The organism is Colwellia sp., from assembly GCF_013214175.1.
GTDB lineage: Bacteria > Pseudomonadota > Gammaproteobacteria > Enterobacterales > Alteromonadaceae > Colwellia.
In genome coordinates this window covers 550810-608480 of record NZ_JABSPA010000001.1, presented here as the reverse complement: position 1 = coordinate 608480, position 57671 = coordinate 550810, and the positions used below count along the sequence as shown (strand labels likewise).

42 protein-coding genes and 2 tRNA genes are annotated in these 57671 nt (G+C 38.2%); 13 read left to right on the top strand and 31 right to left on the bottom strand.

Going from position 1 to position 57671, the window contains the following annotated elements; translation table 11 throughout:
* Positions 1-157: 157 nt before the first annotated feature.
* The 6 genes from HRT55_RS02605 to HRT55_RS02580 form a co-directional block, all read right to left on the bottom strand.
* Positions 158-233, bottom strand: a tRNA-Val gene (locus HRT55_RS02605).
* A 151-nt stretch (positions 234-384) separates the two neighbouring features.
* Positions 385-460 (bottom strand) — tRNA-Val (locus HRT55_RS02600).
* Positions 461-673: 213 nt separating this feature from the next.
* Positions 674-2014 (bottom strand): BamA/TamA family outer membrane protein, encoded by a 1341-nt coding sequence (locus tag HRT55_RS02595; protein WP_291618576.1) that lies wholly within the window; start codon positions 2012-2014, stop codon positions 674-676.
* 22 nt (positions 2015-2036) lie between these two features.
* Positions 2037-2732: a DUF3313 family protein gene (locus HRT55_RS02590; RefSeq protein WP_291618574.1), complete on the bottom strand. Its 696-nt coding sequence runs from the start codon at positions 2730-2732 to the stop codon at positions 2037-2039.
* A 117-nt stretch (positions 2733-2849) separates the two neighbouring features.
* Positions 2850-5078: a carbohydrate-binding family V/XII gene (locus HRT55_RS02585; protein ID WP_291618572.1), complete on the bottom strand. Its 2229-nt coding sequence runs from the start codon at positions 5076-5078 to the stop codon at positions 2850-2852.
* 55 nt (positions 5079-5133) lie between these two features.
* Positions 5134-5808 carry a hypothetical protein gene (locus HRT55_RS02580; RefSeq protein ID WP_291618825.1) on the bottom strand — a complete coding sequence of 225 codons (675 nt, stop codon included), beginning with the start codon at positions 5806-5808 and terminating at the stop codon, positions 5134-5136.
* Positions 5809-6187: 379 nt separating this feature from the next.
* Here HRT55_RS02580 and HRT55_RS02575 point away from each other — a divergent pair, with 379 nt between their 5' ends.
* Positions 6188-7795: a sulfatase-like hydrolase/transferase gene (locus HRT55_RS02575; protein WP_291618571.1), complete on the top strand. Its 1608-nt coding sequence runs from the start codon at positions 6188-6190 to the stop codon at positions 7793-7795.
* A gap of 111 nt (positions 7796-7906) precedes the next feature.
* Positions 7907-9118, top strand: coding sequence for a BamA/TamA family outer membrane protein (locus HRT55_RS02570; RefSeq protein WP_291618570.1), 1212 nt, complete (start codon positions 7907-7909; stop codon positions 9116-9118).
* A 165-nt stretch (positions 9119-9283) separates the two neighbouring features.
* Here HRT55_RS02570 and HRT55_RS02565 read toward each other — a convergent pair whose 3' ends face one another.
* Positions 9284-10045 carry a Crp/Fnr family transcriptional regulator gene (locus tag HRT55_RS02565; RefSeq protein WP_291618569.1) on the bottom strand — a complete coding sequence of 254 codons (762 nt, stop codon included), beginning with the start codon at positions 10043-10045 and terminating at the stop codon, positions 9284-9286.
* A gap of 249 nt (positions 10046-10294) precedes the next feature.
* Between HRT55_RS02565 and dnaK the strand changes: the two genes are divergently transcribed.
* On the top strand, positions 10295-12199 hold the full coding sequence (gene dnaK / locus HRT55_RS02560) for a molecular chaperone DnaK (protein ID WP_291618568.1): 1905 nt from the start codon (positions 10295-10297) through the stop codon (positions 12197-12199).
* Between the two features lie 166 nt (positions 12200-12365).
* Here the strand turns inward: dnaK and HRT55_RS02555 are convergent, their stop codons facing one another.
* The 6 genes from HRT55_RS02555 to HRT55_RS02530 form a co-directional block, all read right to left on the bottom strand.
* Positions 12366-12983: a MarC family protein gene (locus tag HRT55_RS02555; protein ID WP_291618567.1), complete on the bottom strand. Its 618-nt coding sequence runs from the start codon at positions 12981-12983 to the stop codon at positions 12366-12368.
* A 47-nt stretch (positions 12984-13030) separates the two neighbouring features.
* On the bottom strand, positions 13031-13864 hold the full coding sequence (locus HRT55_RS02550; protein WP_291618566.1) for a peptidylprolyl isomerase: 834 nt from the start codon (positions 13862-13864) through the stop codon (positions 13031-13033).
* A gap of 130 nt (positions 13865-13994) precedes the next feature.
* On the bottom strand, positions 13995-15089 hold the full coding sequence (locus tag HRT55_RS02545; RefSeq protein WP_291618565.1) for a HupE/UreJ family protein: 1095 nt from the start codon (positions 15087-15089) through the stop codon (positions 13995-13997).
* A gap of 3 nt (positions 15090-15092) precedes the next feature.
* Positions 15093-17030 carry a DUF3604 domain-containing protein gene (locus HRT55_RS02540; RefSeq protein ID WP_291618564.1) on the bottom strand — a complete coding sequence of 646 codons (1938 nt, stop codon included), beginning with the start codon at positions 17028-17030 and terminating at the stop codon, positions 15093-15095.
* Positions 17031-17084: 54 nt separating this feature from the next.
* On the bottom strand, positions 17085-18464 hold the full coding sequence (locus tag HRT55_RS02535; RefSeq protein ID WP_291618562.1) for a BamA/TamA family outer membrane protein: 1380 nt from the start codon (positions 18462-18464) through the stop codon (positions 17085-17087).
* Between the two features lie 136 nt (positions 18465-18600).
* The gene (locus HRT55_RS02530; protein ID WP_291618560.1) at positions 18601-18741 is read right to left on the bottom strand and encodes a hypothetical protein; all 141 of its coding nucleotides are present in this window, start codon (positions 18739-18741) and stop codon (positions 18601-18603) included.
* Positions 18742-18835: 94 nt separating this feature from the next.
* Here HRT55_RS02530 and HRT55_RS02525 point away from each other — a divergent pair, with 94 nt between their 5' ends.
* Both HRT55_RS02525 and HRT55_RS02520 read left to right on the top strand, forming a co-directional pair.
* Positions 18836-19252 (top strand): hypothetical protein, encoded by a 417-nt coding sequence (locus HRT55_RS02525; protein WP_291618559.1) that lies wholly within the window; start codon positions 18836-18838, stop codon positions 19250-19252.
* 102 nt (positions 19253-19354) lie between these two features.
* Complete coding sequence (locus HRT55_RS02520) at positions 19355-19795, top strand: RNA-binding S4 domain-containing protein (protein ID WP_291618557.1); 441 nt, start codon at positions 19355-19357, stop codon at positions 19793-19795.
* Positions 19796-19880: 85 nt separating this feature from the next.
* Here the strand turns inward: HRT55_RS02520 and HRT55_RS02515 are convergent, their stop codons facing one another.
* Positions 19881-20363, bottom strand: a complete 483-nt coding sequence (locus HRT55_RS02515) for an N-acetyltransferase (protein ID WP_291618555.1) — start codon at positions 20361-20363, stop codon at positions 19881-19883.
* A 47-nt stretch (positions 20364-20410) separates the two neighbouring features.
* Here HRT55_RS02515 and HRT55_RS02510 point away from each other — a divergent pair, with 47 nt between their 5' ends.
* Positions 20411-21409 carry an ion channel gene (locus HRT55_RS02510; protein ID WP_291618554.1) on the top strand — a complete coding sequence of 333 codons (999 nt, stop codon included), beginning with the start codon at positions 20411-20413 and terminating at the stop codon, positions 21407-21409.
* Positions 21410-21543: 134 nt separating this feature from the next.
* On the top strand, positions 21544-23241 hold the full coding sequence (locus HRT55_RS02505; protein ID WP_291618552.1) for a proline--tRNA ligase: 1698 nt from the start codon (positions 21544-21546) through the stop codon (positions 23239-23241).
* A gap of 104 nt (positions 23242-23345) precedes the next feature.
* On the opposite strand, the gene HRT55_RS02500 is transcribed toward HRT55_RS02505, so the two are convergent.
* Positions 23346-23753: a GFA family protein gene (locus tag HRT55_RS02500; RefSeq protein WP_291618550.1), complete on the bottom strand. Its 408-nt coding sequence runs from the start codon at positions 23751-23753 to the stop codon at positions 23346-23348.
* Positions 23754-24131: 378 nt separating this feature from the next.
* On the opposite strand from HRT55_RS02500, the gene HRT55_RS02495 reads away from it, so the two are divergent.
* Together HRT55_RS02495 and yfbR are read left to right on the top strand one after the other, a co-directional pair.
* Positions 24132-25355, top strand: coding sequence for a pyridoxal phosphate-dependent aminotransferase (locus HRT55_RS02495; RefSeq protein WP_291618549.1), 1224 nt, complete (start codon positions 24132-24134; stop codon positions 25353-25355).
* A gap of 339 nt (positions 25356-25694) precedes the next feature.
* A complete protein-coding gene (yfbR, locus tag HRT55_RS02490) occupies positions 25695-26288 on the top strand; it encodes a 5'-deoxynucleotidase (protein WP_291618548.1) in 594 nt (197 codons plus the stop codon).
* Positions 26289-26393: 105 nt separating this feature from the next.
* Here the strand turns inward: yfbR and HRT55_RS02485 are convergent, their stop codons facing one another.
* On the bottom strand, positions 26394-27950 hold the full coding sequence (locus HRT55_RS02485; RefSeq protein ID WP_291618547.1) for an HD domain-containing phosphohydrolase: 1557 nt from the start codon (positions 27948-27950) through the stop codon (positions 26394-26396).
* Positions 27951-28131: 181 nt separating this feature from the next.
* Complete coding sequence (locus tag HRT55_RS02480; protein ID WP_291618546.1) at positions 28132-28710, bottom strand: DUF4136 domain-containing protein; 579 nt, start codon at positions 28708-28710, stop codon at positions 28132-28134.
* Between the two features lie 508 nt (positions 28711-29218).
* Here HRT55_RS02480 and HRT55_RS02475 point away from each other — a divergent pair.
* Positions 29219-30946 carry an acetolactate synthase 3 large subunit gene (locus HRT55_RS02475; RefSeq protein WP_291618545.1) on the top strand — a complete coding sequence of 576 codons (1728 nt, stop codon included), beginning with the start codon at positions 29219-29221 and terminating at the stop codon, positions 30944-30946.
* Positions 30946-31443, top strand: coding sequence for an acetolactate synthase small subunit (ilvN, locus tag HRT55_RS02470; protein WP_291612047.1), 498 nt, complete (start codon positions 30946-30948; stop codon positions 31441-31443). The genes HRT55_RS02475 and ilvN overlap by 1 nt, the downstream gene beginning before the upstream one ends.
* A 177-nt stretch (positions 31444-31620) precedes the next feature.
* Here ilvN and HRT55_RS02465 read toward each other — a convergent pair whose 3' ends face one another.
* The 5 genes from HRT55_RS02465 to HRT55_RS02445 all read right to left on the bottom strand — a co-directional run bounded on the left by HRT55_RS02465 (position 31621) and on the right by HRT55_RS02445 (position 40197).
* Positions 31621-32436, bottom strand: coding sequence for a hypothetical protein (locus HRT55_RS02465; RefSeq protein ID WP_291618544.1), 816 nt, complete (start codon positions 32434-32436; stop codon positions 31621-31623).
* A gap of 44 nt (positions 32437-32480) precedes the next feature.
* The gene (locus tag HRT55_RS02460) at positions 32481-34628 is read right to left on the bottom strand and encodes a transporter substrate-binding domain-containing protein (RefSeq protein WP_291618543.1); all 2148 of its coding nucleotides are present in this window, start codon (positions 34626-34628) and stop codon (positions 32481-32483) included.
* Between the two features lie 187 nt (positions 34629-34815).
* Complete coding sequence (gene glnS, locus HRT55_RS02455; protein ID WP_291618541.1) at positions 34816-36486, bottom strand: glutamine--tRNA ligase; 1671 nt, start codon at positions 36484-36486, stop codon at positions 34816-34818.
* Between the two features lie 299 nt (positions 36487-36785).
* Positions 36786-38417, bottom strand: a complete 1632-nt coding sequence (locus HRT55_RS02450; RefSeq protein WP_291618540.1) for a methyl-accepting chemotaxis protein — start codon at positions 38415-38417, stop codon at positions 36786-36788.
* Between the two features lie 493 nt (positions 38418-38910).
* A complete protein-coding gene (locus tag HRT55_RS02445) occupies positions 38911-40197 on the bottom strand; it encodes an HD domain-containing phosphohydrolase (protein WP_291618539.1) in 1287 nt (428 codons plus the stop codon).
* A gap of 189 nt (positions 40198-40386) precedes the next feature.
* On the opposite strand from HRT55_RS02445, the gene HRT55_RS02440 reads away from it, so the two are divergent.
* Positions 40387-41814, top strand: coding sequence for a sigma-54 dependent transcriptional regulator (locus tag HRT55_RS02440; RefSeq protein WP_291618538.1), 1428 nt, complete (start codon positions 40387-40389; stop codon positions 41812-41814).
* Positions 41815-41885: 71 nt separating this feature from the next.
* Here the strand turns inward: HRT55_RS02440 and HRT55_RS02435 are convergent, their stop codons facing one another.
* The 7 genes from HRT55_RS02435 to HRT55_RS02405 form a co-directional block, all read right to left on the bottom strand.
* A complete protein-coding gene (locus tag HRT55_RS02435; RefSeq protein WP_291618537.1) occupies positions 41886-43988 on the bottom strand; it encodes a hypothetical protein in 2103 nt (700 codons plus the stop codon).
* Between the two features lie 60 nt (positions 43989-44048).
* Positions 44049-45566, bottom strand: a complete 1518-nt coding sequence (locus HRT55_RS02430) for an MBOAT family protein (RefSeq protein ID WP_291618536.1) — start codon at positions 45564-45566, stop codon at positions 44049-44051.
* A gap of 59 nt (positions 45567-45625) precedes the next feature.
* Positions 45626-46855, bottom strand: coding sequence for a tetratricopeptide repeat protein (locus HRT55_RS02425; RefSeq protein WP_291618535.1), 1230 nt, complete (start codon positions 46853-46855; stop codon positions 45626-45628).
* Positions 46848-48227 carry a hypothetical protein gene (locus tag HRT55_RS02420; RefSeq protein ID WP_291618534.1) on the bottom strand — a complete coding sequence of 460 codons (1380 nt, stop codon included), beginning with the start codon at positions 48225-48227 and terminating at the stop codon, positions 46848-46850. Before HRT55_RS02420 ends, HRT55_RS02425 begins: the two co-directional genes overlap by 8 nt.
* Complete coding sequence (locus HRT55_RS02415; protein ID WP_291618532.1) at positions 48224-49816, bottom strand: glycosyltransferase; 1593 nt, start codon at positions 49814-49816, stop codon at positions 48224-48226. Before HRT55_RS02415 ends, HRT55_RS02420 begins: the two co-directional genes overlap by 4 nt.
* Positions 49803-51449, bottom strand: a complete 1647-nt coding sequence (locus tag HRT55_RS02410) for a PilZ domain-containing protein (protein ID WP_291618530.1) — start codon at positions 51447-51449, stop codon at positions 49803-49805. The genes HRT55_RS02415 and HRT55_RS02410 overlap by 14 nt, the downstream gene beginning before the upstream one ends.
* Positions 51450-51663: 214 nt before the next feature.
* Positions 51664-52170 (bottom strand): hypothetical protein, encoded by a 507-nt coding sequence (locus HRT55_RS02405; RefSeq protein ID WP_291618528.1) that lies wholly within the window; start codon positions 52168-52170, stop codon positions 51664-51666.
* A gap of 365 nt (positions 52171-52535) precedes the next feature.
* Between HRT55_RS02405 and HRT55_RS02400 the strand changes: the two genes are divergently transcribed.
* Positions 52536-54002 carry a nucleotide sugar dehydrogenase gene (locus HRT55_RS02400; protein WP_291618526.1) on the top strand — a complete coding sequence of 489 codons (1467 nt, stop codon included), beginning with the start codon at positions 52536-52538 and terminating at the stop codon, positions 54000-54002.
* A 145-nt stretch (positions 54003-54147) separates the two neighbouring features.
* On the opposite strand, the gene HRT55_RS02395 is transcribed toward HRT55_RS02400, so the two are convergent.
* Entirely contained in the window at positions 54148-55944 is a 1797-nt protein-coding gene (locus tag HRT55_RS02395) for an ATP-binding protein (protein ID WP_291618524.1), read from the bottom strand.
* 52 nt (positions 55945-55996) lie between these two features.
* Entirely contained in the window at positions 55997-57226 is a 1230-nt protein-coding gene (locus HRT55_RS02390; RefSeq protein ID WP_291618522.1) for an ABC transporter substrate-binding protein, read from the bottom strand.
* Positions 57227-57671 lie beyond the last annotated feature (445 nt).

Below are 57671 nucleotides of genomic sequence, written 5' to 3'. Positions count from 1 at the left end.
TCGTCCATTTTGTGTTTTAATTCTTTATGGAAAAAGAATTTTCACTTCATTACTTATTAGATAAGAAAATAAAGTGGTGGACATTTACTTTAAGAGCAGGCTTGAACCTTTTCTTTAGCTAAATACCCTCTTTATTCTAACTTACTTAAGAATAAAGTGGTGGACGATACTGGGCTTGAACCAGTGACCCCCGCCTTGTAAGGGCGGTGCTCTCCCAACTGAGCTAATCGTCCATTTTGTGTTTTAATTCTTTATGGAAAAAGAATTTTCACTTCATTACTTATTAGATAAGAAAATAAAGTGGTGGACATTTACTTTAAGAGCAGGCTTGAACCTTTTCTTTAGCTAAATACCCTCTTTATTCTAACTTACTTAAGAATAAAGTGGTGGACGATACTGGGCTTGAACCAGTGACCCCCGCCTTGTAAGGGCGGTGCTCTCCCAACTGAGCTAATCGTCCGTTTACTGCTAAACACTGTCACGTTTCAGGCTATACCGTCTGCGTTTCAGTGGGGCGTATTATAGGGAGATAGAAAAAGCTGTCAACAGAAAATCTGTAAATTCTCTTACTTTTTTCAAAAAGTTAACCGATTGATTTATTTTCATCCATAAAGCTGCATTAGTACGCATTAATTTTTACTTTTTAACTACTTTATCTATTTTTCAGTAAAAGCTAAAAAGGATGCCCAACCATCAACCAAGTACTGGTGCCTTCTTTTGATTGAGTAAAGTCCAACCGCACCAAAATACCAGCGGTTAATGCTCGTAATGAAACACCAACATCAGTTTTCCAATCGGAGAACAGCGTATCTCGATGAAGAGTCGGCGATACCCTGCCCCCTTCCACATAAAATACCGTTTGTAGCCAATCTAGATGTAAAAAATTTAGCCAGCGTACATTAGCTATTGGGTTATAGTCCAAAGTCATCCGGTATTCAGCTGTTGCATAGATAGCCGCTTTATCATGAAAGCGATTTTGCCTAAAGCCTCGTAGCCGATACATACCACCTAAGGTTGCGCCTTCAAGAAAAGGCGGATTATGGGTAACTAGGTTATTTCCTGCATCATCTTGGCTAACTTGCCAGCTTGGTGAATAGCCAAGCCAAGCATTAACAGCAATAATATTTTGTTTAGCGAATGAATTAGCACCTAAGGAAAAATATTTACTGGCTTCCATTTCGACAAAGGTCCACTGCTCTTTCGACTCTAGCCACTGAGGGTTATAACTAAAGGCTATATATTGTGAACTACCTTGACTTGGATTTACTGGAAAGTCGGTATTATCATAAAGCAGTCCCAATTCTAGGCCATGGACAGCACCAGACAGCTCTCCGTCTTCATCTCTATATTGCTGGTAACGATTAAACTGCCTGGCAATCAAAACACTGGTACCGGTTTTAAACGGATTCCAGTCCGCTATTTGAACTTCATTTGCCAATAAGCCGCCCTGTAATTGATAAGTGGCCATACTTTGCTTTTCTGCACTGCCCCAGGGTAAAACATATTCTAACTTCACGTCCCACCAGTTACTTGAACCCTCGGCTTGGATAAAATCATCAAAGCTGGAGTCATTAGAGCCTGCGCGCGGCGATGATGGTGCTGAAAACTCCCCCGGTAAAGGTGAATAAGCACGTAGTAATGGATACTCGCCCACCATACCAATGGCGCTGAAAAAAAAGCGCTCACTATCTAAAATACGATAGTCCCATAAACTTAAGGCTAGGCCTTTAGAATCTCCGCCGCCATAAACGGTGCCACCCACCGTCATTTGTTTTTGATAGAGGCCTGTAGCCATAGCACCTATACCAATAACCGTACCCATATCATCGGTGCTAAAAGCATAAGGCAATACTAAGCTTTCACGCATTTTAGTATTTTCTTGTCGCTGCACCGAATACTTAACCTGACTTGGCGGTTTCGCTTGTGCAGAACTGATAGTAACAACTAGCAAGGCGTTAATTAAAAACAACGTTACTGAAATTTTCACTAAATAATAATTAACAACCATCTTCATTTATATACTTTACTCATTTAACTTATTTAGTTTTTGGCATATGAGCTTCATCATACTTAGTGCGTAATGTTTTAGCCCACTTTCTTATCATTCGCTTAGCATCGGCACGGTTAGAAACACGAGTTGCCCAGTGATAATAACTGTCATCACCTGCAACAGACGCACTAACAATACGTGCTAAAATCTCACCACTAACACCATCATAAAGCTCTAAATATAGCGTTGCTTTACCAGCGTCACTAGCATAACGTCTTACGTTAGTTGCTGACTGAATATCAGGAGCGGTAACATCTAAGTTAATAATGGCGGGTCTGATAACCAAGGTATTTGAACTGACCTTATCTACAAGAGGAAACTTTGCATCTTTTCCAAACTCATCTTTAAATACTTCATCAAATAATTTAGCGACATCAGCTTTAATACGCATAACATCTTTATCTTTTACACGAGTAGAGAGCGAGGTTTCATTGCGATTATAATCACGTTGCCAGTTTTTTTTAAAGGCGACAGCACTAGGTAGTATTTGTACTTTTTCATACTCCGAAAAATCAACACCTTCTTTTTTATAAGCGATGGTAGAGCGGGTAGATGTTTTTAATTCCATGCCATCTGACGAGACTTGTGGCGCATTCGTTGAGTTAGTCGTAGCGGTACAACCAATTACCAGTGATGCCGCTAAAGCGATGACACTGAGTTTAATACCTTGTTGTTTTTTCATTTTGATTCCTTTTAATTTCATTGCTAAGTTAAAATTAACGCTAGTTTTAGTGCTGATTTCCGTATTATATTTTATGCAAACTTACTTATTTGTAGTGCTAATGCCGCAACGAACAAACTACCTAGCTCGGCGTGCATTGCCCGTAGGCTGATGACCGCCTCGTGACATATTACCCATTTGCCTGCCATGTAGTTCTCGATTCATTTTTTGGTGGTCAAATGTGCGATTATTAGCGCCTTGCCTATTTAGCTGCTGATGACTAGGTTGAGAGATACTAGGCTGACGGTTAGGACGAGTTGAGGAATTTAGCGTGCTTTGTTTAGGAATAGCCTGCCAATTTTTATTAGTGCGATTTTGCCACTGACCATTTTCATGACGAACCACGCCCCCATTTTTATCGGCGTAGACATTATTGGCCCGTTTTGGCGCAACTTTCGCTTTATTTAACTGGCGATTAGTTGGCTTAGTTATGGCATTACGCTTTTTATTTATGCCTTGATTGTACAGGTTACTTGCTCGGCTATTTGTTAGGTTACCTTGCGCTATTTTTCCGCCCGCTCTGTTGGCCGGGTTTGCAGAAATCCTTTGCTGTGCATGGGCGCGATTGGCAATGCTAACCGAGTTGCCAATATTGACATTACCATTAATATTGATGTTGGTATTGCCGCGATAACCACCACCGTAGTAACGACCACAACATGGTCTTGGATGATGGTGATAACCACCGTGCCATACCACACCAACTCTAAAGAATGGGCTGCCCCAACTTACGCCAACATTCCAACCTGTCCATGGGTTATAACCAACATGTAATCCCCAAGTAGGAGGTCTAGGGTAATACCAGCCACCAACATAATAAGGTGGGTAATACCAACCTGTGCCATAAATAGGTACACCATAATAAGGATAAGACCATAAATAACCTGGGGTATAACCTACATAAACAACCTCGGGGGTTGAGTCATAAATTGTCACATACGTGGTGTTATACATAGGAGAACTAGGCGGAATTTGCGCGATAGCTTCTTTAGGAATATTATCCGCTACTCGCCAAGGACCTTTTGGAAGTGATGATACAAACCAAACGCCATTATCAACTGCATAATATTTGTTCGCTATTTTAAGTACTTGCGCCGAGGTATTAACCGCATACGCTACTTGGGTAGCCACTATCTGTTCAAATTTGGGCTCGCCATCATAACTTACCGTCAACTTTGCTTCACTACGCTTTATCGCGGCTGTTTGTGGAATTTGAGCATCTAAAATTGCTTGCTCAGCTTCATCTGTGCCGGCAACCGAAGTTCTTAAACCGCCAATAGCAGACTCAGGCGGGATCTCTTGAAAACTCTTCGGCAATTTATCACCGCGAACAAAAGCCCAAGGCCCTTTTTCACTTTTACTACGAAACCAGCGACCTGACAGCAATACATACATATCACCACTGCTCAGCTCACGTAGCCATGGTGTTTCAGTATTTTCAACATACAGTAATTTACCACCCACTAAACTAGTCCACTTGGCATTACCATCAGAAACCACCAATTCAGTTGCCTTGGTAGCAGTAATGATATTAGGCGCGCTAATAACTTGTGGTGTGTCACTTTGGTCTTCTGGCTTGGGTATCAGTCTTTTAAGATCCGCGGGAGGGTTTGCAAGCATTGACCATGGCCCTAGCGCATTTTCTGCTTGATACCATAGGTGGCCACTGGTTAAATAAAACTTGCCTTGGTTTTCAGTTTTGCTTTTAATGACAGCTAATGGTGTATTTAGCGCCCGCTGATAATTACTGTTTTCAATATCTCTGAAAATGGGTTCACCATCATAACTAAGTAATACTGATAAAATATCGGTGAATATAATTTCTGGTGCGTCATTTTTGATTAGAGCTAGGCTAGCTTTAACTTGCTCTTCATTCGTTAAACTGGCAGTCAATTTTGATAGCGAAGAGGTAAAAGACGAATTTGCTAATTGCGCTTCAACAAATTGACTAAATTGCTTTTCTGCCGCATCTTTTGAATCAGGCCAACCCACTTTAGTCACTTTTAATTGGCTAATGGTGACGGTATTTTCACCGCGATCCGTGGTGATTTTTGCCGAGAACCAAAAGACACCAAAAATGGGTGCTGGTTCATCTATTAACTCCAGCGACATTGCCGCGCGGCCAGTTAATATATTGCCAACTAGCTTTTCCGGTTGCGGTTGATACACCACAATAGTGCCTTTATCACCCGTTAACTCTTGCGGCCAATCATTTGCCACAGCGGAATAAGAAGAACAAATAATAAAGCAAAGCAAAAGTGTGCTTTTAAGTTTTGCTCGCCAGTAAGCATAAAAATCATTTCTCATTTTACTTCCTCATAGGTTACTAGTAAAAAATCAATCGTTTTACTGAAGCTTAAATTTAAATCTTAAATTTGAAATTAAGGATAACCACCTCTTCAGTTGACGTTTCCAAGTAAACCAACTTAGTTGCATCAATATGATAACCAAAATTGAACTCCATCATAAACTTACGTGTTTTTTCACCGTCAAAACCATAGGTATATTGAGGATTTAACATCATATAAAATTTATCATTAATATCATATTTAAAATATGATTGAGCAATGACAATTTTTGTTTCGGAAAAAAGCTCATGCGCTTCCCATGACTTACCGTAAGTTAGACCTGCGTATAATTTTAAATGCTTCGCTAACGGTATTACCTGTAAAACACCGACAGTGGCGTAATTAGAAGTAATGCCTTCTCTAGAGGAGTCAGTACCCGCATCGATAAAAATACCGGTGCCCGTTTTACTATTGGGCGTAAACAAACGCGCACGATAAGCATCAAGATTTTTTTTTGCTTCAACTTTGCCTAAAATCCCCCAATCGCCTTTATGAAGACCAAATTGAAAGGCACCACCTAAACCATCATTACCGCCTGTTAACGCACCGCCCGTATAAACGGCCATAGGATCAGAGATATCCACTTGTTTATGGGTTGTTTCATTGGTTTGTGTTGTTTCTGTAGCTTGTAAAACAGTTGGTATTGCAGCTAAGCTGCCAGACAAAAATAGCATTGATAATTTATTCATTTTCACTGCAAATATTCCTTCATAAGATCGGCAAGATTAAGTCCATCGATTGCGCAGACATTAGCACTAAGAATATTCACGGGGAATATATCACTTCGTTAATATTCTTAGTTAAAATGGGTAGCAAATTTTAATAGCTTATTTCCATGTAAATTAACTTGTTAGGATTATCTAACAAATTATATTTTGTCTTAAAACTTTGTTAACTGCAAGTTACAATTTACGCTTGTTTTCCTAGCATTTCTCCTGCTAAACCATTAATCTAGCGTAACTTTATTAGCATCGTTAAACAGTCCGTCGCTCAGACTCATTACACTCGCAGTAACGAGTAAAAAAAGCTGTTCACGAATGAAAATTAAGCCCTTACTTAAAGGATTAAATGATGACAAAAAAACACCCTCGCCTATTGATAAGTTCGCTAACGATGAGCTTATTGGCTGTAAGCTCTTTTTTACCTGTTTTCGCTAATACTAGCGGCCTATCTCGGGCAGTTGCCACCTCAGATCATATGCAGCCGGCCATACCTCGTGCAGCACAAGATAAAGTCGCGACAAAAAAACTCGCACAGCTAAAAAATAGAAAAGGTAAACGCCCTAATATTTTATGGTTAGTTGTTGATGACTTAGGCTTTGGTGATATCGGTGGAGCTTTTGGTGGTGGCGCTCATATTGGTGCAGCGACACCAAATATTGATAGATTAGCAAGTAAGGGACTGTCATTAACGTCGACTTACTCACAACCGACTTGTACCCCGACGCGTTCAGCGATGATGACTGGTCGCCTGCCAATGCGCACAGGGCTTATTCGTCCCATATTAGCTGGCGATACACTTACCAATAACCCATGGGCCAGTGAAGACAGTGTCGCAAAAATACTGTCTAATGTTGGCTATCACACAGTGTTAACGGGTAAATGGCATACAGGAGAGCTTAAAGGCATGCGCCCACATCAAGTAGGTTTTGATGAGTTCCAAGGATATTACGCTTCACAAAAAGAGTTAACACAACAGTTTGATTACCGCCGTTACCCTGACTTAGTACTCGATGAAGAAAAGCTAGCACGATTTAAAAAAGTGTCTGGTAAAATAGATATGTATTACGGCGCAAAAGGCAAAAAAGAAAAGGTGGTGGATAAAACAACGGGCCTTGACCAATTTGCCGAAGCCGATCATATTTTGGCCGATTTCACTATGAACAAAATTAGCACTTTAGCTAAAGGTGACAAGCCTTTTTTTATTGCCCACAACTTTATGCGTGTTCATGCTGACAATCATCCGAGTAAAGAGTTTAAAGGTAAAAGTGCCAGTAAATATCCTTATAAAGATAATGTGGTAGAAGTTGATGCCCTTATAGGCCGTATCGTACAAGCGGTCGAAAAAGCAGGAATCGCTGATAATACCTTTATTTTCATCACCTCAGATAATGGACCACAACGTGATGCCTGGCCTGACGCAGGATACACGCCATTTAGAGGCGGTAAAGGTACCTCATTTGAAGGTGGCATTCGAGTTCCGGGCATTGCTTATTGGCCCGGTATGATAGCGCCTCGCACTAGTGCTGAGTTATTTGACCTAATGGATCTTTTTAATACCACAGTAAACATTGCTGGTGCGACTAATAATATACCTAGTGATCGTTATATCGATGGCATAGATCAAAGCTCATTCTTATTAACGGATAATGGCCAGAGTAAACGTGAGCAAGTTTATGTTTGGCTAAATACTAATTTTATGGCGGTTAGAGTACGCGAATATAAAATTCATATGAAAACTATGCAATTACATAATTCGTTTCAAAATATTGATTATGCCAGTATAAGTGACTTCGGTTTATCACCATGGGTTTTTAACTTATTTGTTGACCCTAAAGAAGAACTACCTGTTGGCCATAGAATGAATCCTTGGGTTGCATCGTTGGGTGCGGAAGCGAAAGCACATGCAGCAACGTTTAAAAAATTCCCTCCTAAAAACATTGGCTTAGGATTTTAAATTTACGCTGAACTATAAGCTGAAATTTAGACTAAGACGTAAATATTACCTTGAGCTTATTGAATGTATCAATAAGCTCTTTTTACTTTAATATTACTAAGGATTTTAATAATGAAGGCCAGCAACAAACTCCTAATTGCCTCGTTATTGCTTAGTTTAATGCCAACTGTCAATGCAGCATCTTTTATTGATAAATATATGTTCGACCTAGATGACGGCATGTTAGATGCAAGTCGCTATCTGTCTGAAGTACCTTTAGGCTTTCTACCCGTGCCAACTATCATTACCGAACCAGCAACCGGTAATGGTTTAGCACTGTTAGGGGTGTTTTTTCATGAGTCTGATGAACAAAAGAAACAACGAATTACGCACAGCGACAATAGTAAACATTTTGTTTTGCCCAGTAATATTTCTTTAGTGGGCGCTGGCGCTACCGCCAATGGCAGTAAAGGTTTTGGTTTTGGTCACATGGGCTTTTGGCTTAAAGATACCGTACGTTACAAAGGTTATATGCTGTACAGCGATTTCAATTTAGACTTTTACTCATTAGGTGGTACTGACTTAAAGCGGCCAATTGAGCTAAATATCAATGGTCCGATAGTATTGCAAGAATTGAGAATGCGCCTTGGAGAAAGTAAATGGTTTCTTGGCGGTCGTCAGGTCTATAGAAGCGTAGAAACGAGTTTAGCCAACGTTAAAGATGTTAGCTTTTTTCCTACGGATACTTTGAATGATACGGTTAATACTTTTTTTGATCATCATTTATCTCAATCAGTGACGACTTCAGGTTTTGGTCTGTTGGCTGAATTTGACTCACGAAATAACCCAATGAATCCTGAACACGGTTATGACTATCAAATGCATATCACCCGCTTTGATGACGCCATTGGTAGTGATGTTGACTACATGAGTTATCACTTTTCCGGGTTAAATTACTGGCAATTCTCAGAAAAATATCTTTTTGCTTTAAGGCTGCAATACGACGGTGTCAATGCCAATGATGAGGTGAAGTTGCCTTCTTATGTGCCACCTAGTGTCGATTTACGCGGTGTACCCGCGATTAGATATCAAGGCAATAAAGTCGCGGTATCTGAAATTGAATTTACTTATAAGTACAACTACCGCTGGAAGTTTAATGCCTTTACCGGTGTAGGTAGAGCAGCACAAAGTTTTAGTGAGTTAAGCAGCGCTGAGTCAGTGCATAACTACGGTGTTGGCTTTCGTTATTTAATTGCCAAGCGTTATGGTTTTACTATGGGAACTGATTTAGCTAAAGGGCCTGAAGATACCGTGGTTTATATTCAAGCTGGCGCAACTTGGTAAGATGCTAAAGACTATATTAAAGACAATTTTTACCACAATCTTCTGGCAGTAAAGCCACTAGTTCACAGATAAAGAAGGAGCACCAGTTTGGTTGTACTGTGCTCCAGGACTATGCCTGTAGTTCTGAATAAGATGCCTTTAATTATGCTTACTTCGCTAGAACCTTTACTTGATCAACTGAGCTTGATCGTACTGAGTATCATAATGCGCTTCTTGCTCTAACGCCTGTAAATCCTTAATTATTAACTGATTACGTTTCTTCTCTAAAATACCCTGCGCTTGCCAATGCCTGAGTTGCTTGTTGACTACTTGTCTGACTGAACCCACCATGCGCGCTAATGTTTCATCATTTAAGCCGTTAACCAAATGCTGCTTATGCTCACAATCTGGTGCGCCGTTATAACTGTTAATTTTTTCGATGTATTTTAGTATCAAACGACTTAAACGGGTACTGGTATCATGTAGCACCAAACTGGTGGCGCGCTGCTCATGTTCACGCATTTTCTGCGCTAAATAAGGTAAGAATTGATTATTAACCTCAGGGTAAGTCCAAATCCACTGGCGCATGGTCTCTATAGGTATGCTTAATAAGCGCACTGTATTTAGCGGCGCAATAATCACCTCATGGGGTTTGCCATCAAGCAGTACCATCACATCGAAACTATCACCTGGGTAAAAAATATCTACTGTGGCTTCACGAGCCGTTTCCGGATGAACTTTTTTCAGTTCAACTTGGCCATCAAGCAAGACAAAGAACTGCTTTGTTAATATTTCAGCACTAATGTACTGACCCTTATGCCAGGTGGTGACATGAAAGTCTCGCTGCATTTTTTCCAACAAAACCTGCGGTAGCTCGGCAAACAACTTTGCTTGCTTTACTAAAGTCGCACTGGCTTGATAACTTACCGGTATTAAGGCCTTGCTCATGATCTTCCTAGATGTGAATAAGCTAACTTAATAATATTCTACCTAGATAGCGTCAGAGTACAATTAATTTAATTTCTTTGTGAAAACTGTCACTTATCTGACAGTAGCACTTTTGTTAAGCCCGTATGATAGCCCCACTAAGACCAAACGGATTAATTAATTCTATTGGTACAGCTAGCAGCGCGTAGTTAAGACAACTAAAAAAAACTCAAGGTGCTGCTTTTCTACAATGATAAAAGGAAAATTATAATGACTAAAATTATTGGTATTGACTTAGGTACAACAAATTCATGTGTCGCGGTAATGGAAAGTGGCAAAGCTACCATCATTGAAAATAGCGAGGGTAATCGTACCACGCCCTCGATTATCGCCTATGGCAACGATGAAATATTAGCCGGAAATCCGGCAAAAAGACAAGCAGTGAGCAATTCAAAAAATACTTTGTTCGCTATTAAACGTTTAATTGGCCGCAAGTTTGATGATGAATTACTGCAAAAAAACATTGAATTATCACCCTACAAAATTGTAAAAGCTGACAATGGTGATGCCTGGGTAGAAATTGACGGTAAAGCGATATCGCCACAGCAAATTTCTGCTCAAATATTGATGAAATTAAAAAAAGATGCCGAAGCCTATTTAGGTGAAAAAGTTACCGAAGCGGTAATAACCGTACCGGCTTACTTTAATGACTCACAGCGCCAGGCCACTAAAGATGCAGGTAAAATTGCCGGTCTAAATGTTAAACGTATTATCAACGAGCCGACAGCGGCAGCATTAGCTTACGGGGTAGATAAAAGTAAAGACGGTGAACAAAACTCTGAACAAAAAATAGTGGTTTACGATTTAGGTGGCGGTACCTTTGATGTTTCTATTATTGAAATATCTAACCTAGAGGGTGAAAAGCAGTTTGAAGTATTGGCCACTAATGGCGATACCTATTTAGGCGGAGAAGACTTTGACAGCGCACTGATTAACTATCTTGTCGCAGAGTTCAAAAAAGATCAAGGCATTGATCTGACCAGCGATGCTTTAGCTATGCAAAGGGTAAAAGAAGCCGCTGAAAATGCTAAAATCGAGTTATCATCAACCAAGCAAACCGATATTAATTTGCCTTACGTTACCGCCGATGCCAGTGGTCCTAAGCATATGAATATTAAAGTAACTAGGGCTAAATTAGAGTCTTTAGTAGATGACTTAGTTCAACGCACCATTGCACCGTGTAAACAAGCATTAAAAGATGCCGGTTTAAGCATTAGCGATATCAGCGATGTTATTTTAGTCGGCGGTCAAAGCCGTATGCCGAAAGTACAAGAGGCGGTACAAAGCTTATTTAAAAAAGAGCCGCGTAAAGATATTAACCCAGATGAAGCAGTCGCCCTAGGTGCATCAATTCAATCAGGGGTATTATCAGGCACGGTAAATGACGTGTTATTGCTTGATGTAACACCCTTGTCTTTAGGCATTGAAACCCTAGGCGGTATTGTTACTAAGTTAATTAGTAAAAATACCACTATCCCAACACGTGCAAGTGAGGTGTTTTCGACTGCAGAAGATAACCAAAGCTCGGTAACTGTTCATGTATTACAAGGTGAGCGTGACATGGCCAGCGATAATAAGTCATTGGGGCAATTTAACTTAACCGATATTAAAGCAGGCCCTCGCGGCAGTGCACAAGTAGAGGTTAGCTTTGATATAGATGCCAATGGTATTTTAAATGTGACCGCAACGGACAAGGCCACAGGCAAAGAGCAAGCTATTACTATCACAGCATCGAGTGGTTTATCGGAAGATGACGTAAATCGCATGGTTAATGAAGCTGAGCAAAATTCAGCTCAAGACAAGCTTAAGCGTGAACTCATTGAACAGCGTAATCAAGCAGATCATTTAATTCATACAGTAACGGGAGCAATGAGCGACTTTAGTGATGAGCAACGAGCAAGTTTTAATACCTTAATTGAGCAATTAAAAATGGCAGTTAATGGTAATGATAAACAAGCGATTGAAGTGCGTCACGATGCATTAAATGATACTTATAACTTAGCAATGCAAGCTCAAGCGCAGGCTAACACTGAAAGTGCAGCGTCTGAGCAAGCAAACGCAGCTAACGATAGCGATGTCATAGATGCCGATTTTGAGGAGGTCAGTGGGCTTTAATTCAACAAGTACTTAAGCTTGATAAACTCAGTGCTGATAAAACACAGTACAGATAAAAAAAGGCTGCTAAATAGCAATATTTAGCAGCCTTTTCATTGCAAAGTTTGACTGACAAATATTAGCTGACAAATATTAGCTGACAAATTATACCTAACAATATTTAAAGTCAATTAAGTGAATCAATAACAGCGATGACACCTTCAATAAACATTTGCACACCAATGACCGCCAAAATAAGTCCCATCAAACGAGTCACTATACTCAAACCAGCTTCGCCTATTACTGCTAGAATTTTACTACTGTAAACAAAGCAAAAGAAAGTAATAATACATAACAAGGCAAAAACACTTAACGTAATAAGTATGCCAACAAAACCTGCAGAAGAAGAGTAATTCATTGCCGTAGCAATAGTGCCAGGACCTGCAAGTAGTGGCACCGCTAATGGCGAAACGGCGAGATCACCCTGCTCTACTCTCTCTGCTGAATGCAAACTAGAGCCGCTACCATTGATCATATGATAACCAATAATAAACACTAAAATACCACCAGTTATTCTTAATGCCGGTAAAGTAATACCAAATAAATGAAAAATAGCATTACCTAATACAGAGAAAGCTAAAATAACAAAAAAAGTAATCAATAACGCTTTTTTGGCAATTTTTTTCTGTTGCTCTTTACTCTTATGTCCCACTAACGCGGCAAAAGCCGCTGTATTAGCAATGGGATTCATGATGGCAAAAAAACCTAAAAACACGGTGACTATATGTGAAACTATATCCGACATTGCACTCTTCTTTTTATTGTTAACTAAACTAACGTTTGTAAACCTGACTAAATTTTCTTAACTTGGTATTCGACAAATAAACCCTGATAAAATTTAGCCAAGCTTTGTTTACGTTGCTCATTAAGCCACGCTTGTTTTACTTGGGCTCGCACTGCAGCTAGAGGTTGCAGTTCACCACCTTGTTTAGTTTTCAATTTAACAATATGCTCTCCATAACCTGATTTAACATCTACCAACCATTTTCCTGATTCCATCGTCACTAAGGCTTCGGCAAATTTACTGCCAAAATAGCGCGCGACAAAGGCATAAGAAACATCGGTATATTGGTAGTCTAAAAAAATACTATCTGACAATGGCATAAGTTTTACGGCAGTGTGTTCGATTTCATCTAAGGCTGTTATCTGCGCCATTGTTTTAGTTAATATCGCGGTAATATCACGGTGTTTTGACGGGTCAAAGTATAGCTGTACAAAACTAAAAACTTGTTCACTACGATAATCATCTTGATGTTCTTTTAAAAAGCTTGATAGTTCTGCATCATCAGGCTCTAAGCGACTAACACTGTCTTCAACAATAAACTCGACTTTTTGCTGAATACGCTTTTGAATAATGCCATCACCAGCAAGCAAACCCATTTCGACGCCCTTTTGATAAGCCACTTGCTCTTTAAAGTAGTTATTCACTAAAGCAGCCAGCTCTTCTTCGGTTGGTTGTCGTTGACGGGTTTTTTCAAAACTGTATTTCAGCTGCACTATTTTAGCCGCTGAAAGTGTTATTTCATTGTCATTTGTTTGGTTATCATTAACCAAACTATAAAAATAAAAAAGCGCCGCCCCTAACAGTAAAAAATGCAGTAACGGCTCTTTTAATAAGGTCTTCATAGTTATCCTATTATTCTCTATTCTATTAACCTAAAATGCTAATAAATTTAGCCCTTCGAGTTATCCTAAATTGGTGAAGTGTGTAAGTGCTCAACCGTTTAACGACTTAACTTGGCTTAGCGAAACTTAACTAGAACTGCAGCACTCTTTCAATTAACCACATACTGGCAATTGAACCTATCAAATAGGCATTAATCTTTTCATACCGTTTTATTCTCTCACGGCTAATATCAGTTAACTTTTTCACTAACCAGATAAGCAATAGCACACCGCTAATAAAGAAAACTTGCCCTAATTCAACACCTATATTAAAAAATGCCAAGGCTAAAAACTGATCATTTTTTGGCAAACCTAGCTCAAGCAATACTGAAGCAAAACCAAAACCATGTAACAGACCAAAGCTGCTCGATACTACGACCGGATAACGATAAGTTAACGAGCATTGCTGAGATTTATTGAAAGAGTTTTTTGCAATTTCAATCGCAAGAAAAACAATACTTAGTGCAATAACGGCTTCTACAACCACAATGGGTAATTGCACTATATCTAACGTACTCAATATCAAGGTAATAGAATGTGCTAAGGTGAAACCTGTGATAGCCCACATAAGCTTTTTAACCGTGGAGGCAATCAATAACAAACATAAAACAAACAACAGATGATCATAGCCCTCTAAAATATGTTCGATGCCAAAAACCGTATAACTCTGCATACTTTTCCATGACGATGGACTGGCAACAAAGGTATAACTAGGTGCCGCTGGGGTTATTCTTACTGAGTAATCATTTTTGATACTTTTATACTTAAGCATCACTTCAACATTTGTTTTCTCTAAGTTGATAACAGTGACACTCTTATCAGCTAAGCTTTGTACTGTTGTTATAGTAAAGAACTTGATATTTGCGCCATTTAGCAAAGCAGCAGGTGTTGTATTACTGATTTTCACCCCATTACTAAATTGCAGACTAAGTGGTGCAATACCTTGAACTGCTGGCTGTTTCCACATGCCCTGATAGCAACTGTGCTCGATATTACTAATACCGCTGTTACTGAGGCTGCTGACTGCTTTATCACTACAAGTAACCGCTTCAATTTGTAAATAAGCCAGTTGAATTTTATTTGCCTGTACAGCTTTACTATTAACGACAGCTAACAAGCAAAGAAAAAGGAATAGCCCAAAGTGGGATATTCCTTTTAGTGTTTTATTATGAAAAGAAAAAGTCATAAACTAGTGTTTTACTTCTTGAGCTGGCATAAACCATATTGGTGAACTCCACGCACGTTCTTGTATGGTTGCTTGCACGTCCGTTAATAATGGTAAATTATTGCGCACTGCATCATAAGTACTCCAGCGTGGTGTTGGGATTTCAATAACACGAGCATAATAGAGTGTCGGTAACTCGCTATTAAACTCCTCATCAGTAAAACTGCCCATTAACATTGTAGCGCCAATCTCATTGGTGTATTTAGCCGTTGTTAAATCAACGGTATTACCAACTTTAGCTAAATTGCCATTTTTGTCTTTAGCGCGATTATCAGACCAGACAACATTAATGATTTTTTCATGTTGCTCACCTTCTTGGTCGACCCAACCCTTGATGATTTGAATTCTGTCCAAATTAGCGCCTATGTTATCTTTGGCTGCCCAAACATTAAATACCGGCGCACTTACTGCGCCAGAAATAGTACCACCCATAGGCACACCTTTGTCGTAGCCTTCTTTGACCATGGCATTGATATCTGTATGGTTAGTTGTTAAGTGCTCACCGGCAAAAATTCTCACCTGAATTCGAGGGCCTGAAGTGCCGTAGACCTCGCGGTTATACATGGCATCCCAAATTTCGCCACGAGTGTTCTTTGTTGCCCAAACGCCAGTAATAGAGCCAATACTTTCATCTTTAGCATCGAGCCACTCTGGAACTTGTCCTGTTCTGCGTAACTCTGGCGTATTATCCGCTGCGCCATGACCGCCAATATAATTATCTTCGGCCACATCAGCCATCAAGCCATTATGGCTATCAGTACCGCCATTAAAACCTAATTTATATGGGTTAACGCCGATGTTTTGGTAATGTTTTAAGCCTTCGATAATGCCCCAACGAACAAAATTACGTTTGTCTAAACCTCGATTACTAAAATCAGCAACCGAATCGGCATTTTCAAAATCAGCAAATTCATCTGCGGGCCAAAATTTACGATGTACCTCAGAATTGCCTTTGATTTGCATCATTTCGATAGTGCGTTCAAAGTGACTGCGCAGCTCCGCATATTCTTTAGTAATAGGATTACCTTTAGAATCATTGGGATTAAACATCATCAGCTTAGACGCATTGGAGTTGTGTGGAATAGCAAGCAGTGTGCTACCTTTTTTCTCTTGTTGCGCCATCCATCCCCATAAAGCTTCTTCACGATTATAGTCCGCATAACCAACGGGATACTCTGGCACCACCATGTCTCTAAACAGGATATTGCGATGTAAGTTGCCGCCTTTTGGCGCACCACTCCATTCAAAAGCCGCTAAAGTGGTAAAAATTCCAGGTTTATATTCATCTTTAGTGGCTTGTAAAATAATTTGCCAAGCACTTTTGGTGCTTTCAATGCCAGTATAAAATGGTGGATGTGCAGGTTTAGCATCGCCGCGATTCACTGATATTACGTATTTAATAAACCAATGAATTTGGTCTTTATATTCAGTTAAGCCACGCAATTTTTTTAATTGCTCTTGGTTATGCCCTAAAGCTTCTTCAGTAAAGGTTGTATACATTTCACCAATATATTCAGCGTGATCGGTCGTAGCCGCAAAATCGAGTGGACGATGTAATTTATGTAATTGACCATTGATAGTTTTCTCTTGTCCTTGCGCAAATTGTAAGGAGTCAAGTGGGCTCATGCGGTTACCACCAATATAAGCATCCAAAGAAAATTTGGTATGCATATGGGTTTCACCAAAATAAGCATTTTTAAGCGGATTTGATGGCGCGTTGTCTTCTTGTTGTTTTATGCTGTGCGCTCTAGCCGCTACCGATTCGTCTTTGTTTTTTGCTGAGTTACTGGCACTTACTTCTTTAACGTGGGCTTGATCCTTTTGCGAGTCTGTTTGTTGCTCAGAGCAGCCGCCTAATACCAATAAAACCGTAATGGCGATTAACGATATTTTACTTTCCATGTCTTTTCCCTATCTTTTAGAAATGTATATTTTCAATATGGGTAATTTGTTACCCTAGAAGTTCTCGTTCAAACGAACATACAAGGCACTGGCACCATCTGCACCTCGACCAAAATCAATACCTAAGTTAGTACCAGTTTTCTTCTGTAACATAAACCTGAGCCCTAAACCATAACCAGGTTTAATGTACTGGCCTAAACTAATATCATTTGGCCCTGTGGCACTTGCCGTCGAGGCATTAACTTGCGCCACGCCACCTACAGGAACACCCCATAAAGTAGTAAAATGTTTACGGTATTCTAAACCAACATAAGCATAATCTTGGCCGCGAAAACGTCCTTGTATATAACCAGTACCGCTGCGGGCATATTGGTCATATCCCGTAGCAGGTAAAGTCATATAAGGTACTTCACCACTGGTAACAAAATTACCAAAAGCCCAAAAAGCTAATACATCAGGATACTTTTCTTCTGGAGTAAAGTTATGAAATTTTCGATATTCTAACCAAAGGGTACTGGACTTTTTATCTGAGCCTAAAAATTCTGGATTGTATCGATAACTTGCTAGAGCATATTGGCCTTTACTTGGGTTAATACCATTATCACGACTGTCGAACATGACATTTAATGATAGCCCTGAGAGGGTATAGCCTGTTTCATCGAAGCCATTAAGCCTGCTATAACTGTAATGAGAGGTGACTACTTTTTCTTCAGCGTCTAAATCAAGTAAATTATCTTGAATATCTTTATACAAATCGAGATGATAACCAAGACCTACATACCAGTCACCCTGAATACGTTTAAGTGCTGTTTCATAAAAACGAAAGTACTTAAACTCCATCATCTGGTTTTTATCATAAGTACCAGAAAAGATGTCATCATCCAATTCGAATTCCTGACCACTAGTGACCAGTTTAGAAGAGTCTGGACCCGTACCTAAACCATACGTTGGTTGTGAGGTATCAAGGTAGCGCCAGTCACCTAAAAAAGCCCAATCATTATTGGCGGTAAATGCAGTACTTTTGAATAAAAAAATGCTTTGCCCTAAGGAAGTCTTTGCTAGACCCGCTATCATATTGGAAACTTTCGTGGTTTTAGGCTCACCAAAATAATAACTGGCAGAAGCACCAACACCATAAATAGTTCCGTTAGCAGGGTTATAACCTATAACGGGTACCGGGGTAAAATAAAGTTTATTAGCTTCAACACCGTTATTATCAACTTTGGCTGCTTGTTTGCTACTAGCTGGCTCGGTGATTTTTGGCTCTGCACTAGCTGACTCGGTGGCCGCCGTTGCAGTGATAACTTGCTTGGTGTTGGTATTATTAACCGCAACGTCCACGGCTTGTTCATTGCTGGCCAGTACGGGCTGACTGATAGACATTGCAAGGCACAAGGCAGATAAAGTTGTGGATAGGGTAAGTGGCTTAGTCATGGCATTCCTTTTGCGTAAGCGGTTTGATTTTGCAGTAATCCTTACCATAAATATTGCCGTAGTGATTAATGACATTGTTTATTAAGGACTTTTAATGCCGCTAGTCTACTCGCGTTACAGAATAACACAAATTAATTTACCTAATTTTTACCTTTGTAATAAAAGCTTCATAATTGGCCTGTTTAACAAGCTTTTCACTAGCTATATCGTAAATAGCTACCCCAACAACTGCTTTTACATAGCAAAAAAGCTGAAAATATGCGATATTACGCGCCATAATTATCGCTGTAATTAGACGCTATAACGCTTAAATATAAGCTCTACGGCATTGCAGCTAAAACCCTTTAAGATATATTACCCTAGGTACTCAAATGAAAGCTCCACTATATAACGACATCCTTAGTATTTGCCAAGAAATCGCTGACGCATCTGCAACTGACAATGAAGAGTCTAGACTTGACAGTTGTAAAAAACTGCAAGTGCTTTGTGCGACCAATCAAGGCTCACCAAAAGATCACCCTTTGCAATGGGAAGCACTTGCTGACTTTACCGAAGATGGCGATCAAGCCATGGATATTTATGAAGTTGCTTTAGCAATAGCAGAAAAGTTAAGCTTACCTACTTTTACCGCCTCAGCTTATTTAGCAATGGCACTACGCCAAGTAGAGTTTGAAGAAAAAGACAAAGCACTGGTTTTTGCTAATAAAGCCAATGATGCTGCTCAAAATATTGATAGCGAAGAGATGAAAACTGAGATCGCTGAGCTTTTAGCACAATTAGCGCAGTAGTTATTAGCTAAATTAGCACTTAAAACTAATACCTGAACTGAATATGTTAGTTATCACGCTGATTCAGAAAATAAAAAAACGCAGCTTATTTACGAGAAATATATGTCAGAGAGTTACTTAGTTATTGAATTAAACCAGCAACCTGTTGAGTTATGTAAGTTACTTAAAATAGCTAATTTGGTTAGCGGTGGCGGTGAAGCAAAAGTCGTTATCAGTGAAGGTTATGTTTTACTCAACGGTGAAGTAGAATATCAAAAGCGCAAAAAAGTTTATCATCAAGATGTGATTGAGTTTAATGGTGAGGTGGTGCAATTAATCATCAATGAATCATTGGCTGAACCTTCGACTAAAGCTGAGCCCCTTGCTGGAAATAAGGTGGACAATAAGAGTGAGCAAACTAACTCGGCGCCTAAAACTAAAACGGCTAAGAAAAAAGCAAAAGCAAAGAAAAATTTAGCAAGAAAAAATGCTAATGCTGCTGTGGATGAACAGGAAATTTTTCAAGAAAACCAGCCTAAAAAAAGAAGACCTATCTCCTTCTAAGTATTAGCCGACTTAGCTTAAAGATAGGTCGAAAAGTATTAATGACAGCACACTAAACGGCTGTCATTAACGTTTAAAACTTGAATTATAAGACTTTTTCCCAAAACATAGCCTTGCCAGTTTTTTCATCGAGTTCATAGCCTGAAAAGCCTAACTTCTTATAAGCGTTCTGCGCGACAATATTTCCCTCTAACACTTCAAGGGTTAACTTGCAGTAGCCACGCTCACGGGATATTTTCTCAGCTTCAATAAATAGCTTTTGACTTAAACCTAAGCCTCGATATTCTTTTAACACGCCGCAATCATGGATATTAAGTAAAGGTTTACATTTAAACGTTGAGAAACCTTCAACACAATTGAGTATGCCAGCGGGTTTACCATCGATATAACAAAGTAAAGTTAAAAAGTCATTTCGCTTTGCTAAGGTAGCAACCAAGTTGTGTTGAACGTCATCAGCTAGTGCTTCTCCGCCTCCCATAGGATCAAGGGCATAGGCATTTAACAGCATCACTAAATCTTTACCGTGTTGTTCATTTTGGTAATCTGCCTGAATTAAAGTTATATCCACACTAGTTCCTCTTTTTACTTTTTGATGTTGCGCACTATACTCTTAAAATGAATAAAATAAAATTATTGTGCCAATATCAAGACCCCGATAGTACCAAGGAGCAAGCCTTTTGCTGCCAAGGTGAAGCTAATAGCTCTGGCTTTTGTTATTGGCACGATAAAGAAATTGATAAATCAGGTCCTGAGGTAAAAGATCGTTTAGAAAAGTACGCCCAAGGCGGAGGAATGCTACGCGGCATAAGACTAAGTCGTGCTCAGCTGCAAGGCATTGACCTAGTTAACCACCATAAAAAGCATGGTTATGATTTCTCCTACTCTGATTTTTATCATGCGGATTTAAAAAATGCTCACTTATTTAATATTAACTTGCAACATGCCAGTGTGATGAAAGCTGATTTACGTAGCGCTAATCTGAACTGTGCTAACCTAGCAGGTGCAAATATGTTAGGGGTAAAGTGGATTGGTAGCAAATTCGAAAATGTCAGTATAGGTAAAAAGATCAAACAAGAATATGCGGCAAAATCAGCCTTAAAAGCGAAAGATGAGCAAGCCAACATCGATTTTTTAGAGCAAGCCGAAGAGATTTATCGCGATTTACGTAAACACGCCGAGCATGAAGGTATATTTACTCTGTCAGGGTATTTTATTCAAAAAGAGCTGACCATGCGTCGCTTACAATTACCACGTTATAGTATTAAGCGGATGGTATCAAAAATAGTCGATATTTTTTGTGGCTATGGTGAGGCGCCACTACGAATCATAGGTTTGTCTATCGCCATTATATTTATCTGTGCCATTATTTATACTTTTACTGGCCTCAGCTACAACGGCACTGTTCTAGCTGCCAGTAGCGATCAGTCAATGCAAGAAAACTTGTCCTTTTTCTTTTCTTCGCTGTACTACTCAGTAGTGACCTTTACCACCTTAGGTTATGGCGATTTCACTCCGGTGGGCATATCACGCGCCATTGCCGCCATAGAAGCATTTACCGGTAGTTTTACTATCGCTCTTTTTGTCGTCGTTTTTGTTAAGAAAATGACACGGTAAATTTTTACCCTTGCTCATCCCCCTGATAAAGCCACTAAGTAAGAAATATTACATATATTACTTTTTCATACGCTAGCCCCCTGATAGAATAACGGCAATTATATATCCCCCTATTTTTACGGAAATCACAAGCCATGCGTACCAGTCAATATTTACTGTCTACCCTTAAAGAAACCCCTGCCAGTGCAGAAGTTATCAGTCATCAATTGATGTTACGAGCAGGCCTTGTTCGTAACCTTGCTTCTGGCTTATATACTTGGTTACCAACAGGTTTACGTGTGTTGAAAAAAGTTGAGAACATTGTCCGTGAAGAAATACAACGTGCTGGTGGCAATGAAATATTGATGCCTATGGTGCAACCTGCAGATTTATGGCAAGAGTCTGGTCGTTTAGACGATTATGGTCCGGAGTTATTGCGCTTAAAAGATCGTCATCAACGTGATTTTATTTTAGGGCCAACCCATGAAGAAGTGGTCACTAAGCTGGTTGCAAACGAACTTAACAGTTACAAGCAACTACCTTTGACTGTTTTTCAAATACAAACAAAATTCCGTGATGAGATTCGTCCTCGTTTTGGCGTGATGCGCGGCCGTGAATTCTTAATGAAAGATGCTTATTCATTTCATTTAGAAGACGAATGTTTAGAAAAAACCTATCAAATTATGTTTGATGCCTATTGCCGTATCTTTGAACGTCTTGAACTAAACTTCCGTCCGGTTATAGCGGATACCGGCTCTATTGGTGGTGAAAAATCGCATGAATTCCATGTACTTGCTGACTCAGGTGAAGATGACATTGCTTTTAGTGATGCTAGCGACTTTGCCGCAAATATTGAAAAAGCCGAAGCGTTAGCACCAACAGGTGAGCGCGGTGAGCCGACTCAAGATATTGAGAAAGTTGCCTTAAAACTTGAGCGTTTAATCAAAACCTCAGAACTAGATGTAAAAACTACCGTTAAAACCTTATTAGTTGTTGGTACAACAGAAGAAGGTGAGCCAGAAAAAATAGTTGCATTAGTGCTTCGTGGCGATCATCAACTCAATGAAGTTAAAGCTGAGAATTTAGCACAAATAGCTTCCCCGTTAACATTCGCCACTGATGAACAAGTGTCTGCGATTGCTAACTGTCATAGCACTTCATTAGGACCTAAAGGGTTAACTGTTGAAGTGATTGTTGATCGAAGTGCTGCTCACTTAAGCGATTTTGTCTGTGGTGCTAACGAAAATAACCATTCTTTTACTGGCGTTAACTGGCAACGAGATTGTGGTGAGATCAACATTCAAGATATCCGTAATGTTGTTGCTGGTGATCCAAGCCCATGTGGTCAGGGTACTATCGAAATAAAACGTGGTATTGAAGTCGGTCATATTTTCCAGTTAGGCCGTAAATATGCCGAAGCGATGAAGTGTTCTGTTTTAAATGAGGGGGGTAAAAACCAAACCTTAACCATGGGTTGTTACGGTATTGGTGTTTCGCGTATTGTCGCAGCAGCTATTGAGCAAAACCATGATAAATATGGCATAAAATGGCCAAAAGCAATTGCTCCATTTCAAGTAGCAATTGTACCGATGAATATGGCTAAATCAGCACGGGTAAAAGAAACCGCTGAAACTTTATATGAGTCGCTACTACAAGCCGGTGTTGAAGTACTGTTTGATGACAGAAAAGAGCGTCCAGGTGTGATGTTTGCTGATCATGAATTAATGGGCACACCATTATTAGTTATCATTGGTGAGCGTAATTTAGATGCTCAACAAGTAGAACTTAAAAACCGCATTACCGGTGAAAAGTCATTAATTGCCATTGATGATGTTATGGCTTTGTTCAACTAAATAAAGTTCAGATGTTACTAAGGTAGCCTTAGTGCATTTACTTACCGAATAATAATGATGAAAGGAGCTTCGGCTCCTTTTTTGTCACTAAGATTAACTTCAACTTACTGCCTACTTGGTTCAAGACCATCATAGTGAGGCAAATCAGCCTCAAGATCTTCCCAATTTGCTTTTGAGCTAACAAAATTATGAGAAATGGGTCTTTCTGTAATTTCACTATCAATGATGCCTAAACGTATTCTTAATCGTGTTGGATCATCTTCATTAGCGCTATAAACTGGTGAACCGCATTGACTACAAAAATGTCGACTGCGACCCGGCTTAAATGAAAAAGAACTTAAACTCTTTTTTCCTGAGGTGATTTCAAAGTCAGCAGTATTAATAAAACCGTTGGTGGCAAAAGCAGTACCACTGTTTTTTCGACATAAAGAGCAGTGGCAATGAATAATATCACTAATTTTTCCGTTCACTTTAATATGAACCTCACCACACAAACATTTCCCTTGATACATATCATTACCTTTAACTTATAAATTTTTATTGATGTACTTTATTAACGGCTTTCAACAAATAGTGATTCTGCCAAGCGGCAACAAAAGCGTAGAACCCTTTTCAACATTTAACTAAAACAATGTTAAAAATTTGGCCTTATCACTCGCTAAATAATTAGCCACCAAGCCATAAATTTGAGCTGTTACTAAGCTAACACTCTTTTAATCTTTTCGTCAGCTGAATTTTATCTAGCTTACAATCATTGTAATATGCCTTTTCGAGCTAAAAGCTGACAATTAAGCCTTAAAAAAAGCCAAAATAAGACTTTCAAAACAGCGCATTATTGGCAACAATGACATTTCACTTTTATCTCCCTTTACTTAAGAAGTTGCCAACTCATGAAAGCTATTACCAAGTCCTCTAAACTTAACAATGTCCGTTACCAAATTAGAGGACAAATAGCAGCGGCGGCGAAACGCCTTGAAGATGAAGGTCATAAAATTCTTAAACTTAATATTGGCAACCCTGCCCCATTTGGTTTTGAGGCGCCTGATGATATTTTAAAAGATGTTATTCATAACTTACCTAGCTCGCAGGGTTATGCTGAGTCGCAAGGGCTCTATTCCGCACGAGTCGCCGTAATGCAGTATTTTCAACAGCAAGGCATTAAAGGTGTCAGTGTTGATGATATTTATCTTGGCAACGGTGTTAGTGAGCTAATTGTCATGGCCATGCAAGCTTTGCTTAATAATGGCGATGAAGTATTAATCCCTGCACCGGATTATCCGTTATGGACGGCTGCAGTATCTCTGTCCGGCGGTACACCTGTTCATTATCATTGTGATGATGAGAATTTTTGGTATCCCAACCTTGAAGATATGGCGGCAAAGATCACTAAAAAAACCAAAGCAATTGTGTTGATTAATCCAAACAACCCAACAGGTGCGGTTTACCCTGAAGAGATTTTACAAGGGATAATTGCCCTGGCTCGTAAACATGATTTAATTATTTTCAGTGATGAAATTTACGATAAAATTTTATTTGATCAAGCCAAACATATTCCGACCGCAAGCCTAGCGCAAGATGTATTAATAATTACCATGGGCGGTTTATCTAAAAACTATCGCGTTGCCGGGTTTAGAGCCGGTTGGATGGTAATATCTGGGCCTAAGATTCATGCTGAAGATTATTTAGAGGGCTTAACGATGCTCTCTTCCATGCGTCTTTGTGCCAATGTGCCCTGTCAGCATGCAATTCAAACCGCCCTTGGTGGTTATCAAAGTATTAATGAGCTAGTTACCGGTGATGGCCGGTTATTAAAACAGCGAAATATTGCTGCTAAGATGATCAACGACATTGATGGTTTATCTTGTCACCCAGCCATGGGCGCTTTATATCTTTTTGTTAAAGTAGACCAAGAAAGATTTAATATTAAAAATGACGAGCAAATGATTTTAGACTTACTCAAACAAGAAAAGATATTACTGGTACACGGCAGTGCATTTAACATTAAAGAGCAGAACTACTTCCGCTTAGTTTTTTTACCACATAAAGATGAACTTATACCTGCTATGGAAAAATTAAAAAGCTTTTTTGCTACTTACAAACAAGTTCAAGCATAACATACCCATTACCAATCAAAGTGCAGGACTTCAGTGGGAATTAAAATGGCTTTAGGCAAGGAAAATCATTTAAGCATAGTCACTCTATGGTTTAATTATTTAACGCGGTATAAAGTCATTTTAAACCCATCGAAGAAGCGTTTGAGCAACATTACTTCATCGTTGCTGTGATTTATAAGGACGGTACAGGAAGTACCTTATTAGATAATGCAGGAGCATATTATCCTGAATAACCATTATTTCATCACCGCGCCTTGAATTGAAATTGCTCAAGCACTCTGAAACATGCATATTGAATGGTAACGGGTATATATTAACAAACGTTATTTAGGAGTAATAATGCAAAGTTCATTTTTAGCTTGGATGTTTCGCATGCCATTAATAAAGCGATGGTCATTGATGTTTTGTGTAAAGCCAGAAAATGTTGCTGAGCATTCGCATCAGGTTGCCATTGTTGCTCATTTACTGGCCGTCATTAAAAATAAGAAATTTAATGGTCAAATCAATGCCGATAAAATATCGACCATTGCCATGTATCATGAAGCCAGTGAAACACGTTATGGTGATATTGTTAACCCAACAAAGTATGCCAATAAAGCCATAGCACGAGAGTTTAAAAAAATAGAATTACTGGCAGAAGAAGAATGTTTAGCATCACTGCCGGAAGAGTTACAAGAGCTGTTTAGTGATATTATCGTCCAAGATAATGTCTCGGTGGAATATAAAGCCATTGTCAAAGCGGCAGATATTATTGTCGCCTATATTAAAGCCCTTGATGAAATAAACCATAAGAACCCAGAGTTTGATCATGTAGAACAAAGATTAGCGATAAAAATAAACGAATTAAAGGCAAGCATGCCTGAGGTTAAATATTTTATAGATACCTTTATGACCGCTTGTTTAGCGACCGTTGATAAGCTATCACGTAACTAACCTGAACTCGATACAACCTTCAAAGTACGAATACCTAAGTGGCAATTTCTATGTAACTGTCACTCATTAGCTACTATTAACTACTACGAATGAACTAGCAGCCAATTAATGTTCTGGGTCGGCATAGTCAGGGTAATCTATCCTGACTTGTAAAAATTCATCGAAGTCATCAACGATTATATTAACCAGCTTAGCCTCAAACTTTTTATCTCTTTCTGCTAATAAAAACTCTTTTATTTTTTCATCTGGCCAAGGCTCTTTGTAGCAACGCTTTGAGCCTAAAGCATCAAAAACATCAGCTACCGCCATGATACGAGCTTCGACAGGTATTTCTTCGCCTTTCAAGCCTTCGGGATAGCCACTACCATCCCAATTTTCATGGTGATAATTAGCCAATCGAGCGGCTAATCTAGAGACACTTACCGTAGATTTTTCTAAAATATCAGCACCAATTTGCGCATGAGATTTCATTATCTCCCAATCTTCTCCCTCTAACTTACCGGGTTTATGTAAAATATGTTCCGGAATAGCTATCTTGCCTAAATCATGTAATGGTGCAGCTAAACGAATGGCTTCAACAAAGCTGTCTTCTAAGCCCGCTTTTTTTGCTAGGATATCGCAGATAAGAGCCACACGACGCACATGGGCGCCAGTTTCTTTACTACGTGCTTCCACGGCTTCACCAACGATAAAGAGTAACTCTTTTTGAGTTTTTTCTATTTCTTTTTGCTTAGTCAAACTTTCAAGAATAAGCGCTACATTAGTAGCAAATAGTTCAGCTAAACTGGCTCTAAAATGCTCATTGTCATCTTCAAATTCAATATATAGCACTGAGGCAGCATTATCCGAGGCGCGATAATAACCAACAAAACAAGTATCATCTCGGTAGTGACTTTTATCGATAAATACCTGCTGAATTCTCGCCTTAACTTGCTCATCAATATCCGAAGCTTCTAGAGAATCAGATTCACAAACATATTTACCGGTACAAGCAATAATTGAGCTGGTTGATTTTTTTGCAAAATCAACTTGAGTTCTGGCAATATAGAGCGCTGAACTTTCGACATTCATCAAGGCAAGTAAATGGTCAAGTGCTGCTGAGCCAAAATTCTTTAACTGATCAATTTTTAATAAATCATGAGTCGTTTCAATAAGCTTTTTAAAGGCGTCAAGACTGCGCTGAATGGTCATAATGTCACGATAGGCACGAATACTTGCATACACTGTGGTGATCATTTTATTGGCGGTAAAATCAGTTTTTTCTTTATAGTCATTGATATCGAATTCTTTAATGACTTTTGCCTCAGGGGCAGAACCGGCTTGTCCTGTGCGTAATATTAAGCGAATAGATTGATTTTTAAGATCTTTTCTTATCCATTCAACCAGCTCTAAACCAGCATGATCAGTTTCCATAACTACATCAACAAAAGCCATACAAAAAGAATTATCATTTAACATAATCTCCTTGGCTTGCTTACTAGAAAAAGCAGAGACTATGTCCAATCTTCTATGTTCGATTTCAGCATCAGCGAGCACTAGTTTAGTCACCTGATGAACAGACTCATCATCATCAATTACTAAAATACGCCAAAATTTATCCGCTTTATGCGGTTTGTCGTCAATTTCTTCTTCAACTTCGTCTTGAAAAATAAAGTTACTCATTAATGTCTATTATCTTGAGGAAACCATAATATTAGTGTAATTCAGAACAGCTAAATTACTAGGAAGATTACAAAAAAGTCCCCTTCATCATAGCGAATTCCCTAGGTTTAGATAAGTTTTCTTAGGCACAAAAAAAAACGACTCAAGGCCGTTTTTTTATAGATGATAAATAAAGTTATTTTTAGTGAAACTGATTCACTACTTGGAGAACAATATCATTTAACATTGCCGATGGTGCTTCTTTATCTTCTGAAGTTAAACGCTTGGTTGCCCAACCATGCCATACTGGCTGGTGAGTTTTAACATCATAAATATCAATAGCTAATTTACCTTCGGTATATTGTCTAACCGTGGTTTCAGTGCCCATAGACATAGTTCCGTAGTAACCACGGCCACCGTAATAGCCACGACCCCAGCCAAAGCCGGTGTTATAAGTTGACGGATAGCTATTCACTTTAATTTTATCTCTGCTACCTACTGTGTAAGAAATAGTAAAATCTGCATTTTCGGCATTCGCTACTAACTGGTAACCTTTAGCAATAAAAGCTTGCTCAATACTGTCATCAACTCTTTCTTTCATAACAGGATTAATATCAACAGCTGGCGCCATAATTTTTCCTTTGGTTAGCCAAGCAAAGGTTTTATAGTTAATGGTTTCTATTTCAGTGTTTTTGTCAAAATCAACTTTCGCTGAATGTGTTGCACACCCTGCGGTAAAGGCAATTAAGCCAGTAATAATTAGTAATTTAATTGGGGTCATATTTATTCCATTTTTGAAAGTAAGACCTATATTTAAGTCTATTGGGCTGCGGGTAACATACCAGTTAATATAAATCAAAATGTATTACTAATACAGATAAAACAGTGATTTAAATTGTTTAAAACTGCTACAACTTAAGATATAAAATTAAATCCAAACGAATAAAATAACAGTCAAGTATTAGAATAAAAGAATATCAAACACTTTTCTTGCCATTTTGTAATTATTGGTTGACACCAGCGAGTAAAGCCTTTAAAAATAGTACCAATTAAATTTTTTCGTTTTTGTTAGATTGATATGATTATTAAAGCAACTGTCCTCAATGTCGTCCTCTTAGTCGTCGTGGTGTTTTCATCACTAGCGGGGATACCTTGTGCTTAGCAAAAACGATTAAGCAAGAATATCAACAAACCCTCGCTCTTCATAAGACCGGGGGTTTTTTATTTACTCTATATTTATATAAGTAACAAATTTCAATTAAATAAATTAAAAGAATCAAGGTGATGGTATGACAACAGAACTTTTTACTGGTGCAGAAATGGTAGTTAAATCGCTATCCGCACTAAAAGTTAAGTATATTTTTGGCTATCCAGGCGGGTCCGTTTTAGATATATATGACGCTATATTTCAACAAGATGAAATTGAACATATTCTAGTTCGTCATGAACAAGCAGCCACTCATATGGCTGATGGCTATACCAGAGCGACAGGCGAAGTTGGCGTAGTATTAGCAACATCAGGACCTGGTGCAACCAACTGTGTTACCGGTATTGCCACTGCCTACTATGACTCAATTCCTATGGTGGTACTTGCTGGCCAAGTTGCTAGTTCACTAATAGGTAATGATGCTTTTCAAGAAACTGATATCGTTGGTTGTACTCGCCCTATTGTCAAACACAGTTTTAACTGTCGAAGTTTAGCTGATATTCCTGATGCTATATCTAAGGCTTTTTACCTAGCAAGTACTGGCAGACCTGGCCCTGTAGTGATCGAGTTGCCTAAAAACATCTTAACTCCAGATAATAAAGGGCCATTTAGTATCAATACCGATGTTAAAATGCGCTCTTACAACCCGAATATCAAAGGTCACCCCAAACAAATAAAAAAAGCCGCGCAAGCCATTGCCAGTGCAAAAAAACTGGTGGTTTATTCCGGTGGCGGCATTGTCATAGCTGATGCAGCCGAATTACTAACCACCTTAGTGGAAACACTTAAGGCGCCGATAACCAATACCTTAATGGGGCTCGGTGGCATTTCAGGTACTCATAAGCAATTTGTCGGCATGTTAGGCATGCACGGCAGCCTTGAAGCAAATAAAAGCATGGCTAATGCTGATGTTATCTTAGCACTAGGTGCGCGATTTGATGATAGGGTCACCAATAATGTCGAAAAATTCTGTCCCAATGCGACCATTATTCATGTCGATATTGACCCAACTTCTATTTCGAAAACTATCAATGCCCATATCCCCGTTGTCGGGTTAGTGGAAATAGTTATGCAGCAACTGCTTGATGAATTAAAGGAGATTAATTTCACCCCTGATGAAGCCGCATTTAGCCAATGGTGGCAGCAAATCAACTTATGGCGTGCTGTTAAAAGCAACAGTTATGAGCAAAATATTGGTGACAAGATCAAACCACAACGCGTGGTAGAAGCCATGTATAAAATCACTAAGGGCGAAGCTTATGTTTGCTCTGATGTCGGTCAGCATCAGATGTTTGCCGCACAGTACTATCCATTTGCCAAACCTCGCCAATGGATCAACTCAGGTGGTTTAGGCACTATGGGTTTTGGCTTGCCGGCAGCTATGGGAGTAAAACTCGCCTTTCCAGATAAACATGTTATTTGCATCACTGGCGATGGTTCAATTCAAATGAATATCCAGGAGCTTTCAACCTGTTCACAATATAACTTATCGGTAGTGATTGTTACCTTAAATAACCGCTCACTGGGTATGGTACGCCAATGGCAAGATATGGTGTATGGCGGCCGTCATTCTTCTTCTTATATGGAATCCTTACCTGACTTTGTCAAAATTGCCGAAGCTTATGGTCATGTTGGTATTCAAATCGATAGTTTAGATGAACTCGATGAAAAACTAACACAAGCTTTTAATATCAAAGATCGCTTAGTTTTTGTCGATGTTATGGTTGATGAAAATGAGCATGTTTACCCAATGCAAATTCGCACCGGTGCAATCGATGAAATGTGGCTAAAAAAAGGAGTTAAATCATAATGCGTAGAATTTTAGCTATATTGATGGAAAATGAACCAGGCTCATTATCGCGTATCGTTGGATTATTCTCTCAACGTGCTTTTAATATTGAAAGCTTAACCGTAGCACCAACCGATGATAACAGTTTGTCTCGTATGACCATTGCCACTAAGGGCGATGACAAAGTATTAGAGCAAATTGTTAAACAAGTAAATAAGCTTATTGATGTTATTAAAATCACTGACATTACCGATAGAAAACATATTGAACGTGAATTACTGCTAGTGAAAGTCGGTGCCATGAACGATAAGACTCGCACTGAAGTAACACGGATAACGGAAATATTTCGCGGTAATATAATTGATATTGGCAAGCAAGTTTATACGGTACAACTTACCGGTAATGCTGAAAAGCTCAATGCTTTTATTGATGCCCTGCAAAATGAAACCGAAATTATTGAGACAGCGCGTTCCGGTTGTGTCGGTATGGCTCGTGGTGATAAAGCACTACGAGTTTAGTCAATAAATATCAAACAAGAGAAGAGGCGATAAAGCCTCTTTTTTAATGTCATTAACTTTAATACTGTTACCTTAAATACCGTTAGCTTTAATAGCATTCGCACAGTGTCAGAGTCCTGGGGGTATTTAAAATGTTTGTGCCGCTAGTTTGGTAAACAAAAACGTTATATAAGAAAACTATATAGGGAAACTAAATAACAGCCGGAAGGCGCTGAAGTTTTTACTGTAACGATAACTGAGCCCAAGTCTATCAATCCCCGCCCAAGAATAACCTATGGTTTCGGAAAATTTCAAGGTAAAACCAAATTCTAAACTGTTAGTTAGGGTGACATTGTTGTCTTCATCAGCGCTGTTAGTACGCGGCGATATAAAATTAACTTCAGTAAAGTACCAAAAGACTGTGGCAAAAACTCTGGGTTGAAATTGATAACCTAATATCGTGTACTGTAAGGGTAAGCCGGTATCTATGCCCAAGTGTACTGCCGCATATGCGTCTTTAGCATCGTAACCATTACCGTCATAACGCGCATAATAAATTCTATTAGCCCAAATAGAGTCATAATCTGGCGAACCAAAGTGATAAAGTGCAGAAAAACCTGCTGAACTTATCTTAACTCCTCTATTGGTAGTAAGGTTTCGGCCATAACCGGCATCAAAATAACTTTCGAACAGCCAATTTTCTGTATATTGATGATTAACCGCAATCCCAGGAGTAAAGGTAATGGTGCCAACTTCGTCAGGTAATTCTAAATCCGGTAAATCAAAGTCAAAAAAACCAACCGAAACAGGCAAACGTAAACCATAAGTTGTTTTACCCTCATCGTCAAAGTTATAAGAAAACGGGATGCTAATTAAACTAGCATTCTGTCCAGTGGTTCGATAAATACCACTGCCTAAGTAATTGGCATAAGCATAGTGTACCGGCTCGGCTTCATCAGCCAATGTCGGTAAAGCCGTAAATATGAGTAAAAATATCAATAAGGAGTATTTCATATGCCTTAAAAATTAAACAAGGTTATATTAAACATTTCTAACCACTAGCCAGAAATACGAATATAGCTTAAATAACGTTGGTGAATATCACGCACGTAATTTACCGGCTCTCGGCCTCTAACATAGCCATACCGCGCCTTTTGATAATACTGACGGCGCTGCAGTAGTAACATGGCTTTTTCGACATTGTTAAACCAACGATCACTTCTTAAACCTAGCTGCCTTGCTAAGCGCTGTGCATCTTTCACGTGACCATAACCGGCATTATAAGAGGCTAAGGAGAAAAACATTTGCTCCTGTACTGGCAAATCCTTAGAGAATCGGTCCCGTGTCCAGTCTAGATACTGTACCCCTGAAGCAATGGCTTGCTCTGGATCTTTTAAATCTACCACACCAAGCTCTGCGGCTGTGCGAGGCAGCATTTGCATTAAGCCAAAAGCGCCTGTGGCATTACTGGCTAGTGGGTCAAAGCGACTTTCTTGATACATTTGCGAGACAATCAGACGCCAATCAAAATTATAGGGTTGTACATAAGTGCGGACAATATCGTCATAGGGTGACAAGGTTGAACCCGAAACTAAACGGTGCTTTTTATGACTTATCCGTGATTTCTCATTGTAGAAATATTTATTTTTAACAACATTATAAAAAGTACCGCGGTAGTACTTTCTAATAAACTCATTTAAGTAAGCGAGTAATTGCGGATTACCTTGCCTAACCAAATAGGCATAAGGCACATCTTCTTTAAACGTTAATGGGGTAATAATTTCCGTACGAAAGCTACTCTCAATAGCGATTAAATTACTATCAGCAATGGTTAAATCAATTTCTTTATCCGCCACCTGACTAATTAATATCTCGGTGGCAATATCTTCTTTGGCTATGACGATATTAGCGCCAAAATCCTTCGCTAACATTTGTGCCGTTGTCCAAAAACTACTGCTCTGCCTAATGGTAATAGTACGACCTTTAAGGTCGGCTAGTTCGTTGATAGGAAGACTATCTTGGTGAGCAACTAATTGTTCTTTTACCCGGTTATAACGAAGACTGGTCGCTAACTTTGCTTTAGCTATTTGTTTTGTTCGTTCTTTAGTTCGAGACAGGCCTGCGGCAATTATATCGCCTTTACCCTCGGCTAATAATGTCAGCATTTCTGCGTAGCTATCAGCAACAACAATAACTAACTTCACCTTGTTGATATCAGCAAACTTGCGCATCAATTCATATTCAAAACCGAGTAACTCGCCACGCCATAAAAAATAAGTTTCCGGGCTATTTCGCGTGATAACCCGCAGCGGAAGTTTATCTTTTCTTAACTGTTTAAAGTCAATTTTACGTTCTGGCTCAACCACCTGCATAACATGGTGCACCGAAATGAACTCATTAAGCTCATGGAGGAAATTATCATTACCTTTATTAACCGCCCAAGCAAGGTTGATTGCTTTAGGTAAAGTAAATACGCTTTGAATATCATCACGATATTGTTTTAATGTTTCGAAAGCAAAACCATCAATAATGGTATATTTCGCGGAGCCATCAGTAATGGTGTCAGCCATTTCTTGTGAACTAACTCGCTCTTCAATAATATTAACCTGCCAATGGGGAAACTGTTTACTAACACTGTCGATATAGGCTGAGCCGACCGGTAACGAAATAGTGATATCGTCTTGGCTATTAAAAGTATGTTTACCCGCTTTAGCAATAACGACTTCTCTATCACGCAGCAATGGATAGGAAAAACTCACTTTTTCTAGGCGGTTTACAGTTATGGTTAAATGCCTTGGAATAATATCAACGTCAAAAGCCAATAGCTTGCTAAACATGTTGGCTAAGTTACTGACTCGCAGCCAGTTAATTTTTAAGCCGCGCTCATCGGCAAAGCTTTGTAATAAGGTAGAGTGATAAGCACTGGTCGAGCCTGCACGAGGTAATGCTGACTCTAACTGCCAATCAAGTTTTACCGCATTAATGTAGCCTGAGGCTTTTATTTCAGCCCATGTTCTCCCGGTAGTTCTTTTCTCAACAATTTTTTTAGCCGCCAACCACAACTCAGCTTTGTTAACGTTCGAGCTATCCTGCTTACTTAGCGCAGCCTTAGCACTTTCTTCTGCTGAAGGCGGCTCTTGACAGCCGGCTAAGGTAAATAGCAATAAAACACTGGCTATTACTATGGCAACTAACTGTTTATTCATTAAATATACCTAGTTAATGGATTACATTTTATTATATAAGGTTAACAGATTTAACAAAAAAAAAGCCAGTAGTAAGTTTAAATAACTTACTCCTGGCTTCATTCATAAAAGGCACAGTTCTTTATGGCTAAACTAAGTACAGCGTACAGCTCAGAAAATACTGCACCTAAACTTACTGAGTTATAGACTATTTACTAACTTTAGCCCAAGTATCTCGCAAACCAACCGTACGGTTAAAGATTAATGCGCCAGACTCTTTAATGTCATTATCTAGACAGAAATACCCTTGTCGTTCAAACTGGTAAGCACTTTCCGCTTTAGCATCGGCTAATGAAGGCTCAACTTTTACGCCGGTGATCTCAACTAAAGACTCAGGATTAATCACCTTATGGAAGTCATCTTCTGCAGCAGGGTTTGGCACAGTAAATAATCTGTCATATAAGCGTACTGTTGCGTCCAGTGATTTATCGGCATCAACCCAGTGAATAACACCTTTAGGTTTAGTACCATCCGTTGGGTTTTTACCTAAAGTATCTTCATTGTAAGTACAGTAAACCGTAGTGACATTACCTTGTTCATCTTTATCACAGCGTGTAGCAGTAACAACATAGGCGCCGCGTAAACGAACAGCTTTATCAATAACTAAACGTTTATATTTCTTGTTGGCTTCTTCTCTAAAGTCTTCCGCTTCGATATAAAGCTCTTTAGAAAATGGCACAATACGTGTGCCGTGCGCTTCATCACTTGGGTGATTCTTAACAACAAGATCTTCATGTTTATCTTCCGGATAGTTCTCAATCACTAATTTAATAGGATCTAAAACAGCCATAGCACGTGGCGCATTATCGTTTAAATCTTCACGGATACATGCTTCTAGCACGCTCATCTCAATGGTGTTTTCCATTTTAGTAACACCGATGCGCTTAGTGAACTCTCGTATTGATGCAGGGGTATAACCACGGCGACGAAACCCTGCAATAGTAGGCATACGTGGATCGTCCCAGCTATCAACTAAATTTTCTTCGACTAAAGTATTCAACTTACGCTTGCTCATCAAAGTGTATTCAAGGTTTAAGCGAGAAAACTCGTATTGATGTGGCGTAGACGGTACAGATACGTTTTCAATAACCCAGTCGTATAAACGGCGGTTATCTTGGAACTCTAACGTACAAATAGAATGGGTAATGCCTTCTATCGCGTCCGATAAACAGTGAGTAAAGTCATACATAGGGTAAATGCACCACTTATCTCCCGTTTGATGATGATGAACAAAACGTACACGGTAAATAATAGGGTCGCGCATACACATAAAGCTTGAACTCATGTCTATTTTCGCACGCAAGGCACAAACGCCCTCTTCAAATTCGCCATTTTTCATCTTAGCAAATAAGGCTAAATTTTCTTCGATAGAGGTATCACGGTAAGGACTATTTTTACCCGGCTTATTCAAAGTGCCACGATATTCACGCGTTTCTTCCGCATTTAACAAACAAACATAGGCTAAGCCTTTTTCAATCAGTTCAACGGCAAAGTCATGTAACTGGTCAAAGTAATTCGAGGAATAACGAACCTCCCCTGCCCACTCAAAACCTAACCACTGCACATCTTTTTGAATAGCATGTACGTAATCAATATCTTCTTTTTCAGGGTTGGTATCATCAAAACGTAAATTACATTTACCATTATAATCTTGGGCAATACCAAAACTCAAACAAATAGCCTTTGCATGACCAATATGTAGAAAGCCGTTTGGCTCAGGTGGAAAACGTGTTTGCACACTGGTGTGTTTACCACTATCCAAATCGGCATCAATGATATTACGAATAAAATTTGTTGGGCGGTTTTCGGCATCCGACATGAAAATAAACCTCTGAAAATAACCTAAAACAAACGGATTAGCTTATCAATCCGCTTGTTATAAAGCTTGGTATAAAGTGCGTTTTTAGCACAAAGATAGCCGCATTATAGCAAGTGTTTACGGGGGAGAATAGCGTTAGATAAGAGTATATTGCCGATTAAATTACAGCCAATATTTCATATTTTGATATTACTTCGAGAAATTATCAATGTTAGGTGTATAGATAATGTTCAGTATCTATTATGAAGGCACTCCATCGCCTTAGCTCACATGTAAGCCTGAGATGTAAAGGTTAAAAACTAAACCTTGAAACTAGCAACTAATTCATTTAACTCTGTAGCAAAGATAGCTAAATTTTCACTCGCCTGTGCCGTATGGGCTGCGCTATCGGTTGTTTGCTCTGTCATATCATTAATTTGATGAATGATTTCTTTAACTTGCTCCGTTGTTGCATGTTGCTCTTCTGTTGCCGTACTTATAACATTATTTAAGTCAGTAACTTCTAACATTGCTTTTTGCATATTACTAACTAAACCGCCTGCTTGCTGCGCTAAAGCAACACTAGATTGCGCCTGCTTCTGACACTGAGCCATGTTATGCACCGCTTCTTCAATACCTTGCTGTAACAACTCAATGACGGATGTAATATTACCAGTAGAGTCTTGAGTACGGCTTGCTAATGTTCTCACCTCATCTGCAACAACTGCAAAACCTCTACCTTGCTCACCGGCTCTGGCTGCTTCAATGGCGGCATTTAAAGCTAGTAGGTTGGTTTGTTCGGCGATTGCTTGAATGGTCGATACAATTTCCCCAATATTTTTACTGGCATTTTTAAGTTCCATTATTTGGCTAGCAGAGTGTTCAACCCTACCACTAAGATCATTAACTGAAGCTATGTTTTCGTTTAAAATACTGACACAATCATTTGTTTCTGCCGTAGCAGCATGTGTTGCTTCAAGCGTTGTGTGAGTATTTTCTGCGACCTCTTTGATAGCGACAACCATTTCATTAGCAGCAATGTCAGCTACTTTGACATTATCACTTTGTATTTTCATTCCTTGATTGATTTGCTCAGTAACTGCAGATAACTCTTCAGCTTGTGCAGCTAAACTACCCGATGAATTTGAGATATTAATTAAGACATGCCTAAAGTCAGTAATCATTTTATTGAAAGCTCGAGCAATATCACCCAACTCATCACTACCTTGAGCTTTTAACTCTATAGTTAAGTCGTTGTTGGAATTTACTTTAACCATCAACTCCCTCATTTTATGTAAAGGTTTATAGATATTTGCACTTATTTGATGAGATAACCAAGTAGCCAAGAGTAAAAATAGTCCGGCGGTTAAAAGCAGTGTTTCGGCATTCTGCCAAAAAATTTCATCAACATCATCTAAATATATCCCCGTCCCTATTACCCAGCCCCATGGCTGAAATAACTTCACATATGATGCTTTATCAACAGGCTTTGCAACGCCCTTTTTATACCATTGATAATCTACTCCCCCTTGCCCTTGTGCATTAATTACTCGCATCATTTCAACAAATACATACACACCATTAGGATCACTAATATTCTCAATATTTTGCCCTACTAGAGTTTTTTTAGGATGCGATAACATTATGTAATTAATGCTATTAACCCAGAAATACTCCTCTTTATTGTAATGCATACTGCTTAGTGCCGATAATGCATGTTGCTTAGCTTCTTTTTCGGTGAAATTACCTTGTTCAAACTGCGAATAAAAATACCTAACTGTATCCGTTGCAACTTCAGTTAAATGTTGAGTTTGTAAATGCCGGTCTTCTAGCAAATTAAACTTTAATGTTTGTATCGATACAAGAATAACCGCAATTAAACTTATTGATGTTAAAACCGTTAACAGTAACAATTTATACTTAACCGTTAGCTTAGCTAAAAGTGACTTCATTAATTCTCTCTTGTTCCGCTTATTAATTCTTTAGGAATGATTATTGATACGAAAAATTAAATTTACCTTTTCGAATGTGAAAGCTCCATGACAGCGCTGTCATGGAGCCTTCACAAATTTACCATGCAAAGTCATAACTTGAAAGATTCTCATTTAGATTAAGGGTGTGTAAATTTACTGAAAATATAGGAAAACGTAAACTCAAAGAAACACTTAGGGATAGGTAATTATAATATCGGAACAATCTGTGGTATTAAGCACTTGATATACTTAATAAACTAGATAGTAGCTAAGTTTACACTGCTGATAAAAAAGTCAACGAACTGGCATTAAACTTTTTTAATAATTGAAAAAGTAATAGCCTTGCTACGGAAAAATGTACTGTTACATTAATCTGGTTGTTTGCAATACAACGACAAAAGGAAATTTATAACGCTGGAAAGTTGCCTATATCAATAGAATAACGACTAGCTTATAAAGCTAGTCGTATAAATTAACGCGCATAAATAAGAAAATATTCACCTTGCTCTTTTTCAATTTTAATTAGTTTATCAATATGATGCTGTTCTATCTCTGTGCCTTTAGTTAACATAGGGTTCTTATCTATATTGACAATATCTCTGGTTAGCACCATGCCCTCTCGTAAATCGCTACTATTTAATAAGTAATCTACTTGGCCTTCAGTTGAGTTTGGATATTCATCAAGTATGGTTAAATAGTGATTGACTAAACTCGAATCAAACATGGTCTTAGCTAATTCTTTAATATGATGTTTAGCCAGTGCAGTCGACGTTTTAGCTTGTGACTGCCGACCATTCACTAAATTATCATACATTGAAACAATGGCAATAATACGCGAGCCTAGGGGAATCTCTTCTGCGCTTAAATGGTCAGGTGCGGTACTACCGTTATAGTTTGCCGGAATATGCTTGATGATTTCAGCAACAAATGACAGTTCATCGACTTTATTAAGTAGATCAAAACTTTTTTGATAAAAGCCACTGTAAAGACTTTTTTCATGTTGCGACATGGTCTCAATTGGTTTTGTCAGTAAGTTTTGTTTAAGTGCTAATTTACCCGTTTCATACAACAAGCCGGCAATATAAATTTGAAACGTGGTGAGTTTATCGCAAGTTTGACGTTCGGCGATTAACCTAGCATGGGCGGCAACACGAAAATTATGACGAGTAACATCCTGATTATGCAAACAAATTGTTTCTGCATAAATATCAATAAAGGTTGAGAAAGTCTTTTTAAGCCGAACAAAACCATTGGCTTCCCGGGCAGAGATCAGCTGCAATTTTTTTTGGCTTTTATTGGTTTCTAATTCAAGTGAGCTGTTAATAAGAGACAATTCAGCATTTTTAGCCAAATTTATTTTTAATAATTGCTTAGTTTTTCTTTCATTAAGGTACAGCTGATAAGCACTGGTTAGCTCAGCAATTAGTTCCCCATTATCCCATGGCTTTGAAAAATAATGACAGATTTTCCCTTCATTTACCGCTGTCACCGTTAAGTTAATATCGGCATGACCCGTTAACAAGAAACGTTTACAGTGCGGATTAATGTCAATGATTTTCCCTAAAAAGGTTGCCCCATCCATTACTGGCATTCTCATATCAGTGAGGATCAGCGGAATATTAGGATTATCTTGGTAAAAGCCAATGGCTTCATTAGCATCTGAAAACAAATACAATTGAAAATGTTTACGTAACACTCTATTTAGCGCGTTAAGTACTTCCTTTTCATCATCAAGTATTAGTAATGAAGGCTTGTCCATTTATTCTTCCCTAGCAAGCCCACATTGTTTCCAAGTAGGTCACTTATTTATAACGGCTTTAATAAAAAGCTTTATTAATGATCACAATAGTTTAACTATGTTAAAAAAAGACGCAAATTGCAAATAACGTCTGTTAAATTGCAAATTTATCCTATTATTAATAGATACATATACTCAAATTGGCATGCGATGATGGAAAATCAAGACAATAGTTCATCTTTACCGGTATTACTGCTTGTTGATGATGATAACAATATATTACAAGCATTGAAAAGAGCCTTACATAACACTCAGGCTACTGTCATTGACTTTAACTCGCCACATGCAGCACTAGAGTATTGCCAAGTAAATCAGCCTGATGTCGTTATTTCAGATCAACACATGCCCGAAATGAGTGGCTGCGAGCTATTAGAGAAAATAAAAAACCGCTGGCCCAACTCGCAACGTATTATTTTATCCGCCTACCAAGACTTTGATCTTGTCTCCGCCGCTTTTAGTTCTGGCGTAGTTGAAAAATACATTTGTAAACCTTGGATAAATAAAGAACTAAAATTTGTGGTCGACAAGGCGCTTAGTAGAAAAGTGAATGTTACTGTTATTCCTAGTGATGAAGACAACATACCACTGACAGGGTTAATTAACTTTCACGGTATGGTGGCTGAAGATGAAACCATGCATGAACTGTTTGACAGTATTAGACACGCTTCAAGCACTAATGCGCCCATTTTTATTACCGGAGAAACCGGTACGGGGAAAGAGTTGGTAGCCAAAGCTTGTCACCTTGAAAGTTACCATAAAGACCAACCTTTTATTGCGGTAAATTGTGCCAATTTCAGTGAGTATTTAATGGAGTCTCAACTCTTTGGACACACTAAAGGAGCATTCACTGGCGCAGTTTCCAATCAAGAAGGCTTATTTTCTGCCGCCAAGCAAGGCAGCTTGTTTTTGGATGAAATAACGACTTTATCAAAGCCACTGCAAGCAAAACTGCTACGTGTTGTACAAGAGCGAGAGTTTTCCCCTTTAGGCACAAACGAGTTGTTAAAATTTCATGCGCAAATTATTTCGGCCTCGTCAAATTCTATTGGTAAGTCAGTAATAAATGGAGACTTTAGAGAGGACTTATATTACCGACTAAACGTTATTACTATGGCTTTACCTCCCTTAAGAGAGCGAGGTGGAGACCTTGTCCATATCGCAAGCTTCTTTTTAAAAAAGTACAATAAAGTTGAGCATAAACATTTTAAAAAGTTTTCTCGTAATGCTATTCAAATTATCTGCTCTTATGATTGGCCGGGAAATATACGCCAATTAGAAAATGTCATCCATGGCATGGTGATCCTAAATAGCGGTGACCAAATAACATCAGAAATGATCATAAAATCTTTATCCACTACGGTAAGGAGCTATAATGCCAACCAACCGACTTTCGCCATAGAAAATACTAATTTTCACAATAATAAAGCTAGCCAAATCGATGATATCCAGCCACTTTGGCAAGTTGAAAAGCATGCCATTGAAGCGGCAATATTACATTGTCAGGGCAATATCCCCAAAGCTGCGGCTTTATTAGAAGTGAGTCCTTCAACCATTTATAGAAAAAAACTCAGTTGGTAATTATTGCCAATAAGCTAATGATGCCATGAGTTACACACTTTATGTTAAATAGTGCTTTTTTGGGTTTGGGTTTAGCTTTTGTTTATAGCCTTTATTAAAAACAATGGATTGTTAGTTAAAAAGTCATCAATACTTCTCCATGCCCACTTTCTCTTAACCTCACAACTAAACTCAGACTCTTTGCTATTTGCTTGATACGAACAAATGGACAAAGTAAATTGTAAGTTAAAGCTATTTTGTGCTTTGCCCAAGAAAGCGTAAGCCAAATGTTTATTACTTGATACCGAGCCGGGTAATTTGCCACTAAAAAGCGACGTTAGTCTTGGCGTGGCATAAGCATGCCAACCTGCACCGAGTGACCAACGAGGGTTCAACGGGCCTTTACCATCCATGTCCCTAGGCAAAATACTGCCAAAGTCGAGCAAATAGTCGATGGTATGAGAAAGCCCTCTTTGTTGTTGAGCGGTTAATGGGTACTGTAAAAAGCTTAAGCCCAACAAACTTAAACCTGCATGATTTAGGTCTTCATACCTGAGTTTATTACCAATAACTGGCCTTTGCTTCGGCCTATGTATAGAGACTTTATCTACCTCCTGCCAACCTAGGTAATAATGAGGTGGCCAATAACGCCACAATGCTCGACTATTGGCTTCATCAGTAAAGTGCCAGCTTGCTATAAACTGCTTTACCATTGCTAAAGATCTTTGCTGATAAATACTATTTCTTTTGTTTTCTCCGACATATTGTAATAAATTAGCCCAAGTTAACTGCCAATTCCAAGGGGCGAATAATCCATCATAACGAAAGTTGCTGCCATAAGGGATCCGGTACAAGCCTTGGCTTTGAACAAATAAATATTCAAACGATGACACCAAACAACTAGCATTATCCTCAATTTCAGTTTTAAGGTCCTCTGAGCAATGCTGTTTTAATTTCTTGCAGCTATAGATCAAACTATTGGCAATCATCGCCTGATTTATCATAAAGGAAATGGGCGTAGTGCCATCAATAGAATATATTCTAGAAGCCCAAGCACATTTAGGGTTGTGAGCTTGAAAGATGCCCTGTTTATCATTTTGTTGTCTTAGCGTGGCAGCCATGGCTTGGGTGGCTATGCGTGCAAAAATAGGATGATTAGTTTTCTCGTAGAGTTCGGCTAATGTTAGCGTCCTATATGATTGACTCCAGCTTTGTTTACCCGCTTCATCAGAAGCCTTTGACATTGCCTCTCCTAAATACTGACTAAATACCCCTGAAATAGCATGATATATTTGTCTACTTTGTACTCCTCCTGATACTGATAATACAGGTATTGTCACGGTATTATTTTTTCTGCCTTTGGTCTTATACTTTTGTTTTGTTTTGTTTTCACCTTTGTCTTTAAAACCAAAAAACTCATCAAACTGACTCGCTTTGGTCGTGATTAATTGATGAGTAGTTAAATCCAGGAACTGGATATCACTGCCTTGACTTACTTGGCAATAACTTTGAATAAAAACGCCAGCAGAAACGACTTTTGTTGACAGCACATCACAACCATCAACTTTGCCTAAGTATTGCTGGCTGTCGATTGAATTTTTGCTGCTATTTAACTGATAACGAATAAAGCTTGTTTGCTGTAAATCTTCATCATAACTAGAGATAATCATCTCAGTGCCCTTAAAAGCAAGAATTTTTATTTTGCTTAACCTGGGCCATGTTAAAAGTAGTTTGTTATTAAAAATTAGTTTTACTTTGACTTTAGGACCTTTAGCTGTGCGGATATAGACAAAATTTCCATGTTTATCAAAACGAAAGCTAGTTACTCTAGAGACATCATCTAAAGCAAAACCATCGACCAGTTTTTCTTTGTTATAAGTGATGGTCGAACGATATGCACCTTCTTGCCAATAATTTATCAACAAATTCTCGCCTTTCTTTGCAACGCTAATTAGGCCTTTTTTTTGCAAGGCGTTCACTGTCATTAATTGCGTAGAGGTGTCATAGGTAAAACCATTTTTTAAATTAGTAATCGACCAGTGTTCTTTTACGGGTTTGCTTGCGATGTGTGGAAGCGAATTAACTGAAGTATTTACATTAGTTGAGTCATTTGCATAACAATAGTGACTAAAGAAGGCACTAACTGCCCAGAATAAAGATAATATTAATTTACTGTTTTCTTTATAAGCTCTCATAACAACCTCTATTAACGTTGTAAACACATTCAGGCTATACCTATTAGCTAATCCTCGATTTTAAAAATTAAAATAGATAAACTCGGTTATATTGTTCGCTTGATAAAGAAAAAATAAACTAATTGATGCCATTACACCGATCACCATGGACCAGCTCATTGATGGGCGCCACAGTAAATATGATTTGACCACCCCAGATATGCCTGTTGTTTTTGCTAGGATACTTTTTACTTTTAAAACAGGACGATAATGACGAGTTAACTCAATGGAATTAGGTAAAATTAGTACGGTAAATGCTAAGCCAATAATTTTTAGCCATAACATAGCTGTATCATTTACAACTCCTGCCCAAACTCCGGCATTATAAAACTGCGTTTGTCCCAACATGCCGGTAATAATTAATAAGGCGTCACTAAAGTTTTCAGCTCTAAAGAAAACCCAAGCAAAAATAACCGCCAGCAACGTTATTAAATGACTGGTGAATTGAATAACTGGCGCTGGAATATATTCAGAAAACAGCGTGTTTTTTGTTAACGTTGACCAACCATGGTTGACCGCTAAATATAAACCATGTAAAAAACCCCAGAAAACAAAAGTCCAACTGGCTCCATGCCATAGACCGCCCAATAACATGGTGAGCATTAATGCCATATATTGACGTACTTTGCCATAACGACTACCACCCAAAGGAATATACAAATAATCTCGTAAAAAAGCAGATAGAGTCATATGCCAACGACGCCAAAAATCGACTATGTTTTTAGCCTGATACGGAGAATTGAAGTTGATGGGTAAAGTTATAGAAAACATACGTGCTAGACCTAAAGCCATGTCACAATAGCCCGAAAAATCAAAATAAATCTGGAAGGTATAAGCAAACACCCCTAGCCAAGCTGCTTCTGCTGGCACCGAATGTCCTAAATTCGCTAAATTAAAAACGTCATTCGCAAAGGGCGCCATAGAGTCAGCTAAAACAATTTTTTTAAATAAGCCAATGGCAAATAAAGTTGAGCCTATCGCTAAATTCATAAACAGCGGTTTTCTAAACACCGTTAAGGTAAATTGCGGAATAGTATGCTTTTGCAAGACTATGGGTCCTGCAATCAGTTGCGGAAAAAAAACAACAAATAAACAATACCTAGCAAAGCTACACGCTCTTATTCTTTGATGATAAGTATCAAATAAAAAAGAAATTTGTTGAAAAGTAAAAAAGGATATAGCTAAAGGTAAAATGACATGTAATAACGGCACTTCAACACCAAGAATGGTATTAAAGTTTGCAATAAGAAAGTCAGCATATTTAAAATAGGCAAGCGTTGCTAGATTGATTACCGTACCGATAGTTAAGAATAAACGGCTCTGCTTTTTCAATATAAGCTTGTGAATAGAAAAATTAACTATAACTGAGCTAATGAGCAATATTAAGTAATAAACACTCCACCAAGCGTAGAATAGTAGCGAGGCAATGATTAACCACCAGATAATAGCTTTTTCCAGCGCTAAATAACGTAAAATAAAAAACACCAACAAGGTTGGCACTAAAAAAAAATAGATAAACTCTATAGAGCTAAACACCATAATAGACCACCTCTACTCATGTTAATAACAGCCGTTATATATCTAACGGCAATGACTAACTAATCCCGTAAATTTATTCTTTTATCCTGCATATTTTTTATTTTACGTTGTTTTTTTAAAAATTTATTTAGTAACCTTTTCGAGCCAGAATCACCTCTATTCGCACCTTTAGTTACTAAAGCTATAGCTTTATCGAGATCTTTTTCAATAAGATTCCCTTCAAAATAAATAACCGACAATTCCTTGAATGCGCCAGTGTGTCCTGCTTTTACACCTTTTTCAAACCAAAAAACAGCACCTTTTTTATTAAAACCATATAGCTGTTTTAAGTGCATTCGCCCTAATGCTGTTGCCGCACCGCCATGACCTTTATCCGCTGCTTTTTTAAATAATGCCAGCCCTTCTATTTGATGTTTTTCATCATCAATAAAGAGTAAATATTGTGCCAAATCATGCATTGAACCGGCATCACCAAGTTCACTGCCCAATCTAAACCACTTTATCGTCTTGTCTTGACGCTCTTTTCCTATGATGCCTTTAACTAGCCTTGTGCCGCGATATAAGCGCCCTAGAGACTTGGCAGCACTTGCCTTACCACCATTTGCCTCTCTAGTTAATTGCATAATAGCGTTATCCACTAATGCTTGAGCATATTCAGAGTCAGGGGGAAAAGTAGATTGGCCTAAGGCTATAAGTCGAGCATGTTTTAACGCTGCAATGGCAATCCCAGCTTGGTTAGCGATTTCATAGTAGAAGATTGCTTGAGCAACATTTTTCTCAACACCTAAGCCCTTTTCAAAGTGAATACCTAAGGACAATGACGCTTTAAGGTAATTCCATTTTAATGCCTTTCTAAACCAGTCAACCGCGATAGTATTGCAATTAGGGCCGGATGATTTTTGAAAAAGTCGACCTAGCAAATAGGCACTTTCCCCTCGGTAACTAAAATCATAAATAATGGCATTGAGTAAATAACTGCGAGCTTTTTCCAAGTTAGGCGGCACTCCCCAGCCCTTTTCATAAGCTTTTGCTAAATAAAACATAGCTTCGGGATAACCTTGTAAAGCAAACTGCTCAAAAACTTCTGCTGACTCTAAGAGCTTTCCTTGCTTTTGCAGTGCTTTAGCTTGATCTAGCTGTTCTTTAATTTCACTGATGATTGGCGCACTTTTGCCTTTATCTTGAATATGCTTTTGGTAGGTGAAATGTATCGAAAATATAATGATGATGATTAATAAAATCATTATTACCAATGAGTACCTTTGTAACACCCGCTTGTTTTTATTCATGACGTTTATGCCAAATTCGACATGCGCTTCCTTCTCGCATGACAATACCCGTACTTGCTAACTCTCTTAAAGTCTCTTGTGGAGTGATTGGACAAGTAATTTGCGATCGCCTTTTATAGGCCATTTTTTTGGACTCGGCTGAAGAGGAAATAAATTGTATTAACTCCCCAATAATCATCTTGGCAACTTTATAGTTAAAATGATAAGCGTCATTAAAGTTGTCAAGGTTTCGAGTCAGGGCTGAATCAAAATCAAAATCAATTACCGGTGCTAATTTTGCCAGATCCAGTCTTAATTTCTGGTTCGCTTTTGCGTAACCATAATTGGTAATTTGCTGTTGCATTTCAGCAATAGTTGGCGGGATAAAAAAGATCAGTTTGACATCATGACTATTTGCCCAGTCAGCAATACTAACTAGACCCTGCCAGTATTGCTGCGAAAAATTAAACGATTGCCAATCTGATTGAGCATTTTTGGCTATTTGTTTGGCAAATGTCTTAGGGAGCTGGCGGTTAAGTATGATCGGAGGCCATAACTCTGTCCACAGACCTAAACCCAACGCATGTTTTGGCAGCATTATTTTTTGTATTGGTGCAGGCTGAGAAGCAATCAACTTAGGCAAAATACAACTGGTGCAGTTTCTTGGGTCAAGTAATTTTTCTAAAGTTTTTTCTGTTTTTATTGAAACGTCATTGGCATGTGCTGTAGAAATTAAATTAACATTCACCTTGGTAACTAAGTCTTTTAACCACATAACTTCACTTTCATAGCGTTGTTCAATTTGCCGCCAACTTATTTCAGTAACAAAACCATTAGCGTAATAACTTACCGGTTCATTAATCAACTTAATCGCCTCAGGCACTCTATTTAAGCCTTTTTTGAACAGTGGTGAAAAACTACGCAACTGAATACCGATAATGAGAGTGTTAATTTTAGGTGATGTTTTAATAAAGCTAACGGTATCTATCACTTCATGAAGGGTTGCACCACCATAAGCAAAGTTATAAGCATCACTCATTTTTAGTTGATGCCAGTATTTATCTTTCAGCGCTAGTGCTCTACTATCCCCTAAAATCAGGGTCTTCGCTTGCTCCTTTGGATAATTACTTATTTTCCATAAGGGATAGTGCGCTTTCAAACTAATTTTTTCTTTTTTCATCTGCAAATTAAATACACGATTAACGTTATAGGGGTCAACGACGAAATTAAATAAAACAGGTGTTAAGCCTACTAAAAATGAAGTTAATATGATGAAGCAATACACTAGCCCCTTATAACCTATAGCAATAGAGTGAGCTAGATACTTTCTTCGCGCTAGTACAGTAAGCGCCCGACATTTTGATACATATAATACGATTGGATATTTTTTCATAATAATTCGCCAAAAATATGATCAAGCATTTCAAATGACGGTATTTGGATAATATTGGCAAACTGCAATGTCACTACAAATAATAAGATAACGGCAACCGCAGTACACCAATTTGCCATAGTATTTCTTGCTAGCTCTAATAAATAGCTGCCATCAATTTCTGACTTTTGATCACCTCGATTCGACCACCTTTGTTTTGATAATCTAAAAATACAATAAACTTTTACTGCTGCATTAATTAATTGATTAAAATATAAAATGCATGGATAGCTTAATTGAATTTTTCTAGAGTATTGAAATAAAAATAACGATAAAAACATTCTGCTGATAGCAATAAAAATGACATAAGCACAGAGGTACGCTAAACCATGATAAATAGAAGCACATATAGCAAGTACAGGGCTAACAAGCATGGTCCACATCGACAATTTTTGATCGATTAAGCACCACCAAATAAAAAATGGCATCTTGTTAGGGCCTAATGAAGTTGCCCTAGAGCCATTCCTCAACATATTGCCAGACCAGCGTCTAAAATTTTGTACCATACGCTCTAAGCCTGCTCCCTCTATAACTTCAACCGTATAACCCAGTGCATCTGGAACATATAACATGTGAGAATTATGTTTGAGCATATAATACCAAGTACTTTTATCATCTCCTGATAAGAAGCGAAAATCCCCCCAAAGCCAATGTCTTAAGTGGTCAGCTTCTAATAAACGGATAAACTCTAGCTCTAATAAGTTTTTAGCTCGAAACACTGACATTCTGCCGGTTAACGTTAATACTCGTCCAGACAAAGAGTGCGACTGCATTGCTAATCGGCGTTGAGAAAAGCGCATTTTCAACCAGGTTTCTATCCAACGAGGCCCAATACAAATAACCTCTTCATCTGTAGTACAGGCTTGTAGCTCTGGAAATAATTTAAATAAAGGCATACAACGACTTATAGCACCTTCAGATAAAATAAAATCGCCATCCATAAAAACAACAAGATCATCTTTATCAATAGGTAAACGAGACATAGCCCGTAAAACTAACCCTATTGCTGCTCTTTTCCCCGATACATTTTGGCGAATAATCCTCAAGGTAACATCAATATCTTTTGCTTCTCTTCTTAACATATCAGCGACAATATCTTCATCAAAACGTATGGAAGAGCCCAACCAAATAGTACCTGGTACGGTAGATTGTTTAATTTCTAATAAAATGGACCTAACAACTTTTTCAGTGATATCTTTATGTTCGTTATAAGTCGTCATCATGAAATGCATGTGTCTCGGACGCCAACCTTGCTGCCAAATTTCTTGCCCTTGCTTTCTAAATTTGGGGTAAACAATTTTGCCATAAATCATTGCTCGTACCGCATGGGTAAACCACCAGCCATATCGCCAAAGACCTAAAGTACCAATAATCAAGGTAATTTCCTTAACCTCTGCATCCCAAATACTGTTAGGCAAGATTAAAATGGCCAGTAAGCAACATGCAAAATATAAACAGATGTTAAAGAGGTGCTTGGGTGTCCACTTTGAAAAGCCTTTTGGCCAAACAGCCGGGTCATCAACATGGGGTAGCTCATCATATCGATTCATAAGCAGCTCTTGATTTTTTATCTATAGCCGTGCTTTTATTTGGCTGTGGTTTTGATTTATTAAAACTCATTATTTTAGAGATAAAACTACTGGCACTGCGTCGATTAAAAATCACCACCGCCGGTAGCCCTGCTGATAACATGTCACTAAACTCCTGACCTGACAGCACCTCTAATGTAACTAAGGCTGTTTTGGCATCTTTATTTTTCCAGGTATAGCGAGAGGTCTTATAGTTTATATAAGCTGAGCTGCGGTCAATTTTAGATATAATTGCATCAAAGTGTTGATTTAAGGCAGGTACATAAACATTGGCGAGATCATGGAGACCAACTTGCAGCACATCATCTTGATTTAAGTAGGCCGTGACTGTGATTACACCTATTTCTTCAAAAACCAAAATCGGTTCATTTTTTGGCACCGTTGTTTCTGCTGAATGGTAAATATTGACAATTTTTCCTGTGTAGGGTGCTCTGACAATTTGGGTATTTTGCTTTGCGGTTAGCGCAAGTAAAAGCTGCTTTTCCGTTTTCAAGCGTGAATACAGGGTTTGTAGCTCTATGGCACTAATATCTAAATCGGTTGAAAACTCCTTGTGATTATAATGGCGTCTTGCTGATACCGACTCCATGGCAATAGCTTGAGAAAGTTTAACTTCAAGCTCTTGTAATTTATATGATAATTTACTTTGTCTAACTTTAGCCTCATCTAGCTGTTTAGCACTTGCCAAATCACTTTTACTGAGTTTAAACACCCTTAGTAAGTTTTCATCGGCAAAGTTCAGTTCCTGTTTTTTCGAAGCAAGTTGCGCTTGTAATATCTGCGTATCGGTTTTACTGACTATTTGGTACAGCTTAATACGTTCATTTTCAATACGATATTTTTCTTTAAACTCATACAATTCACTTTCTGTATTTTTTATTTTTCCCGATAAATTCAAAATTTTTGTTGCTAAGGTGATATTTTCAATACGGAAAATGGCAGCCCCTTTTTCTAGCTCTAAACCAACCTGATAATTAACGGATTTTAATACGCCATCTAGGGGCATATTTATAGTTTGGATCCTTGAGGAAACAACTGAATGTGGAGCTTCTAAGGTAAAATAACTGGCATAAAATATCACGCCAATATAAATGAAGACGAACAAGCCTAAACACAGATAAAAGACACTCATCAATATTGTCTTGATTGGCCACCGGCTCAGCGGTATTTGATCTTTTGGATTCGGCGTTGGCGCCGTTGATATAGGTGTTACAGGTACGTCAATACGGCAAATAGTGTCGTTAATTGTCGCCATTTTACCGCGCACTAAATCATCAACAAAATGATTCATTAAATCAAATGAGCGCTCAGACAACTCAATAAACTCAACAAAAAGCCTCTGGCCATCATCGACCACTCTAACTACTCTGGCATTGACATCAAAAGATATTTGAAACCCCTGAAAAGGTAATTCAACTTGCAGCGATACTTTTTCATTAGCTTTTACGGTTTGACCTTGATAGTCGTCTAAACAAAGCCCACTTAAACTCCAATCTTTCGCTTGTGAAAAAGGCTGTTGGTTAACACTAACGTACAATGGAGCAGACACTCTATGATGGCGACGTTGACAAGGTTTCTCTCTGGTTATTCTCATAACTAACGCCTCCATAACCAACAAGCCTTCTTTCTACAATGCAACTGCCATACCAAGATAACAATCAATATAAATCAGCCAGTTACATTATGCCTTTATTTGTATTTTGCAAAACAACTCCTGTTTTGCAAAATACAAATAAAGCCATATTTAGTGAATTTAACCTTAAAAACTGTAATAGGTTAAAGTAAAATCAGTTGTTAAAAATAAGATTTTAATAGGAAGTTTTTAGCAATATATAATGCAAAGCTGAAAATATACTGCAAGTTCGAATACCCAGAAGTTTGACCTCATTTTCAACAATGCCGTGAGTATTTTTTATAGCAATAATAGGCTTTCCTTGCTTAATAAACTCTTGAGCAAGGTGTAATGAGCGACCGCCGCCGCCAATGATAATTGCAGCACTACTGACTAAAGTAACTTGTTGGTGTTTTGCTATCATGGAGGGAATGTAGATATAGCTGTCTATATAAGCTGGTTTTTTATCAATACCTTTGTCAATAACGGCTAATGTTTTAGCACCAAATATTTTTGCCGACCAAAAGGCATAACTAAAAGTACCTTTGATATTACCAGCTGTAACGTTGTAACCTTTGATAGCTAATAACGCGCCGATAGTTAAAGCAATCAGCTTATTCTTAAAAGGCACTTCTTTTGCAAAACCAATTATCGCAATTCCATTTATAGCTAAACTCTTATGTTTTCTTGGGTATCTAGTCATCACTTTCAGCCATATATGCTAATTAGCATTAACAATAGCAAAGCAACGAATAGGCCAGAAATACATAGCTGCTAAAAATCAAATAGCAAATAGTAAATAGTAAATACACTTTATATCATCAACTATTTGAATATATTACTAATAACTGGTTCTATTTTTAAATTGCAAAGCAACTTGAAAATCAAAGTGATATTTATATGTTTATTGTGATTTACACTCTATTCATTAAACAAGAACAACTATGTAACCACTTGTATTTTATAATGATAAAATATTTTAGTGACTGGAATTGTAAAGATGGAATAAATACTGCTTTCAAGATAATAAGGTACACATGGTGTGCTTAAAAAAATCGAGGATGAATTATGTTTGATCCAAAACTAGATGTTTCTATTAGTGAAGATGACTATAGCTTTGAAAGTTATACCACTGAATATCAACCACCTCAAGAAAGTGATTACTCAACACCGTACACCAGCTTTACCCCACCAATAACAACTAATAATAAACTCATTAGTAAAACTGAAAGCTTAAAAATTAGCATTATTGGCTTAGGTTATGTTGGCTCTGTCTCATGTGCGTGCTTTACCTCTCTGGGTCACCAAGTTATCGGTGTTGATCCTGAACTATCAAAAGTAAATGCCATAAATGAAGGCCACTCCCCCATTGTAGAACCACAATTAGAAGAGCTACTTACTGAAGCTCATAAAAGCGGAAAATTAAAAGCTACCGCTGATATTGAGCAAGCAATCCATATTTCTGATATTACCTTAGTTTCTGTGGGAACACCGAGCAAAAAAGATGGTGGCTGTGATCTCTCCTATTTAAAAGCAGCATCTGAGCAAATAGGTCACGCTTTGGCTAAAAAGACCAGTTACCATGTCGTTATTTTTAGAAGTACTGTACCACCAACAACAACTAATAAAATTTTAATTCCGTTACTCGAAGCCTCCGCTAATAAAATATGCGGCAAAGACTTTGGTGTTTGTTTTAACCCTGAGTTTTTACGAGAAAGTACCGCCATTGATGACTTCTATCATCCACCTAAAACAGTTTTAGGCTCTTATGACAACAAAAGTATTGAGTTTGCCAAAAGATTATATAAAGGCGTTGAAGGAGATATCATACACACTTCAATAGAGGCGGCAGAATTTGTTAAATATATTGATAATACTTGGCATGCACTTAAGGTCTCTTTTGGCAATGAGGTTGGCCGTATCTGTAAAGCGCTTGAGGTAGATAGCCATGAGGTTATGGATATATTTCTGCAAGATACAAAGCTAAATATCTCCCCTTATTACTTAAAACCAGGTTTCGCTTTTGGTGGTTCATGTTTACCCAAAGATACACGTGGCATAGTTAGTATGGCAAAAGAACTTAACGTAAATATCCCTATTATTGAACATATTAACCAATCCAACCATTTCCATATAGCCCATACCATGAATATGATTGAGCAGTTACCGGTATCAAAAGTTGCCATTGTCGGTTTAACATTTAAAGCCGATACCGACGACTTGAGAGAAAGCCCAAGTCTTGAGTTATTAAAACAATTACTCAAAAAAGGTTACCAAGTACAATTTTATGATCCCTGTATAGCTAGTGATATCCCGCTTGATATGGATCCTGAAATTAATAGACAACTTAATGCAGCCAGGTGTAACTCTCTATCTCGCTTAACTAAAATTAATGACGCTTTTGTTATTACCCATAAAAAAAGCTACAGCGAAAAAATTATAAATAACTGCTCAAAAGACCAACATATTATCGATGTCGTTCACTTAACCAGTACGGTTAGACAAAGTGAAAATTATCATGGTTTATGTTGGTAAATTACGCATTGTTTACCTGATGGTTTATAGCTGACGAGCCAACTAACTTTAAACTTAGTTGGCTTTTTTATTTAATTTTATTACGGGAATATTATGAATAAGCAAAACAGCTGAAATTTCATCTGCTGATCCTTTGCTCTTCTGATTATTTGATTGGTAGAGACACAGTGAAACAACTACCCTTACCAAATTCGGATTTAACGGTAATTTTCCCTTCGTGCTCTTCAATTATTTGATGACTAATAGACAGGCCTAAACCAGTGCCCTCGCCTATCGGTTTACTAGTATAGAAAGGAGTGAAAATTTGTGTTAGATTTTCAGCCTCAATTCCGCTGCCAGTATCTTCAATTTGAATAACAATATTGCTACCTTCAATAAAGCTTCTAATATAAATATCGCCTTTATCTGTTATAGCTTGCCCAGCATTTATCAATAAATTCATAAACACTTGATTCAGCTTCCCCGGAAAGCCATGTATATGCCGTAACGGCTGTAAATCAACATGGACATTACAACAATACTTTAACTCATTGTGAACCATGCTTAAGGTAGCCTTTAATCCTTCATTGATATCAATAAGTGCTTTATCAGGTTGATCAACACGTGCAAATGTTTTCAAGCTTTTCACTATTTCGGTAACGCGGTCAGCGCCTAAAATACTACTTTTAATCAACGGTATTGAGTCTTTAAACAGAAATTCAAGCTCATATTTTTTTGCTAATTTTTTGTGATTTTCTTTGTCTGTATCACTAACTAGGGTTTCGGTAAATTCATGATAATGTTTCTCAACATCAGAAAAATAATCCTCTAACACTTCTAAATTACTGCGGATAAAACCAATCGGGTTGTTTATTTCATGGGCGACTCCTGCAGCGAGCACACCAATACTGGCCATTTTCTCAGACTGCACCAATTGAGATTCACTCTGCTTTAACTCTTCAATGGTATTGGAAAGCTTTTCATAACTTTGTTTTAACGCTTGCTCACGCTTTGCTACTTTTTCACTCATATGGTTGAATTGCTTAAATAAAGCGGAAAATTCTTTAAACCTTAAATCTTCTTGCAAAGCTTGTGGTTCATTACCCATTTCAAGGCTTGAGGTTAATTGAGAAAGTGCAAGAATTGGTTTAACGAAATAACGGTAGCCATAGAAATATGCCAGCAAGGTTGTGAATACGATGGCAAGAATAATAAGGCTTACCAACTGGATTACTAATTTTGATAAGGCATCATTTCTATAGGCCTCATCAATGGTAAAGTCAAAACTAACTCCAGCATTCTGCCACGCGATGACTTGCTTAGTACCTAGGGATTTTTTACCAAAGGTCGCAAGGGTTTGTCCCTCTTTAACCACTTCAATCATTAAACCATCGAGCACCTCAACATCCACTTGACGGGCATTTATCTCTGCTAAGGGAATATTGGTTAGCAGTACGCCTTCGACCAGCTGGTTATATATAATGGGAACCGCTATACACCAATAGAATTGTCCTTGAATACTGAGGACTTGAATTGAGCTCTCTATTTCCGCAGCTAAGAGACGTTTTATCCATGGGAAATTTTGGTATTTAATAGCAGATGACGATGTGGAGTGTAAGATACTGCCTTCAAAATCCAGTAAAGTCTCATCATACTTTTTACCTAATAAAGATAAGCCAGCCATGTAATCTTGTATCTTGCCAAGGTTACTTTGTGGCTGCATTAAAGCTTGTACAAAAGTTGCTGCTGCCCCTTGCTCTTTCAATAAAATAGAGTGATGTTTAATAAATACTCGATAGTTATTGCTTAAAGTATTAATTTCTCTACTGGCAATTTTTTCGTATTCCGTATTCACTGACTCAACTACATGGTAAACCACTAAGCTGGTAATTATTACCGCTAACGCTAAGCAACTAATAAAGACAAAGCGTGCTAAAGCAAAAGATACTGTGGTTTTAGTCATTCATATCACTCAGTTTATTCAATAATGTTACTCTTACTAAAATAATTACTTTCTATTTAAGTAAAATCACTTCATTGCTTTTGTTAAATTTACCCATGGAGTAATCTGCGATAGTTAGCGCTTCATGAGCATCAGGGTTGTCTTTACTATAAGGAGTAAATGGCCTTTGATAGTTTTTTAACAACCCTTGCACTGGTTGTTCTAAACTCTCTAAAGCTTGGTGAATAAGCTGACTATCTTTGTTTTTATTACCTGTTAATTTAACTTGCTTGATAGCAGCAATCATAATTTTTGTTAAATCATAGGCGTGAATAAAGCCTGTTTGCGCATTTATATCACGTTTGTCTTTGATGTCATTATTTGACTCAATGGCCAAGGCTAACACACGTAGAGCAAAGGTTGATAAATCATCATTGAGAAATGAAAAATTGGTTTGAATAAATTGCAGATCTACTCTTTCACGCTGAGCTGCTGAAACTTTTTCGGTGAAGTCTCCGCCAGTTATGCCCCAGTGACTTCGAATAGGTAAACGAATGTCTTGTGGTAATTCAACCATGGCTTGGGTAAAAGTAGCGCCTTCTGCCGAATTCCCGACAAAAAAGATAACATCGGCACCGCTAGCTTTAATATCTCGCAGTAATACTTTGGCATGGTTTTTCCCTGCCCCCCAGTTAAACCATGACAAACCTACTGGTTTAACTCCTGCTTCTTTTAGTGCTTGTGTCATTGTTTTCTGATTTGAACGACCCCAACCGGTATCCTCTAATAATAGGTAAGGTTTAGTAAAGCCTTGTTCCAGCGCTTTTTGGCTAATAAAACTACCGGCATTACTATCATCAATGGATAAACGAAATATCCAGTTTTGAGTTGAAGAGCTACGGGTTATTGGTCCTGCGGCTGCCCAGGGATCGAGCAACAGAATTTTATTTTCATTTATAAAGGCTTTGTTAGCTAATAAGGGTGGTGAGTGCAAACCTGAGAATACTACTAATGCTCGTTCATCCGCTAAAAAGCTCTCTAAATTTCGTTTACTTCTTAATGAGTTAGCTCGGTGATCTTTAGTAACCACTTCAAATATAGTACCCTGAAGTTGATAATCAACTTCAGCCAACGCAGTATTGATACCTTGCTGTATAGCTAAGCTAGATGCTGTCGCGCCGCTAAAGTCAGCATCAAGGTAAATACTGTATTTTTGCTGTGCATAAACATTGGAAGGGAAAGTGGTGATAAAAATGAGGCAGGTACAAATTAAGAATCCAAAAACATATTTCATAAAAAACATAAACTATCCTTTTATTAATTAATGACATACTTGTCTTATTCATTATAGTTAAGTTATTACTTTAGCAGATTAATAACACTATTTTTTGAAATATACTTTTCTAAATAGACGAATAACACCGTCGGATGTTACTTCCCTGCCCTTTTAGCAAGTTTGGTTAAGCTAATGAGCTGTTGCTAGACTGAAAATAGCTGGCTTGCTAGGTGTAATGGCAAGGATTACAACTTTATCGAAAAATGTATTACTGCTTATATTGAGTTTGAATACGAATAATGTAAATGAAAAAATAGATCAAGAATGGATTTGCTGAATAAAAGTTATATTCACCTTTTCAGAAAGAGAAATAGATTAGTGATAATTAAGAAAATAAAATGGTACCCGGAGCCGGACTTGAACCGGCACGCTTTTCGGCGAGGGATTTTAAATCCCTTGTGTCTACCAATTC

What these genes read in the sequence shown, in the direction of transcription:
- HRT55_RS02410 (WP_291618530.1), bottom strand. Translation starts at nt 51,449, where the DNA reads ATGAGAATAACCAGAGAGAAACCTTGTCAACGTCGCCATCATAGAGTG.
- glnS (WP_291618541.1), bottom strand. Translation starts at nt 36,486, where the DNA reads ATGTCGGATGCCGAAAACCGCCCAACAAATTTTATTCGTAATATCATT.
- HRT55_RS02405 (WP_291618528.1), bottom strand. Translation starts at nt 52,170, where the DNA reads ATGACTAGATACCCAAGAAAACATAAGAGTTTAGCTATAAATGGAATT.
- HRT55_RS02465 (WP_291618544.1), bottom strand. Translation starts at nt 32,436, where the DNA reads ATGAAATACTCCTTATTGATATTTTTACTCATATTTACGGCTTTACCG.
- HRT55_RS02575 (WP_291618571.1), top strand. Translation starts at nt 6,188, where the DNA reads ATGATGACAAAAAAACACCCTCGCCTATTGATAAGTTCGCTAACGATG.
- HRT55_RS02480 (WP_291618546.1), bottom strand. Translation starts at nt 28,710, where the DNA reads ATGACCCCAATTAAATTACTAATTATTACTGGCTTAATTGCCTTTACC.
- HRT55_RS02435 (WP_291618537.1), bottom strand. Translation starts at nt 43,988, where the DNA reads ATGAGAGCTTATAAAGAAAACAGTAAATTAATATTATCTTTATTCTGG.
- HRT55_RS02425 (WP_291618535.1), bottom strand. Translation starts at nt 46,855, where the DNA reads ATGAATAAAAACAAGCGGGTGTTACAAAGGTACTCATTGGTAATAATG.
- HRT55_RS02570 (WP_291618570.1), top strand. Translation starts at nt 7,907, where the DNA reads ATGAAGGCCAGCAACAAACTCCTAATTGCCTCGTTATTGCTTAGTTTA.
- HRT55_RS02445 (WP_291618539.1), bottom strand. Translation starts at nt 40,197, where the DNA reads ATGGACAAGCCTTCATTACTAATACTTGATGATGAAAAGGAAGTACTT.
- HRT55_RS02495 (WP_291618549.1), top strand. Translation starts at nt 24,132, where the DNA reads ATGAAAGCTATTACCAAGTCCTCTAAACTTAACAATGTCCGTTACCAA.
- HRT55_RS02525 (WP_291618559.1), top strand. Translation starts at nt 18,836, where the DNA reads ATGAAAGCTCCACTATATAACGACATCCTTAGTATTTGCCAAGAAATC.
- HRT55_RS02395 (WP_291618524.1), bottom strand. Translation starts at nt 55,944, where the DNA reads ATGACTAAAACCACAGTATCTTTTGCTTTAGCACGCTTTGTCTTTATT.
- dnaK (WP_291618568.1), top strand. Translation starts at nt 10,295, where the DNA reads ATGACTAAAATTATTGGTATTGACTTAGGTACAACAAATTCATGTGTC.
- HRT55_RS02545 (WP_291618565.1), bottom strand. Translation starts at nt 15,089, where the DNA reads ATGACTTTTTCTTTTCATAATAAAACACTAAAAGGAATATCCCACTTT.
- HRT55_RS02415 (WP_291618532.1), bottom strand. Translation starts at nt 49,816, where the DNA reads ATGAATCGATATGATGAGCTACCCCATGTTGATGACCCGGCTGTTTGG.
- ilvN (WP_291612047.1), top strand. Translation starts at nt 30,946, where the DNA reads ATGCGTAGAATTTTAGCTATATTGATGGAAAATGAACCAGGCTCATTA.
- HRT55_RS02505 (WP_291618552.1), top strand. Translation starts at nt 21,544, where the DNA reads ATGCGTACCAGTCAATATTTACTGTCTACCCTTAAAGAAACCCCTGCC.
- HRT55_RS02500 (WP_291618550.1), bottom strand. Translation starts at nt 23,753, where the DNA reads ATGTATCAAGGGAAATGTTTGTGTGGTGAGGTTCATATTAAAGTGAAC.
- HRT55_RS02520 (WP_291618557.1), top strand. Translation starts at nt 19,355, where the DNA reads ATGTCAGAGAGTTACTTAGTTATTGAATTAAACCAGCAACCTGTTGAG.
- HRT55_RS02400 (WP_291618526.1), top strand. Translation starts at nt 52,536, where the DNA reads ATGTTTGATCCAAAACTAGATGTTTCTATTAGTGAAGATGACTATAGC.
- HRT55_RS02475 (WP_291618545.1), top strand. Translation starts at nt 29,219, where the DNA reads ATGACAACAGAACTTTTTACTGGTGCAGAAATGGTAGTTAAATCGCTA.
- HRT55_RS02485 (WP_291618547.1), bottom strand. Translation starts at nt 27,950, where the DNA reads ATGAGTAACTTTATTTTTCAAGACGAAGTTGAAGAAGAAATTGACGAC.
- HRT55_RS02450 (WP_291618540.1), bottom strand. Translation starts at nt 38,417, where the DNA reads ATGAAGTCACTTTTAGCTAAGCTAACGGTTAAGTATAAATTGTTACTG.
- HRT55_RS02595 (WP_291618576.1), bottom strand. Translation starts at nt 2,014, where the DNA reads ATGAAGATGGTTGTTAATTATTATTTAGTGAAAATTTCAGTAACGTTG.
- HRT55_RS02460 (WP_291618543.1), bottom strand. Translation starts at nt 34,628, where the DNA reads ATGAATAAACAGTTAGTTGCCATAGTAATAGCCAGTGTTTTATTGCTA.
- HRT55_RS02555 (WP_291618567.1), bottom strand. Translation starts at nt 12,983, where the DNA reads ATGTCGGATATAGTTTCACATATAGTCACCGTGTTTTTAGGTTTTTTT.
- HRT55_RS02535 (WP_291618562.1), bottom strand. Translation starts at nt 18,464, where the DNA reads ATGACTAAGCCACTTACCCTATCCACAACTTTATCTGCCTTGTGCCTT.
- HRT55_RS02420 (WP_291618534.1), bottom strand. Translation starts at nt 48,227, where the DNA reads ATGAAAAAATATCCAATCGTATTATATGTATCAAAATGTCGGGCGCTT.
- HRT55_RS02510 (WP_291618554.1), top strand. Translation starts at nt 20,411, where the DNA reads ATGAATAAAATAAAATTATTGTGCCAATATCAAGACCCCGATAGTACC.
- HRT55_RS02590 (WP_291618574.1), bottom strand. Translation starts at nt 2,732, where the DNA reads ATGAAAAAACAACAAGGTATTAAACTCAGTGTCATCGCTTTAGCGGCA.
- HRT55_RS02550 (WP_291618566.1), bottom strand. Translation starts at nt 13,864, where the DNA reads ATGAAGACCTTATTAAAAGAGCCGTTACTGCATTTTTTACTGTTAGGG.
- HRT55_RS02565 (WP_291618569.1), bottom strand. Translation starts at nt 10,045, where the DNA reads ATGAGCAAGGCCTTAATACCGGTAAGTTATCAAGCCAGTGCGACTTTA.
- HRT55_RS02430 (WP_291618536.1), bottom strand. Translation starts at nt 45,566, where the DNA reads ATGGTGTTTAGCTCTATAGAGTTTATCTATTTTTTTTTAGTGCCAACC.
- HRT55_RS02585 (WP_291618572.1), bottom strand. Translation starts at nt 5,078, where the DNA reads ATGAGAAATGATTTTTATGCTTACTGGCGAGCAAAACTTAAAAGCACA.
- yfbR (WP_291618548.1), top strand. Translation starts at nt 25,695, where the DNA reads ATGCAAAGTTCATTTTTAGCTTGGATGTTTCGCATGCCATTAATAAAG.
- HRT55_RS02440 (WP_291618538.1), top strand. Translation starts at nt 40,387, where the DNA reads ATGATGGAAAATCAAGACAATAGTTCATCTTTACCGGTATTACTGCTT.
- HRT55_RS02580 (WP_291618825.1), bottom strand. Translation starts at nt 5,808, where the DNA reads ATGAATAAATTATCAATGCTATTTTTGTCTGGCAGCTTAGCTGCAATA.
- HRT55_RS02540 (WP_291618564.1), bottom strand. Translation starts at nt 17,030, where the DNA reads ATGGAAAGTAAAATATCGTTAATCGCCATTACGGTTTTATTGGTATTA.
- HRT55_RS02390 (WP_291618522.1), bottom strand. Translation starts at nt 57,226, where the DNA reads ATGTTTTTTATGAAATATGTTTTTGGATTCTTAATTTGTACCTGCCTC.
- HRT55_RS02530 (WP_291618560.1), bottom strand. Translation starts at nt 18,741, where the DNA reads ATGGCGCGTAATATCGCATATTTTCAGCTTTTTTGCTATGTAAAAGCA.